This is a genomic window from Candidatus Eremiobacteraceae bacterium, assembly GCA_035295225.1.
In the GTDB taxonomy this organism is placed as follows: Bacteria; Vulcanimicrobiota; Vulcanimicrobiia; order Eremiobacterales; family Eremiobacteraceae; genus JABCYQ01.
The window spans coordinates 1-56,918 of the sequence record DATGJI010000016.1; the positions used below are offsets into that span (position 1 = coordinate 1).

Annotated in this window: 60 protein-coding genes (1 of these 60 running past the window's edge); 35 read left to right on the top strand and 25 right to left on the bottom strand. The window is 62.7% G+C overall.

Annotated features, from left to right (window positions below; genetic code table 11):
* The 3 genes from VKT51_01900 to VKT51_01910 all read left to right on the top strand — a co-directional run.
* Nucleotides 1-731: glutamate dehydrogenase (locus VKT51_01900; protein HLJ82913.1), on the top strand; the 731-nt coding region annotated here is incomplete at its 5' end.
* A 142-nt stretch (nt 732-873) separates the two neighbouring features.
* The gene (locus VKT51_01905; protein HLJ82914.1) at nt 874-3,606 is read left to right on the top strand and encodes a DUF4132 domain-containing protein; all 2,733 of its coding nucleotides are present in this window, start codon (nt 874-876) and stop codon (nt 3,604-3,606) included.
* Complete coding sequence (locus VKT51_01910) at nt 3,599-4,027, top strand: hypothetical protein (protein HLJ82915.1); 429 nt, start codon at nt 3,599-3,601, stop codon at nt 4,025-4,027. Before VKT51_01905 ends, VKT51_01910 begins: the two co-directional genes overlap by 8 nt.
* Nucleotides 4,028-4,031: 4 nt before the next feature.
* On the opposite strand, the gene VKT51_01915 is transcribed toward VKT51_01910, so the two are convergent.
* Nucleotides 4,032-4,292, bottom strand: a complete 261-nt coding sequence (locus VKT51_01915) for a glutathione S-transferase N-terminal domain-containing protein (protein HLJ82916.1) — start codon at nt 4,290-4,292, stop codon at nt 4,032-4,034.
* A 183-nt stretch (nt 4,293-4,475) separates the two neighbouring features.
* Here VKT51_01915 and VKT51_01920 point away from each other — a divergent pair, with 183 nt between their 5' ends.
* Together VKT51_01920 and queG are read left to right on the top strand one after the other, a co-directional pair.
* A complete protein-coding gene (locus tag VKT51_01920) occupies nt 4,476-5,207 on the top strand; it encodes a TonB family protein (GenBank protein ID HLJ82917.1) in 732 nt (243 codons plus the stop codon).
* A gap of 2 nt (nt 5,208-5,209) precedes the next feature.
* A complete protein-coding gene (gene queG, locus VKT51_01925; GenBank protein ID HLJ82918.1) occupies nt 5,210-6,403 on the top strand; it encodes a tRNA epoxyqueuosine(34) reductase QueG in 1,194 nt (397 codons plus the stop codon).
* Here the strand turns inward: queG and VKT51_01930 are convergent.
* Nucleotides 6,400-7,134: a hypothetical protein gene (locus tag VKT51_01930; protein HLJ82919.1), complete on the bottom strand. Its 735-nt coding sequence runs from the start codon at nt 7,132-7,134 to the stop codon at nt 6,400-6,402. The two genes, queG and VKT51_01930, sit on opposite strands and share 4 nt — an antisense overlap.
* A gap of 36 nt (nt 7,135-7,170) precedes the next feature.
* Here VKT51_01930 and VKT51_01935 point away from each other — a divergent pair, with 36 nt between their 5' ends.
* Entirely contained in the window at nt 7,171-7,920 is a 750-nt protein-coding gene (locus VKT51_01935) for a metal-dependent hydrolase (GenBank protein ID HLJ82920.1), read from the top strand.
* Between the two features lie 101 nt (nt 7,921-8,021).
* Here VKT51_01935 and VKT51_01940 read toward each other — a convergent pair whose 3' ends face one another.
* From VKT51_01940 to rocF, 3 genes are read right to left on the bottom strand one after another with little or no spacing between them, the layout of a single operon-like run.
* On the bottom strand, nt 8,022-8,639 hold the full coding sequence (locus VKT51_01940) for a DUF47 family protein (protein ID HLJ82921.1): 618 nt from the start codon (nt 8,637-8,639) through the stop codon (nt 8,022-8,024).
* A gap of 5 nt (nt 8,640-8,644) precedes the next feature.
* Nucleotides 8,645-9,598: an inorganic phosphate transporter gene (locus VKT51_01945; protein ID HLJ82922.1), complete on the bottom strand. Its 954-nt coding sequence runs from the start codon at nt 9,596-9,598 to the stop codon at nt 8,645-8,647.
* A 55-nt stretch (nt 9,599-9,653) separates the two neighbouring features.
* Nucleotides 9,654-10,568: an arginase gene (rocF, locus tag VKT51_01950; GenBank protein ID HLJ82923.1), complete on the bottom strand. Its 915-nt coding sequence runs from the start codon at nt 10,566-10,568 to the stop codon at nt 9,654-9,656.
* 197 nt (nt 10,569-10,765) lie between these two features.
* Here rocF and VKT51_01955 point away from each other — a divergent pair, with 197 nt between their 5' ends.
* The 7 genes from VKT51_01955 (at nt 10,766) to VKT51_01985 (ending at nt 20,332) form a co-directional block, all read left to right on the top strand.
* Nucleotides 10,766-13,288: a TonB-dependent receptor gene (locus VKT51_01955; GenBank protein HLJ82924.1), complete on the top strand. Its 2,523-nt coding sequence runs from the start codon at nt 10,766-10,768 to the stop codon at nt 13,286-13,288.
* Between the two features lie 86 nt (nt 13,289-13,374).
* Nucleotides 13,375-14,427 (top strand): BMP family ABC transporter substrate-binding protein, encoded by a 1,053-nt coding sequence (locus VKT51_01960; GenBank protein HLJ82925.1) that lies wholly within the window; start codon nt 13,375-13,377, stop codon nt 14,425-14,427.
* The gene (locus VKT51_01965; GenBank protein ID HLJ82926.1) at nt 14,424-15,959 is read left to right on the top strand and encodes an ABC transporter ATP-binding protein; all 1,536 of its coding nucleotides are present in this window, start codon (nt 14,424-14,426) and stop codon (nt 15,957-15,959) included. Before VKT51_01960 ends, VKT51_01965 begins: the two co-directional genes overlap by 4 nt.
* Nucleotides 15,952-16,998, top strand: coding sequence for an ABC transporter permease (locus VKT51_01970; protein ID HLJ82927.1), 1,047 nt, complete (start codon nt 15,952-15,954; stop codon nt 16,996-16,998). Before VKT51_01965 ends, VKT51_01970 begins: the two co-directional genes overlap by 8 nt.
* Nucleotides 16,995-17,861, top strand: a complete 867-nt coding sequence (locus VKT51_01975; GenBank protein ID HLJ82928.1) for an ABC transporter permease — start codon at nt 16,995-16,997, stop codon at nt 17,859-17,861. Before VKT51_01970 ends, VKT51_01975 begins: the two co-directional genes overlap by 4 nt.
* Before the next feature lie 41 nt (nt 17,862-17,902).
* Nucleotides 17,903-18,802, top strand: a complete 900-nt coding sequence (locus VKT51_01980; GenBank protein HLJ82929.1) for a serine hydrolase — start codon at nt 17,903-17,905, stop codon at nt 18,800-18,802.
* Between the two features lie 126 nt (nt 18,803-18,928).
* A complete protein-coding gene (locus VKT51_01985; protein ID HLJ82930.1) occupies nt 18,929-20,332 on the top strand; it encodes an HD domain-containing phosphohydrolase in 1,404 nt (467 codons plus the stop codon).
* Between the two features lie 471 nt (nt 20,333-20,803).
* Here the strand turns inward: VKT51_01985 and VKT51_01990 are convergent, their stop codons facing one another.
* Together VKT51_01990 and VKT51_01995 are read right to left on the bottom strand one after the other, a co-directional pair.
* Complete coding sequence (locus VKT51_01990; protein HLJ82931.1) at nt 20,804-21,751, bottom strand: branched-chain amino acid transaminase; 948 nt, start codon at nt 21,749-21,751, stop codon at nt 20,804-20,806.
* A 21-nt stretch (nt 21,752-21,772) separates the two neighbouring features.
* The gene (locus tag VKT51_01995; GenBank protein ID HLJ82932.1) at nt 21,773-22,051 is read right to left on the bottom strand and encodes a metal-sensitive transcriptional regulator; all 279 of its coding nucleotides are present in this window, start codon (nt 22,049-22,051) and stop codon (nt 21,773-21,775) included.
* A gap of 217 nt (nt 22,052-22,268) precedes the next feature.
* Here VKT51_01995 and VKT51_02000 point away from each other — a divergent pair, with 217 nt between their 5' ends.
* The 4 genes from VKT51_02000 to VKT51_02015 are packed head-to-tail and all read left to right on the top strand — an operon-like array spanning nt 22,269 to nt 24,865.
* Nucleotides 22,269-22,880 carry a hypothetical protein gene (locus tag VKT51_02000; protein HLJ82933.1) on the top strand — a complete coding sequence of 204 codons (612 nt, stop codon included), beginning with the start codon at nt 22,269-22,271 and terminating at the stop codon, nt 22,878-22,880.
* Nucleotides 22,877-23,293: a transcriptional regulator gene (locus VKT51_02005; protein ID HLJ82934.1), complete on the top strand. Its 417-nt coding sequence runs from the start codon at nt 22,877-22,879 to the stop codon at nt 23,291-23,293. Before VKT51_02000 ends, VKT51_02005 begins: the two co-directional genes overlap by 4 nt.
* 2 nt (nt 23,294-23,295) lie before the next feature.
* Entirely contained in the window at nt 23,296-24,036 is a 741-nt protein-coding gene (uppS, locus tag VKT51_02010; protein HLJ82935.1) for a polyprenyl diphosphate synthase, read from the top strand.
* Between the two features lie 25 nt (nt 24,037-24,061).
* The gene (locus tag VKT51_02015) at nt 24,062-24,865 is read left to right on the top strand and encodes a PHP domain-containing protein (GenBank protein HLJ82936.1); all 804 of its coding nucleotides are present in this window, start codon (nt 24,062-24,064) and stop codon (nt 24,863-24,865) included.
* A 21-nt stretch (nt 24,866-24,886) separates the two neighbouring features.
* Here the strand turns inward: VKT51_02015 and polX are convergent, their stop codons facing one another.
* Together polX and VKT51_02025 are read right to left on the bottom strand one after the other, a co-directional pair.
* The gene (polX, locus tag VKT51_02020; GenBank protein HLJ82937.1) at nt 24,887-26,611 is read right to left on the bottom strand and encodes a DNA polymerase/3'-5' exonuclease PolX; all 1,725 of its coding nucleotides are present in this window, start codon (nt 26,609-26,611) and stop codon (nt 24,887-24,889) included.
* 3 nt (nt 26,612-26,614) lie between these two features.
* A complete protein-coding gene (locus tag VKT51_02025) occupies nt 26,615-27,205 on the bottom strand; it encodes a hypothetical protein (GenBank protein ID HLJ82938.1) in 591 nt (196 codons plus the stop codon).
* A gap of 89 nt (nt 27,206-27,294) precedes the next feature.
* Here VKT51_02025 and VKT51_02030 point away from each other — a divergent pair, with 89 nt between their 5' ends.
* The 8 genes from VKT51_02030 (at nt 27,295) to VKT51_02065 (ending at nt 35,284) form a co-directional block, all read left to right on the top strand.
* Nucleotides 27,295-28,203 carry a hypothetical protein gene (locus VKT51_02030; GenBank protein ID HLJ82939.1) on the top strand — a complete coding sequence of 303 codons (909 nt, stop codon included), beginning with the start codon at nt 27,295-27,297 and terminating at the stop codon, nt 28,201-28,203.
* A gap of 3 nt (nt 28,204-28,206) precedes the next feature.
* A complete protein-coding gene (locus VKT51_02035; protein ID HLJ82940.1) occupies nt 28,207-29,277 on the top strand; it encodes a hypothetical protein in 1,071 nt (356 codons plus the stop codon).
* Nucleotides 29,278-29,348: 71 nt separating this feature from the next.
* Nucleotides 29,349-31,478: a 3'-5' exonuclease gene (locus VKT51_02040; GenBank protein HLJ82941.1), complete on the top strand. Its 2,130-nt coding sequence runs from the start codon at nt 29,349-29,351 to the stop codon at nt 31,476-31,478.
* Nucleotides 31,479-31,490: 12 nt separating this feature from the next.
* The gene (locus VKT51_02045; protein ID HLJ82942.1) at nt 31,491-32,570 is read left to right on the top strand and encodes a Gfo/Idh/MocA family oxidoreductase; all 1,080 of its coding nucleotides are present in this window, start codon (nt 31,491-31,493) and stop codon (nt 32,568-32,570) included.
* Entirely contained in the window at nt 32,567-33,403 is an 837-nt protein-coding gene (locus VKT51_02050) for an O-methyltransferase (GenBank protein HLJ82943.1), read from the top strand. Before VKT51_02045 ends, VKT51_02050 begins: the two co-directional genes overlap by 4 nt.
* A gap of 10 nt (nt 33,404-33,413) precedes the next feature.
* Nucleotides 33,414-34,403 (top strand): YncE family protein, encoded by a 990-nt coding sequence (locus tag VKT51_02055; GenBank protein HLJ82944.1) that lies wholly within the window; start codon nt 33,414-33,416, stop codon nt 34,401-34,403.
* Between the two features lie 171 nt (nt 34,404-34,574).
* A complete protein-coding gene (locus tag VKT51_02060; protein ID HLJ82945.1) occupies nt 34,575-35,051 on the top strand; it encodes a DUF2975 domain-containing protein in 477 nt (158 codons plus the stop codon).
* Between the two features lie 26 nt (nt 35,052-35,077).
* Nucleotides 35,078-35,284: a helix-turn-helix transcriptional regulator gene (locus tag VKT51_02065; protein HLJ82946.1), complete on the top strand. Its 207-nt coding sequence runs from the start codon at nt 35,078-35,080 to the stop codon at nt 35,282-35,284.
* Here VKT51_02065 and VKT51_02070 read toward each other — a convergent pair whose 3' ends face one another.
* The 5 genes from VKT51_02070 to VKT51_02090 are packed head-to-tail and all read right to left on the bottom strand — an operon-like array spanning nt 35,285 to nt 40,102.
* Entirely contained in the window at nt 35,285-36,004 is a 720-nt protein-coding gene (locus tag VKT51_02070) for an ABC transporter ATP-binding protein (protein HLJ82947.1), read from the bottom strand.
* Nucleotides 36,001-36,762 carry an ABC transporter ATP-binding protein gene (locus VKT51_02075; protein ID HLJ82948.1) on the bottom strand — a complete coding sequence of 254 codons (762 nt, stop codon included), beginning with the start codon at nt 36,760-36,762 and terminating at the stop codon, nt 36,001-36,003. The genes VKT51_02070 and VKT51_02075 overlap by 4 nt, the downstream gene beginning before the upstream one ends.
* Nucleotides 36,762-37,865: a branched-chain amino acid ABC transporter permease gene (locus VKT51_02080; GenBank protein ID HLJ82949.1), complete on the bottom strand. Its 1,104-nt coding sequence runs from the start codon at nt 37,863-37,865 to the stop codon at nt 36,762-36,764. The genes VKT51_02075 and VKT51_02080 overlap by 1 nt, the downstream gene beginning before the upstream one ends.
* A gap of 7 nt (nt 37,866-37,872) precedes the next feature.
* On the bottom strand, nt 37,873-38,805 hold the full coding sequence (locus VKT51_02085; GenBank protein HLJ82950.1) for a branched-chain amino acid ABC transporter permease: 933 nt from the start codon (nt 38,803-38,805) through the stop codon (nt 37,873-37,875).
* A gap of 7 nt (nt 38,806-38,812) precedes the next feature.
* Nucleotides 38,813-40,102 carry a branched-chain amino acid ABC transporter substrate-binding protein gene (locus tag VKT51_02090; protein ID HLJ82951.1) on the bottom strand — a complete coding sequence of 430 codons (1,290 nt, stop codon included), beginning with the start codon at nt 40,100-40,102 and terminating at the stop codon, nt 38,813-38,815.
* Between the two features lie 147 nt (nt 40,103-40,249).
* Between VKT51_02090 and VKT51_02095 the strand changes: the two genes are divergently transcribed.
* Nucleotides 40,250-41,293 (top strand): P-loop NTPase, encoded by a 1,044-nt coding sequence (locus tag VKT51_02095; GenBank protein ID HLJ82952.1) that lies wholly within the window; start codon nt 40,250-40,252, stop codon nt 41,291-41,293.
* 5 nt (nt 41,294-41,298) lie between these two features.
* Nucleotides 41,299-41,682 (top strand): hypothetical protein, encoded by a 384-nt coding sequence (locus tag VKT51_02100; GenBank protein HLJ82953.1) that lies wholly within the window; start codon nt 41,299-41,301, stop codon nt 41,680-41,682.
* On the opposite strand, the gene VKT51_02105 is transcribed toward VKT51_02100, so the two are convergent.
* The 4 genes from VKT51_02105 to VKT51_02120 all read right to left on the bottom strand — a co-directional run bounded on the left by VKT51_02105 (nt 41,669) and on the right by VKT51_02120 (nt 44,537).
* Nucleotides 41,669-42,253: a hypothetical protein gene (locus tag VKT51_02105; protein ID HLJ82954.1), complete on the bottom strand. Its 585-nt coding sequence runs from the start codon at nt 42,251-42,253 to the stop codon at nt 41,669-41,671. The genes VKT51_02100 and VKT51_02105 overlap by 14 nt on opposite strands.
* A 291-nt stretch (nt 42,254-42,544) precedes the next feature.
* Nucleotides 42,545-43,111, bottom strand: a complete 567-nt coding sequence (locus tag VKT51_02110) for a hypothetical protein (GenBank protein HLJ82955.1) — start codon at nt 43,109-43,111, stop codon at nt 42,545-42,547.
* Between the two features lie 186 nt (nt 43,112-43,297).
* Nucleotides 43,298-43,990, bottom strand: coding sequence for a hypothetical protein (locus VKT51_02115; GenBank protein ID HLJ82956.1), 693 nt, complete (start codon nt 43,988-43,990; stop codon nt 43,298-43,300).
* Between the two features lie 10 nt (nt 43,991-44,000).
* Nucleotides 44,001-44,537, bottom strand: a complete 537-nt coding sequence (locus tag VKT51_02120; GenBank protein HLJ82957.1) for a TlpA disulfide reductase family protein — start codon at nt 44,535-44,537, stop codon at nt 44,001-44,003.
* An 81-nt stretch (nt 44,538-44,618) separates the two neighbouring features.
* Here VKT51_02120 and VKT51_02125 point away from each other — a divergent pair, with 81 nt between their 5' ends.
* From VKT51_02125 to VKT51_02135, 3 genes are read left to right on the top strand one after another with little or no spacing between them, the layout of a single operon-like run.
* Entirely contained in the window at nt 44,619-45,533 is a 915-nt protein-coding gene (locus VKT51_02125) for a MoxR family ATPase (protein ID HLJ82958.1), read from the top strand.
* A 3-nt stretch (nt 45,534-45,536) separates the two neighbouring features.
* Entirely contained in the window at nt 45,537-46,796 is a 1,260-nt protein-coding gene (locus VKT51_02130; GenBank protein ID HLJ82959.1) for a VWA domain-containing protein, read from the top strand.
* On the top strand, nt 46,793-47,857 hold the full coding sequence (locus VKT51_02135; protein ID HLJ82960.1) for an XdhC/CoxI family protein: 1,065 nt from the start codon (nt 46,793-46,795) through the stop codon (nt 47,855-47,857). Before VKT51_02130 ends, VKT51_02135 begins: the two co-directional genes overlap by 4 nt.
* 812 nt (nt 47,858-48,669) lie before the next feature.
* On the opposite strand, the gene VKT51_02140 is transcribed toward VKT51_02135, so the two are convergent.
* Complete coding sequence (locus tag VKT51_02140) at nt 48,670-50,031, bottom strand: SpoIIE family protein phosphatase (protein ID HLJ82961.1); 1,362 nt, start codon at nt 50,029-50,031, stop codon at nt 48,670-48,672.
* A 165-nt stretch (nt 50,032-50,196) separates the two neighbouring features.
* Between VKT51_02140 and VKT51_02145 the strand changes: the two genes are divergently transcribed.
* Entirely contained in the window at nt 50,197-50,520 is a 324-nt protein-coding gene (locus VKT51_02145) for a DUF962 domain-containing protein (protein ID HLJ82962.1), read from the top strand.
* On the opposite strand, the gene VKT51_02150 is transcribed toward VKT51_02145, so the two are convergent.
* Together VKT51_02150 and VKT51_02155 are read right to left on the bottom strand one after the other, a co-directional pair.
* Nucleotides 50,517-50,849 carry a glutaredoxin domain-containing protein gene (locus VKT51_02150; GenBank protein HLJ82963.1) on the bottom strand — a complete coding sequence of 111 codons (333 nt, stop codon included), beginning with the start codon at nt 50,847-50,849 and terminating at the stop codon, nt 50,517-50,519. The genes VKT51_02145 and VKT51_02150 overlap by 4 nt on opposite strands.
* Nucleotides 50,850-50,855: 6 nt before the next feature.
* Nucleotides 50,856-51,098 carry a BolA/IbaG family iron-sulfur metabolism protein gene (locus VKT51_02155; GenBank protein ID HLJ82964.1) on the bottom strand — a complete coding sequence of 81 codons (243 nt, stop codon included), beginning with the start codon at nt 51,096-51,098 and terminating at the stop codon, nt 50,856-50,858.
* Nucleotides 51,099-51,132: 34 nt separating this feature from the next.
* Here VKT51_02155 and VKT51_02160 point away from each other — a divergent pair, with 34 nt between their 5' ends.
* Both VKT51_02160 and VKT51_02165 read left to right on the top strand, forming a co-directional pair.
* Entirely contained in the window at nt 51,133-51,837 is a 705-nt protein-coding gene (locus VKT51_02160) for a cytochrome c biogenesis protein CcdA (GenBank protein ID HLJ82965.1), read from the top strand.
* Complete coding sequence (locus VKT51_02165) at nt 51,834-52,415, top strand: tetratricopeptide repeat protein (protein ID HLJ82966.1); 582 nt, start codon at nt 51,834-51,836, stop codon at nt 52,413-52,415. The genes VKT51_02160 and VKT51_02165 overlap by 4 nt, the downstream gene beginning before the upstream one ends.
* Nucleotides 52,416-52,467: 52 nt before the next feature.
* Here VKT51_02165 and VKT51_02170 read toward each other — a convergent pair whose 3' ends face one another.
* Together VKT51_02170 and VKT51_02175 are read right to left on the bottom strand one after the other, a co-directional pair.
* Complete coding sequence (locus VKT51_02170) at nt 52,468-53,271, bottom strand: creatininase family protein (GenBank protein HLJ82967.1); 804 nt, start codon at nt 53,269-53,271, stop codon at nt 52,468-52,470.
* Between the two features lies 1 nt (nt 53,272).
* Nucleotides 53,273-53,833, bottom strand: coding sequence for a hypothetical protein (locus VKT51_02175; GenBank protein ID HLJ82968.1), 561 nt, complete (start codon nt 53,831-53,833; stop codon nt 53,273-53,275).
* Nucleotides 53,834-53,935: 102 nt separating this feature from the next.
* Here VKT51_02175 and VKT51_02180 point away from each other — a divergent pair, with 102 nt between their 5' ends.
* Both VKT51_02180 and VKT51_02185 read left to right on the top strand, forming a co-directional pair.
* Nucleotides 53,936-54,877: a glutathione S-transferase family protein gene (locus VKT51_02180; protein ID HLJ82969.1), complete on the top strand. Its 942-nt coding sequence runs from the start codon at nt 53,936-53,938 to the stop codon at nt 54,875-54,877.
* Between the two features lie 17 nt (nt 54,878-54,894).
* Entirely contained in the window at nt 54,895-56,076 is a 1,182-nt protein-coding gene (locus tag VKT51_02185) for an acyltransferase (GenBank protein ID HLJ82970.1), read from the top strand.
* On the opposite strand, the gene VKT51_02190 is transcribed toward VKT51_02185, so the two are convergent.
* Both VKT51_02190 and pqqE read right to left on the bottom strand, forming a co-directional pair.
* The gene (locus VKT51_02190; GenBank protein HLJ82971.1) at nt 56,073-56,432 is read right to left on the bottom strand and encodes a hypothetical protein; all 360 of its coding nucleotides are present in this window, start codon (nt 56,430-56,432) and stop codon (nt 56,073-56,075) included. The two genes, VKT51_02185 and VKT51_02190, sit on opposite strands and share 4 nt — an antisense overlap.
* 213 nt (nt 56,433-56,645) lie before the next feature.
* A protein-coding gene (gene pqqE, locus VKT51_02195; GenBank protein HLJ82972.1) for a pyrroloquinoline quinone biosynthesis protein PqqE crosses the window boundary here: on the bottom strand, nt 56,646-56,918 show its final stretch. It continues 819 nt past the right edge of the window; 273 of the gene's 1,092 nt are visible here — the last part of the coding sequence; the start codon falls outside the window, past its right edge; it ends in the stop codon at nt 56,646-56,648.

Consider the following 56,918-nt stretch of genomic DNA (forward strand, 5'->3'; position numbering starts at 1 on the left):
CGGTCTGCATCGGGTCGCGGGGACGCGTGGAGGCAACAGGCCGCGGCGTCATGATCACGATCGAGGCGGCGCTCGAGAAGATGGGCCGCACGATCAAAGGCGCGACGATAGCAGTGCAAGGATTCGGCAATGTCGGATCGATCTCAGCGAAGCTTCTGCACGAGCAAGGCGCCAAGGTGATCGCGATCAGCGATCAGTTCACCGGCATTCACAATAAAGACGGCATCGACATTCCCGCCGCGATCGAGTTCGTCTCGAGCAAGAAGAACAAAAAGCGAAGCCTCGAGGGATTCACCGGCGGAACGGCGATCGGAAGCACGGCGGTCCTCGAACTTGCCTGCGACATACTCGTGCCGGCAGCGCTCGAAAATCAGATCACCGAAGACAATGCGAAACGGATCAAAGCGCATCTGATCGCGGAAGGTGCTAACGGACCGACGACCGCCGGCGCAAATGCGATCCTTGCCGACGGCGGCGTGACGATCATACCGGACATCTTGGCCAACGCCGGCGGCGTGACGGTATCGTACTTCGAGTGGGCGCAGAACAGAGCCGGCTACTATTGGCGCGAGCGTGAGGTCAACGAGCGCTTGCGCGACGTCCTGCGCGAGAACTTCGACGAAGTGTGGAACACCGCATCGAGTCACAAGACGACGTTACGCACGGCTGCGTACATGGTGGCGATCCGCCGCGTCGCCGAGGCCTACGAAGCGCGCGGTTTCTACGCGTGATCTCCTGAAGGGGCGATCTCCTGAAGGGGCCGACGCCAGTCGGCCCACGCTATCAATGCCTGGTGTCCGAAGGGGCCGACGCCAGTCGGCCCTGTGTTCCATGCGAAAATGGCGGTGCGGGGACGCAGTTGAACATCGGTGGATGATCGCACCCGACGGGGCGAAAGAACTCTCGATACTCCGCAACCCGCGTATGTTGCTCACGATGACGTCCGATGAGCAGAACGCCGCGCTAGACTATCTTGCCGCGACCCAGCACTGCCCCGCACACGCCTACTATGCCGTCCATCACGGTAAAGCGAAAGAGTATGTCCTTGAATCCACGATGCTTTCGCTGCAAGTCGAAACGCTTCGAGCGGCGTTCGCGGAATGGCCTAGCCTCCTGATCGAAGTCCTTGCGTTGTCGTTGGAGGCGCGCACCGGCACGCCCACCACGAGATGGCTTGGTCTGTGGGGCAACATCGCGGATCAGGAAGCTGTACGGCGTGCTCGCCCCGCGCTGGTGCGGCTTGCGGCCGAGGCGGACACGCGAGATGAAAACATGAGCGCCTATGTGGCAAAGACGAAGGCTAACCGCGACGGATTGCCGCCTCCGGCCAACGCGGCTGTATGGGAGGCAGCACGTTGCATCAAGCGGGCTTGTATATGGATGTTATCGCGGCAGCCCGACTCCGAAATTCGCGACCTTCTCGAAAAACTGAGCGAGCCGGCCGTGTTCAACGATGGGCCTCAGAACTCTGCTGCCCTCTGGGCATTGGCACGATCCGCCGACACAGACGCGGTCGAGCGGCTGCGACGAATGCTGAAGCGGCCGCTGTTCGGCCATCGCCGGAAGCTTTTGCGGGAATATATCTCGTCGATCGAGCTCGCGCTTGGAAATGCAGGGAGCGAGGATCCGCAAGCGATCCCGCGTTTGCGGAAACTGGCCGGGTCCGGATACGTCGTGGCGGAATCAATTGCGAACGCCTTTTCTGGGCTGGCATCACGACCTCAGGACCAGCGCACGCTTTGTGACCTTCTATCGGGCGCCGAAGGTCCTAGACCGTCGAAGCGCTGGGAAGCAAACTGGCGACGGCTTCGCGGTGAAACGCTCGATCCACAGATTCGTCAGACGCTGCTCGGCGTTGTCCGCGCGTACAACGAAATCACGCTGGTCAAGCCTGTGCTCAGTACGGCGGAGTACGAAGCGCAGGCATATTTCTACAAGACCGGCGCGGAGCAGCCCGGTAACCCCGCCGCGCGCGACATCGCCAAGCGAGAGCGCGAGCGGAAGCGACTGCACGGCATCGGCACCGCGAACGGCAGCGAGATAAACGACTGTATCGAGAATATGGCTCGGGGTGCTCACTGGGCTCTTGCCGGTTGTGATGACGAAGAGACTTGCGATCTGTGGGGCAACACGGTGATCGCATGGGCAAAAATGGGGGATCCGAATCCCGCCGCCGCATCAGCAGCGATTCATGCGATGGGTTCGGCCCCGAGCGAGCGTATCCTGATACGCCTGCAAGAATTGCGCGCTCGCGTCACGCACAAGAACCTCGCAAAAAGGATTGAATCAGCGTTTGAAGCGGTCGCGCGCAATCAAGGAATAAGCGCGGATGAGCTCGCCGACCGTCTGGTTCCCACTCACGGACTGGACGAAGGCGGTCTCAAGATGTGGGCCATCGGCGATTGGTCCATATCGCTTCTCCTCGCCGACGATGGTGGCGTGCGCACCGTGTTCCGGAACTCGACCGGGAAGGTCGTTCGATCGCTGCCGCGTGCCCTTGCGAGGGCGAATGGGGACGCTGTTTTGGAAGTGCGCACAGAGCGAAAACGGCTTGCGAGCACCGTTTCGCTTCAACGCGCCCGGTTCGAGCGTGCGATGGTAGATAGGCGTACGTGGTCGGCAGAATCGTGGCGCCGCAACGTGATGAGGCATCCCGTCCTCGCAAACCTCGCACGACGGCTTGTTTGGAAAATCGATCATGGCGCGACGACGGTAGGGACCGGCCTTCCAGATTCCGAGGAGACCGTAGCCGCCGTTGACGGCGTATCACTAAAAGTGGGGGCGGACAACGCGCTTACGTTAGTCCATCCGGTTGAGTTGAGTTACGATGTGCAATCGGATTGGCAACATCGAATCGTGCATTTGAAAGTCGTGCAGCCTTTCAAACAGATCTTCCGCGAGACGTACTATCCGACTTCCGCCGAGCGCGACGAAAGCTCTCTTATCCGATATCGAGGACATATCGTGCCGCTACAAGTACTGCGCGCCCTGACTTCTGCGCGCGGTTGGAGCGGCGGTCTCGGGCTTGCAGGATTCGATGGCTCCGGACTAGGGTCGCGACGATTCGCCGCGTTCGGCGCCGAAGCATCGCTCAGCCATGATGGGCCAACCGATGAAGCGAGCGGGCGACTCGAAATCCTAGAGTTTCATCGCCTTGTTTCGCATGAAGTAAAGACCGTAACTGGTCGCCTTGGTCCCAAGATGCGGCTCGGCGACGTGCCGCCGGTCGTGTTTTCCGAAGCTGTTCGCGATATCGATCTCGTGGCCAGCGTAGGAAGCGTCGGCGTCGGAGAGCTTGGCATCACTTCGCTAACCGAGCCGCTGGCGACGGCGTTCGGCATCACACGAGCGCCTGCGATTGCCGCGCTGATGCCGTCGCTTGGATTGAAAGACCGCGTCGACATCGCCGGGTGCTACGCGATCGTCGACGGCCGCTTCAGGATACATTTGGGAACCGGCGTCATCGCTCACGGCCCATCCGGCCAAGCGGTCAAGATCAAGCTCGGCAATCGAATCGCCCGCGACATTCGATTGCCTTTCGAAGATCGCGATGACGCCATCACGATATTGCTAAATCTGATCATAGAACTATCGCACCATGGCTGACCGAAGGGATGAAGGCGCGAGCGACGTCGAATTCTCGGGCGACGAGTTTGGCGATGATACGTTCGTTCTTCGCTTCTCGAAGTCTACGACAACGGTACGTGACCTCGTCGTGCGATCCGTGGAATCGTTCGTGCGCCGACAAATAGAGACCGGGGCCGCCGTGGCGTCAACATCAACGCGGACAAATTCGCCGATCACGGCAAGTCAGATCGCCGCGCAAGCCGCCCAGGGTGCTGTGGCTGCCCGCGGCGGACCGAGAAGGATCGACAAGGCTAAAGAAGTCGCAAAAGCCCTGAGGGCGTTGCGCGAGAGGCGCATTCGTGTGTTCGTCGACAGTCGAGAACAGCTAGCGCTCGATAGCGAGGTTAGCTTGCTGCCTTGGACCAAAGTCGTTTTTGTGCGCGCCCTTCGCAGCGAATAAAGAGCTACCGTTTGGCGCCGTATCGCGCCTCGAGGTACGGGATGATCCGGTCATCGTCGTCGATGACCACGTCGCCGTCTACCAGCACGGGCACCTCGGGCTGACCTGAGACGGCGATCACTTCGCGCCGATCTCTGTGAGGAATCGGCACCTCGACCCCTTCATATGCGAGCCCGAGCTCGTCGAGTTTGCGCATCACCCGGATGCAGTATCCGCACCAGTCCGCCTTGTACAATTTCAGTTTGGGGCGCGAAGCGTCGATCACCCTACAGGTGTTCTTCCTGGCGGCACAAGCCCATGCTTCCCGCCAAAGGCGCGGGTGCCTTATGAGTGGAAGAAAAGGCGGGCAGCCAGATTTGGCCGGCCCAGTCTCCGGGGCAGTCGCATGTTCGAACAGATTCCGGCATCCAGCGAATCCCTGATTGAGAAACCTCGCATACGGAAACGTGTGCTTTTTGGACTCGCGGTCTTCATCATCGGGTCGAGCCTCCTCCACATCTCCTTTGGAACGTCCGTCGCGGCGATGTCGTCCTACTGGCGAAATGTCGGTCCTTCGGACAAAGACGGAGTATCGGTCATCACGCTCTCGCGCTCGGCACACGATCCGTTCGAAAAGCCGACGCCGACGCCGACCCCGACGCCCATCATCGTCAAGCGGACCGCGTTGAATGTAGCGATGCTGAAGTATCTCGAGCTCGGCGCGGAACAGCGGGTCGCTCGGCTCCACAGATTAGCGCACAAAGTGGCGCAGATCTCGCTCGATAAGCCGGCGAAGTTCAGACCGGCCGCCGAGACCGCACCGCGAGTCGCCGCGACTGAGATGCCGAACGGCCAATCGCATTCGGCGACGTCTGCAGCGGCGTACACGGGCGGTACTGGCGATGAACTCGCCAATAACGTGGTCTGGGGCGACGACAATCCTGCGCGCGTCGTGCGCGAAGCGCCGCTGCCGGCAGGACTGCCGGAGACGGCCAGGCCGGCGAGGGTGGATGTCGAGATCGGTCCGGATTCGCAGATCATCGGCGTGACTCTGGTGCAATCATCGGGCAACCCCGATTTTGATGCAGCAGCTCTGGCGGCGGCGAAGCAGTCTGCGTACACGGCAGCAACACTCAACGGTCTGCCGGTCCACGGCGACTGCTTGCTCGAATTCCCGAACAGCACCTCAAGCCCGGCGTAGTCATGGACGGTGACGCCGCTCGCCGCGACGCGAAATCGCGCGTCGTCGCGCGCGCGCTCGAACTTGGATTCGATCTTATCGGAGTTGCGGCCGCCGAACCGTTTGCGCAGACGCGATCCGTCTTCGAGCGCCGAGCAGCGGAGGGAATGCTCGGCCAGTGGCGATTCCCGCCGGAAAAGATCGCTCGGCACACGGATCCGTCGCAAGTGCTCGCCGGCGCACGCAGCATCGTCTGCACCGCGATGGCCTACGCGACGGCCGACGTGCCGCACGATCCATATGCTCCAGGCTTACGCGGTGCGGTGTCGCGCCATTCGTGGGGAGACGATTATCATCGCGTCATCGGCGGCAAATTGCGCCAGCTCGCAACGTGGATCCAATCGGAATTCAGCGGTGAAACCGCTCTCGCGTGCGTGGATACCGGACCGCTCGTAGACCGCGCCGCCGCGGTGCGCGCCGGGTTGGGCTGGTACGGCAAGAATGCAAATGTCCTCACCCGCGAGCACGGTTCGTGGGTTTTGCTCGGCGAGTTGATCACGACGCTCGACCTTCTGCCCGACGAACCGCTTGCGAAGAACTGCGGCGAGTGCCGCGTTTGTATCGATCGCTGCCCGACCGGCGCGATCGGTGCCGACGGGGCGATCGACGCGCGCCGCTGCATCTCAGATCTAACGCAGCTCAAGACGCCGATTCCGATCGAGTTCCGCGCTCAGATCGGCAACCGCATCTGGGGCTGCGACGATTGTCAGACTTTCTGCCCGGTGAACGAACGCAAAGAGCGCGGCGCCGATTGCATGCGCGGAACGTTCGCGCCGCTGCCCGAGATCGGAACATCCGTCGATTTGCCGAGCGTCCTTTTGATGACGAAGAGCCGCTATAAGAAATGGTTCAAACCGACGTCGATGGCGTGGCGCGGCAAGGCGGTCCTGCAGCGAAATGCAGCGGTCGCGCTCGGCAACTCGCGCGACGCGCGTGCCGTCGAGCCGCTGATCCAAGCGCTCTCCGATCGAAAACCGATCGTTCGAGGACACGCTGCTTGGTCTCTCGGTCAGCTCGGCCCAGGCTTGAACGGCGATGAGACACGCGTTGCGTTACGCGAGCTCTTGGAGCGAGAACACGATGCATGGGTGCGCAGTGAGGCGGAAGCGGCGCTCGCGCGCCTTGGCGCGCCGGGTGCGGTCGTTACGGAGCGCTAGAGCGCAACCGCGACATGTGGGTCGTTCAGAACAGATTTCAGCACCACGTCGGCGAAACGCAGCGCCGTGTCTCCCGAATTCCCCGCTGCTATCGATCGCGACTCCAGCACGCTGAACTCGTCTGAGCAATACCAAGCCGGACCGCGTGCTTGCGTCGCGACGGCATGCGGCGAATGCGGTCCAAGTCCGAACGCGCTTCGCGCGAGCAGCCCGATATCCGCGCGCGGGGGCAGGGCAAGCAACCTGCGCTGCGCGCCAAGCCAAGCGTCATCGCAGCGCGACCACCGGACGCCGGCCTGAGCGCAGACGTTCTCGCACGCCCCGAGAACAGCTCCGCGGGTCGCGTCGATAAGTCCGCCGAGCCGCGCTTGCTGCCCGACGCCAATCGCGGGGTCCGCTGACAGCTTCGCACAGAAAACGCTCACCGGATCGCCCGCGTGCAAAAACGAGATGCGCAACGCGCTTGCCCCAGCGCCGATCTGGCCCAATGCGAATCGATCGGTCGAATCGACGGCGATATCCGAGCGCCACAGAACGGCGACCGTCTCGCCGTCCGCCGCAGCTGTCGTCATCGAAGTTGATCGCATGCCGCGAGCGCCGGCGAAAGCGGCGATAGCGGATGCCGTCGCATCGGTCACGGCGACGATGTCCGGCGCCAACGCCATCAACGATGCGAGCGATGAATCGTCGAGCGAAACGCCGTTCAGCGTGAGCACCCGCAAGTGGTTCATTGCGACGGCGTTTATGAACGGTAGGGAAAGGACCTTGTGGATAAAAAGCCTATCGGCATGGATTTAGGCGCGCTCGAAATCACATGGTGCGGACACTCGACGTTCGCCTTTAAGCTGCCTTCGGGCAAGCGAGCGATCGTGGATCCGTGGCTCGAACAGAATCCGGCATGTCCGCCGCGGCTCAAGCGGCAAGAATCCGTCGACGCCATATTCATCACGCACGCGCACTCAGATCATATGGGCGACGTCGTCGCGCTAGCGAAGCGTCACAAGAGCACGTGCGTCGGCATCGTCGAGACCTGTGCGTGGCTGGGAAAACAGGGCGTCGCCGAGACGATCGGCATGAACAAGGGCGGCACGGTCGAGACGGCCGGCATCAAGGCCACCATGACGCACGCTACGCATAGTTGCGGCATCGGCGACGGCGATGCCGTGGTATACGGCGGCGAAGCAGCGGGTTACGTGCTGACGTTCGAAAACGGAATTCGGATCTACCACGCCGGGGACACCGCCGCGACGATGGACATGAAGATCATCGGTGACATCTACAAACCCGATATCGCCCTGCTGCCGATCGGCGGTCACTACACGATGGATCCGCAGCAGGCCGCTTACGCCATCCGGTTGATCGGCGTGAAGTTCGTCATCCCGATGCACTTTGGGACTTTTCCGATACTCACCGGCACTCCCGAAGAACTCCGCAGGCAAACCTCGGATATCGCGGGTCTGCGCATCATCGAAATGGCGCCGGGCCAGACCCTCACGGGCCAACTGAAAATAGTCTAATGTAGGGCGGATCGTTACGATCCGCCGGCGGACCATTAAGGTCCGCCCTACAAGGCGCCGGCGGACCATAAAGGTCCGCCCAACAGATTACGTCGTCGGGGTTACGTCGTCTTCACCACGATCTTGCCGATCAGCCGACCGGTGGAATCCGCGCGATCCGCGCAGTTGCTCAGATGGCGGTAGATCTCGCGCAGTTTGAGCGCGCGGTGCAAGTCTTCGGCATCGAAAAGCGTGCAGATCACATCCCGGTAGATATTCTCCACTAAACTCTCGGCGTGCATCACGGCGCGTCCGGCGTCCGACGCTTGAACCGGATCGTCGGTGAGGGCATCGATGCCGCGGTCGACGTCGCGCGCCGCCTGAGCGAGGATTTTCGCCATTTCGATCATCTGCGGGGTCGGCGTCACGCGCATCAGCCCGATCTCGCGCGATGCGTTGTTCAGATAAACGACCATGTCGTCTATCGCTTCGGTGAGACCGTAGAGATCCTGGCGATCGATCGGCGTGACGAAAGTGTCCTTGAGCGCCTCGGTCATGCGCATGACGAGTTCGTCGCTGCGATGTTCGAGCATGTCGATCACTTCGGGCAGCGAGGAATCACCGCCCGCGACAAAGCGCACCAGCAGCTCGGCGACTTCGCACAACACGCGCGTGTGCTCGCGCAATAATCGGAAAAACCTGTCGCCATGCGCCGAGCCGAACAGATTGGTCAACCACATCGCGTCTATCCTCGGAACAGCAAGTTTGCCAGCGCGGTGGCCGCGGCGCCGGCGCCGATGGCGATCGGAGCGGTGAAAAACCAGGAGACCACGATCTTCGCGGCCGTCCGCACGTGCAGCGCTCGCAGATTCGCGCTCGCGCCGACGCCGACGATGGCGCTCGCCGTCGTCTGCGTCGTGCTGACCGGCCCGCCGACCGCCGCGGCGCCCAACACGGTCGCGGCAGCAGCGAACTGAAATGCGAGCGCGTGCTGCGGTCGGATAGAGAAAAGACGATTACCCATCGTCTTCGCGATTCGCAATCCGCCCAGCGCCATCCCCGCGGCGAACGAAAGCGCGGTGAGCGCGATCACCCAGAACGGAACGACGAATGACGACGCCCCGCCCGCGACGACGGCTGCCGCGGCAAGAAGTCCGACTGTCTTCTCGGCGTCATTCGCGCCGTAGCCGAGAGCTTGCAACGCGACTCCCGCGTACTGCAGGCGCATCACGCGGTCTCCGGCTTTGCGTGAAAGCGGCGCGAGGAGCGCGACCAGGAGTGCATAGACGAACGCACCTGCCGCGAATCCGACTACCGGCGATGCGACCAATGCGATCGCGACTTTCTCGACGCCGCCCCAATGCACGACCTGGAGGCCCGGTCCTGCCCACAGCGAGCCGATCATAGCGCCGACCAAAGCGACCGAGCCGCTCGTCGGTACACGCGCGATGTACGCGACGGCTTGCGCACCGATCGCGCCGATCATGCCGGCGCCGAGCAGCACCGGCCCGAGGCGCGAGTAGTCAGCGATGCCCGTACCGATCGTCGAAGCGACAGCCGTGCCGAAGAGCAGCGGTCCAGCGAACACTCCGATCGTGATGATCACAATGGCGCGCGTCACCGGAATGGTGCGGCTCGCCGCGGCCGCGGCGATGAGATTGCCGCCGTCGGTCGCGCCGGTGATCGCGGTGTACGTCACCGCGAGCACGATAAGGAAGACGAGCGCTAGCGGATGCGTGGGGTGAGTCCGTTCACTAGAGTATGCGTTTGCCCAAGAGGGAGCAGATGAGGCCGGCGGCAAGACGGGCTGTCGCGTTGTGGTCGTCGAGGATCGGGTTGACTTCGGTGAGCTCCATCGAGTGCGCGACGCCGCTCTCTGCGAGCATCTCCATCGCAAGGTGCGCCTCGCGATACGTGAGGCCGCCCGGTACCGGCGTTCCCGTCCCCGGTGCGAACGACGCATCGACCGCATCGATGTCGAGGCTGATGTGCGCACTTGCCGGACCGCGACCCGCAGTCTGAATAGCGCGGTTGATCAGTTCTGCCATGCCGTACCGGTCGACATCCGTCATCGTGAACGCGACCATACCGCGTTCGCGGATCACCTGACGCTCGCGTTCGTCCAAATCGCGCAGCCCGATGAAGACCGTGCGTTTCGGATCGACCGCCGGCGTATGAAACTGAGCCGGCGGGAAGATATCCGGCGCGTCACCCATCGCTGAGGCAAGTGACATGCCGTGCAGATTGCCGGTGGGCGTCGACGCGGGCGAATTCAGATCGGCATGCGCGTCGATCCAGATGAGCCCCTGAGCGCCGACAACGCGGGCGGTTCCTGCGAGCGCGCCCGTCGCCAGTGAGTGGTCGCCGCCCAAGACAATCGGGAATGCTCCGTCTCGCAGCGACGCCTCGACCGCATCGGCGGTATTGGCGCACGCGGTGCGGACTACGTCGACGTATCGCGGCATGCCAAGTCCGCCCGGTTCTTCATGGGTGGCGCGCGGAACCCCGACGTCCCCGCGGTCGCGCACCTCGCAGCCGAGCGCCTCGAGCTGTTCTTTCAGTTTCGCTGCCCGAAGCGCGTCCGGACCGAGACGCACGCCGCGCCGGCCGGCACCGAGGTCGATCGGAACGCCGATAAGATCGATGCGTTTAGCGCGCCGCTCAGTCATCGCCTACGACTCCTATGCACAGCCTGTGGATAATGCGAATGCATTTTCGTATTGCGCCGAACGGAAGAATATTCCGCCTTTTCCCCAGTTTTTCGGCAGGCGAGGAACCGGTCGAAAAGCCAAAAACCCGAGCGTAAGACGGAAGAATCGCGTTCGGAACCCTTTGCAACCGACGTCTTCTGATATTGGAGCATTCGATGTTCAAGAAGGTCACGCCGCTCGCGGCGCTCATGCTCGCGGCGATTTCTCTTTTCGTCAGCGGTGCACCGGCACGTGCCGCCGCGACCGCATCCATCAGCGGCACCGTCGTCAACGAGTCGACCGGAGCGGCCATCAGCGGCGCAAAAGTCACGATGCTCGCCAACGGCGGATCGCAGAGCGCCACGACGGACAAGATGGGCAAATTCGCGTTCACCGGATTGACGCCCGGCACGTACGAGCTGAGAGCCTCGGCGTTGCAATATGTGGCGTACGACACGTCGCCGTTCTCGCTGGCAGACGGGCAGCAGTTCCAATTGGCGGTCTTTCTGCAGCCGGCCAGCGGCAATGCGATCACGTCGCTCGGGCACGTCATCGCGCTCGGTCACACCGCGTTGAACCATTCATCGTCTGCCGTGAATACCATCGTCGCCTCGACGCTTCAGGCGAAAGGCATAACGCAGATCCAGAACGGTCTGCAACAGCTCCCTGGGATCACGATTCAGCACTTCAATAACGGCGCGCCCGGCAACGTTGCGACCCTTACTATCCGCGGTGCAGGCGGCTTCGCGGGCGGCGCAAACACCGGCTATGAAGTTCTGGTCTTGCAAGATGGCGAGCCGCTTCGCAATGGCCAATACGGCGACTTTGATCTATCCACGCTCACGCCGGCGATCTACCAACGCGTCGAGGTTGTGAAAGGCGTGGGCGGTACGTCGCTCTTCGGCGCCAACACGATCGGCGGCACGGTGAACCTTGTGACGCGCGATCCTCAAGCTACCGAGGGCGGCGAACTGATCTACGCTGTCAGCGGCTTCGGCACTCAAGATGTCAACCTATCAGAGACCAACACCGTGGGCCGCGTTGGTTACTTGCTGGACCTCCATCAGTTTGGGACCAACGGCTACATTCCGCCGAGTTACGTCGTGGACTATGGAAGCGGTCAAATATCGAATCCAACTCTCTACTTCGGGCTCAAGTCGCTTCTCGGAAAGGTCAAGTATCAATTCTCGCCGTCGACGTACGGCGTGATCTCAGCGACCGACGAGTCCGACATCCGCGATCAGTCCGGATTGCAATCGCAGCCGAACGGCTTTATCGCCGGATCAGGATTTCCGTCGTTCTTTGGATTCCCGGGCAACTACGTTACCAATATCCAGCCGAAGTACGCCTTCGATCTCCACACGGCCCTTGCAGGCGGAAGTCTGGAACTCCGCACGTATCACCAACTTCTCTACCGAATCGTGGATGGAGAGAACGGCGCGACTCCCGCCGGTGGATGCTGCTACATCGAAACGGAATCCGACCGGCTGACCGGCGACCTCGCGATTTGGAACAAGGAGATGGGAAACAGCACGCTCACCATCGCGGCGGGCGGAAATGGCGACTATTTCAACTATGGAAGCCTGTTCAATTTCGACACGTTCACGCCGTCGACGCACATCCTTTTCACGCCGTCAGATTGCCGCAACTCGGGTAACTGCCAGGCCACTCAGATCGAGCGTACTATATTGGTGCGCGACGATGATGCGATCGGCTCGAAGTTCGACCTCACCGCAGCAGGCTATTACAGCGACTACAACACGCTGAACGTGAAGAGATTTGATCCGCGTGTGGGTATCGTGAACAAGCCGGATAGCAACACCGTGGTACGAGCTTCCGTTGGCACCGGCTTTGCTGCACCGCGTCTCTCGGACCTACAGGCATTTCTCAACACCAGCCACTTCAGCGCCAGCCTCTTCTCCGGATGCCCGCAAACCGAACCGGCGTGCGCCGCATCAGCGGGTAACCCAAACGTCAGCTCGGAGACCGCACTCGGTTTCGACGTCGGATACGAGAAGTTGTTCGGGAGCGACGGGCATTTCAACATCGATCTGTATCGGAGTCTGTTGCACAACCACATCTTCTTCGGCTTCGAACCAGCCCCGCCGGGCACACCGACGTTTGACAACGGAACTCCGATTCTGTATCTTGAGCGACCAATCAATATCGCTGGAACGACGTACACCGGCATCGAAACGGATGCTACTATTCCACTTGGTGACCGATTTGATTTCAACCCATACTACAATATACAATCCGCATACCCGACCGACGTGCCGCTGTCGACGCAACAGACATTGGGCAACGTCGTCGACAATCAGCAGTATCAGGGAGTGCCGCTCCACAAGTACGGGTGGTCCGTCGATTTCCATACACTGCCGCACACGACGACCGCAAGCATCGGGGCCGACTACTTCGCAAAGAATAACAACTTCAATACAGTACCGTTCTGGTCGTACAACGCATCGTTCAGCATGCCGGTCGGCGATAGCGAACTCCATATCGGTTGGGTCAACATCTTCAATACGCAGGCCGGACTGTGGTCGGTTTACCAAAGCGGCGTGCCATATCCGGGAGCAAGCGGCTGCACCGCGTTTGGTCCATGCGCAACCGGCAATCTGTATAAGACGACGCTGTTCCAACAAGCGCCGCACATGCTAACGGTTACATTTGACCACAGGTGGGGTTCGCTCCACTAGTCACGGGCTTTACCCGGGAAGGCGAGCCTTCGAACGGCGGCGTAGGTCCCGCGCGGGACCATCGCCGTCGTCCGGAGGCTTTTCACATGCGGCGTCTGTTCATGTTGGCGGCTGTGGCCGCGCTCATCGCGGGCTGTTCGAGTGGTGGCAGCGGGTCATCCGGTGCAAACCAGACGAACGGCGCCAAACCGTCGCTCAAACTCGCTATGGTCACCGACGTCGGCGGTCTGGGTGACAAGTCGTTCAACGACTCCGCAAATCGCGGGCTTCAGTGGGCCAAGACTCAGCTCGACGCACGGGTGACCGTCCTGCAGTCGCGCTCGGTGACGGATTACGAACCGAATCTTTCGACGCTCGCCGATCAGGGCAACGATTTGATCTTCGCGATCGGTTTCCTGATGCACGATTCGCTCAACGACGTCGCGCCGCGGTATCCGGCCACACACTTCGCCATCATCGACTCGGTCGTCGACCAGCCCAACGTCACGTCCATCACGTTCAAAGAGGAAGAGAGCTCCTTTCTCGCGGGCGTGATCGCTGGGCTCGCGACGAAGAAGAACGTCGTGGCATTTCTCGGCGGCATCGAGTCGCCGTTGATCGAAAAATTTCAGGCAGGTTTCGCCGCCGGCGTGGAATCGGTGAATCCCCACGCGACGATGCTCGTGAAATACACGGGCTCGTTCGACGACGTCGCCAGCGGCAAAGAATACACGAGCGTGCTCTACGATCAGGGCGCGGATATCGTGTACGCGGCTGCGGGCAAATGCGGGCTCGGCGCCATTGACGAGGCCCAAGCGCGGCCGTCGGGTTACTATGTTATCGGCGTTGATTCAGACCAAGACGCCATCGCGCCCGGCAAAGTGCTCACGAGCGCGCTGAAGCACGTGGATCACGCAGTGCTCGCTCTAGCAGCCGACGCTTCGCGTGGAGCCTATCCGCGCGGAACCCTCGTCTTCGGCCTAAAGGAGGGCGGAGTCGGCCTCACCGAGATGAAGTACACGCGCCGTTTTCTGCCGGCAGGTGCGCTCGCAACGGAGAAGGCCTACGAGAAGATGATCATCGCCCGTAAACTTGTCGTGCCGTCGACGCTGGTCCAACTGAAGGCGTTCGTCCCGGTGCACCCGGCCGCAACGAAGTGATCCAAGGCGGCCCGGCCGCTCCACCGCCCGCGCTGTCGGCTCACGGCGTCACCAAGCGCTTCGGCGCGCTCGTCGCAAACGATTCAGTGGATTTCGACGTGCGCTTCGGGGAAGTCCATGCGTTGATCGGCGAGAACGGCGCAGGCAAGAGCACGCTGATGAACGTGCTGTACGGTGTGCTTCGCCCCGATGGCGGATCCATACAGGTTGAAGGCAAGGACGTCGCGTTCGGATCGTGCTCCGATGCGATGCGCGCCGGCATCGGCATGGTCTTCCAGCACTTCTTGCTCATCGAACGCTTCACCGTCGCCGAAAACGTCCTGCTAGGACGCGAACGCACGCACGGCGGGTTCACCGACCGGCGTGCGGCCGAAGCCGAGGTCAGAGAACTTTCGGCGCGATACAAGTTCGGCCTCGATCCGAAGGCGCGCGTCGAAGCGCTCAACGTCGGCGCGCGTCAGCAGGTCGAGCTGCTCAAGGTCCTCGAGCGCGATGCACGCATCGTCATCCTCGACGAACCGACCGCTGCGCTTGCGCCCGCGGAAGCGTCTGCGCTCTTCGATATCGTGAGACGCTTGCGTTCAGAGGGCCGAGCGGTCATCCTCATCGCCCACAAGCTGAAGGAAGTCTTAGCGCTCGCAGACCGCGTCACGGTTCTGCGGCGCGGCAAGGTCTCGGGGTCGCTGCCTATCGACCGCGCCGACGCCGCAACGCTTGCCACGCTGATGGTCGGTAAAGTCGTCGACTTGGATGCGCGCGAGCCGCGCCGCACGGCGCCGGGCGACATTGCGCTCGCAGTTCGCGGCCTCAACGTGCTGAATGACGATCGTCGGCCGGCCGTCCGCGGCGTGAGCCTTGACGTTCGTGCCGGAGAGATCCTGGGGATCGCCGGTGTCGAGGGCAACGGCCAGACCGAATTCGCAGAAGCACTGTACGGACTTCGGTCGCTCTCAAGCGGAAGCGTGACATTTGCGGGGCGCGACGTGTCACGGCTCTCCGCACGAGCGCGAAGGGTCGCGGGCATCCGCTACGTTCCGGCGGACCGGCAGCGCGAAGGGCTCGTGCTCGACTTCGATACCGCCGAAAATGCGTTGCTCGGAGACCAGCGGCGCACGAGTCGCGGCATGCGTCTCAACCTTTCGCTCGGGCGAAGTGCGGCACGCGAGATCGACGCGCGCTATGCGCTGGCGGGATTCGACCTGGCAAAGCCGGCAGGCGCATATTCCGGCGGCACGCAGCAGAAACTGATCGTCGGCCGCGAGATGACCGACGACACGCGGCTGTTGATCTGCGTGGCCCCTACCCGCGGCGTCGATATCGGCGCCGCGGCGATCATCCATCGAAGGCTGCGCGACGTCCGCGACAGCGGAGCGAGCATCGTGCTGATCTCGTTCGACCTCGATGAGATCCGCGCGCTCTCCGACCGCATCGTCGTCTTCAGCGAAGGCCGGATCTCGGGCGAATTCGCAGCGGAGTCCGCGACCGACGCCCAGCTCGGCGCCTGCATGGCGGGAGTCGGTTCCGTTGCGTGATGCGCTGCGACACGCAGCCGGCCCGATAGGCGCGCTTGCGCTCGCGCTTCTCGTGTCGTCGTTTGTCATGCTCGCCTTCCACGCCAATCCGATCGATGCGTTCGGCGCTCTTGCGCGCGGTGCGTTCGGTTCGAAGCAAGGCTTAGCCGAAACGCTCGTCCAGACGACGGCGTTGCTTTTCGCAGGACTCGGCGTGGCCGTGGCGTTTCGCGCGGGCCTCTTCAACATCGGCGCCGAGGGGCAGCTCGTGGCAGGGGGCCTGTGCACGGCTGTCGCCGGAGCGGCGCTGCATCTTCCCGCGGTCGTCGAGATACCGTTATGTCTCGTCGCCGGCGCGATCGGCGGCGCGATCTGGGGCGGGATCGCCGGCGTCCTTCGCGCGCGATTCGGCGCAAGCGAAGTCATCACGACGATCATGCTCAACTACATTGCGTTTCTTGGGTCGAGCTATCTGGTCAGCGGTCCGCTGCGCGGTGACGTGAGCGCGCCGGAGACGGCGCCGATCGCCGCGACCGCGGTCATGGCGCCCATCTTCGCAAACACGCGGCTGACGGCGGCGTTGCCGCTCGCGCTCCTGCTCGCGCTGTTTCTCTGGTGGTGGCTCGGACGAACGGTCGCGGGCTACGAGCTGCGCGCGGTCGGCAAGTCAGAGCGTGCCGCGCGCTACGCGGGAGTAGACCCGCGCAGCGTCATCGAGCGCGCGATGCTCATGAGCGGCGCTCTTGCCGGGCTTGCCGGCGCGACTGAAGTCCTTGGCCTGCTGCACCGCTTCAACGCGGAACTGTCTCCCGGATATGGTTTCACCTCGATCGCCGTCGCGCTGCTCGGCGCGACCAATCCGATCGGCGTGATCCTGTCAGCCCTCTTCTTCGGCGCGCTGCAGAACGGCGCGCTCGCGATGCAATCGCTCGCCGGCGTGCCGAAAGACCTCATCGCGGTCGTCGAGGGTTTGGTGATACTCTTCGTGGCCGCGCGCAAGCTGCCGGTGGGCGTCAACCTGCTCGCGCGGCGTCCGGCGCGGATCGAAGGTGATGCGTGAGCGCGCCATGGCTTCTCGCGCTCGCGGTCGCAAAGGTGCTGCCCAAGAAGGCCACGCCGCTCATCTTCGCCACGCTCGGCGGCGTCATCTCGGAGAACGGCGGCATCGTCAACATCGCGCTCGAAGGCATCATGGCCGGCGGGGCGTTCGCAGCCGTGGTGGCATCGTACCGGACGCACGATGTCGCGCTGGCGATTTTCGTCGCCGTGCTGACCGGCATGGCGCTTGCCGCGGTGCTCGCGTATTTCGCGCTGGCGCAATCGGCGGATCAGATCGTCGTCGGCATGGCCATCAACATCTTCACGCTCGGCATGACGGCATATCTCGTCTCGACGGTCTTCGGGCAGCCCGGCGCGTCGCCTGAAGTTCCCGGTCTGAGGAACGAAGCGGTGCTGACGTGGATCGCGCTCGCGCTCGTGGTCGTCGTGCACATGCTGCTCTATCGCACCCGCGTCGGCATCCACCTCCGAGCCGTCGGCGAAGAGCCGCGCGCTGCCGCCACTGCCGGCATCAACGTCCTGGCCTACCGCTACGCGGCGACGATCGCGGGCGGTGCTCTCGCAGCGCTCGGTGGTGCGTACCTCTCGGTCGGCGAGACGCATCTCTATTCTGACGGCATGGTGGCCGGCCGGGGTTTCATCGCGCTGGCCGCCGTGATCTTCGGTAAGTGGACGCCGTTCGGAGCGGCCGGAGCCTGTGCGTTCTTCGCGCTCTTCTCAAGTCTGCAGATCGTCCTGCAGGGCGGCGCACTGCCCGCGCAATTCCTCGAGATGCTGCCGTATCTGCTGACGATCGTCGCGATCGCGGGCTTTATCGGGCGTGCCCGCCCGCCTGCTTCGGACGGCATACCGTACGAGCGCTGATCGTTAATGCGCGCGCCGCGCCCTGACGATACAATAGATATATGATGTGGCGTACCCTATCTGCCGCGTTGACATGCTGTCTGCTGCTCGCGGCCTCGAACATCCAGCCGGCGGCGATCGCAGATACGAACGACGCATGGCTTGGTACGCCGTTGACCGTACTCGAACCGGAGCTGGCGCGGCTTGCTTCGCTCTCGCCGGGCATCGTCGCTATCTCCGTCGCAGACTTGAGCGGCGGCCACGCGATAGCGATCAACGGCGACGTCAACCTGCCGGCCGCGAGCACGATCAAAATCCCCGTCATGGTCGAAGTGTTCAGGCAGATCGCGCAAGGGCGATTCAGCTTGGACACGACCGTCGCGCTCACGGATTCCGACCGCGATTCGGGATACGGCTCGTTGTGCGACGCGCCGTGGGGCAGCCGCTATACGGTCAACCAACTCGTCATGCTCATGATCACCGAAAGCGACAACACCGCCGCCAACATGCTGATCCGGCTCGTCGGCCGGCAGAACATCAATGCGACGATGGACGGCCTCGGGCTCACCCAGACGCGTTTGGGCGACAGCATACGATCCGACGGCGATATCCGCAGCCTGCGCACGACGTCGAATGAAATGATGCGGCTCCTCATCATGATCGCCGAGCGACGCATCATCACCGATGAGGCGTGCGATCGCATGCTCTCGATCTTGGCCGCGCAGCGTCACAACACGCTGATCCCAAAAGATCTCCCCAAGGGGCTTGCGATCGCGCACAAGACCGGAACGCTGCACGACACGCTCAACGATGTGGGGGTCGTCTACCTTGAAGGCGCGCCATATGTCATCTGCGCGTTCTCGACGCACCTCGAAGACCTCGACGACGGCGAACGCTTCATCCGGACGGCGTCAAAATTGACCTACCGGGCGTTCTTGACCGAATCTCCAACCGCTCGCTGATTTTGTCGGCCTCTTTATCGAACAACCGTGCGTGACTTCGGTCACGACCGGACGGACTAGGGCACGCGCCGCTTCTCAGCCAGGTCCAATTCAACGATAGTCATTCTATAGGACTCGTCGTGCGGCGTGTCACGATTGGGACGTGATGTCCGCCACGGCATGTATAAGGACGGATTGAGCACGCACGTCGCGGCGATAGACAAGCCACAAGTCGCGCACACCGAACGATGGCGCTTCGTCGCCACGCGCGCGTTTTACGTCCTGCTGGCAGCGTCCGGCGCCGCGCTGCTGCTCGCATTTCCACCGACGTTCGACACCCGTATCGGAACCGTGTTCGCGGTTATCATCGTGTCGGCGTTCGTCGTCTTCGCCGAACGATCGCAGACCGCTGCGGGTTCGACCGTAGCACCGCTGACCGCGATCATGGCCGCTTCGGCGGTCACGCTCGGGGCGTGGGCGATCGTCATCGGCGCGATCGCCGTCTCTACCATTCAGATCCGCAGACTCCGCGACGGCGACATCGCCCCGGCCGCAGCTCCTTTCGCGCTCGGATGTCAGATCGGTGCGGCGACGATAAGTTCCTATGCTATGCTTGCGATCTGGTCACTCTTCCGCGAGCTCATCGGGCGTTGGCCGATCGCTGAGCCTGCGATCTTCTTTGTCGGCGTCATCTGCGTCGGAATTGCGTGGCAATCGTCCACGAATATCCTCGTAGCGTTGGGCTCACGCATAATGGGATCTCGCTTTCCGGTTCTCGCGCTCGTTCGACCCGGCATCGTAGCGTCGCTTTATGCATACATGCTTGTTGCGATGTACAATTTTGGCGGAATACTGGCCACCGCCTTATTCTATATCGTCGTCGCACAAATAAATTTTGTTCAGCAGACGTTGGGCACATCGGTCAAGCTCTTGAAGCTTGAGCGCGCGCAAGAGCAAGCGACGACGCTCGCACGGGATCTCTCGCATCTCTTAGAAGCCGAGTCGGTTGAGTTCGGCCGAGAGGTCCGCAACATCGCGCAAAGCATGGCACGCAGTCTTTCGATGAGCCGGCGCGAGGTCTCCATGGTTGGGCTCGCCGCCGAACTGCACGAGATCGGAAAGTGCCGCATTCCATATCGCATGCGCACCAATCTCGGCCTCTCGGAGGCCGAGATAGCTCAATATATGTCGTATCCGCGGATCGGCGCAGTGATGGTCCGGAGTTCGGATGCGCTGCTGCCGCGCGAGATCGCCGATTGGATAGAGTTCCACCGAGAGCATTTCGACGGAGCGGGCGGACCGCGCGGGCTTCGCGGCGACGCGATACCGCTTGCGTCGCGAATCATCGCGATCTCACGCGCTTACGTCGCGATGCTTACGGGTTATGACGGAACTGAAATGGTGAACAAAGAGACAGCGCTCGCCCGCCTGAATGCAGGCGGAGGAGCGCTGTACGATCCGGGGTTAGTGGATCTGCTGGAAAGACTAGCTATGCAGGCCCGGGAAAATTCCCGTATCGAACGTGTGCATGAAGTGGCCGATGCTGGCTAGCACGCCGCCTAGGCTGTGGAGGACGTTGTACAAAACGCCACCGAGTTCGTGAAGATGCATGGCTGAAGGGCTCCTTCTTTTCGGTCTTGCTCGCGAGCTCGGGCGCGGCTGACGTCCTTTACTGACTCCGTCTCTCGAGATCGCCGGCCCACGGCGGTCTCGGGATTCGAGAGTCTCGGACCCGGCTGTCGCGAAATTCGACCGGTAGTCATACCGTTCGAATTTTGGGCAGCGTCAGTCCGGTTTCAACCGTCCTCGAAACTGTCTCCGAACGACTGCTGTCTAAACAGCAAGCGCTCGATGATGGTCCCCGCCTTCACAAGTGACCTCCATCACACCTTCTAGATTGATATCGTATCGTATGGACTGCTAAATTACCGTATCGTGGAAAGTTAAGGGGCCGGCTACATGCCGGCCCCTAGCTTTTGGCGGGGGAGGACGCTTACATCGGCCTTCCGGGGGAGCAAACCCTTAGACAGCCCCTGCTACAAGCGAGGGAAAGCACGGGGTGACCCACTGCCGGTACCGCGCGAGTTTGCCAAGCGAAACCTTCGCATAGAGATCGCCGAGGGCAGTCGAAATCGGTCCGATGGTGCCGTCGCCCACCTGCCGCCGATCGACTTCTATGACCGGTCCCACGCCGACGGCCGTGCCAGAGAAGAACAGCTCTTCGGCCGCATAGAGCTCGCTGCGGTCGATGCTTCGCTCAACCACTTCGATGTTCAATTCGTTGCGGCAGAGTTCGATGAGCGTGTCGCGCGTGATGCCTTCCAATATGCTGTCGGTCACTGGCGGCGTGATGACGCGCCCGCCGCGCACCATGAACAGGTTCTCGGCGCTTCCTTCAGATACGTGACCGTCGGACGACAGCAGTATCGCCTCATCGAAGCCGTTCTCAACCGCTTCCGTCTTTGCGAGCGCCGAGCTGACATAGACGCCGGTCAACTTCGCGCGAGCGGGCGCGCTGTTGTCGTCGATTCTCCGCCACGACGCAACGCCGACCTTCAATCCTTTGGAAGCATCGAAGTACGATTTGTGCGGCACCGCCACGATCGCGAAATCGCCTTTGACGTTGTGCAGCCGGACGCCGATCTCTTCGGACGATTTGAATGCGATAGGACGCACGTAGACGTCTTGGCGGTAGTCGTTGCGGCGCGCGAGCTCCACCGTGTGGCGGCAGAGCGCTTCGGTATCTTCGGGCAGCGCGAGCTTCAGCAGCTTCGCGGACGAGCGCATGCGATCGTAGTGCTCGGCGAGACGGAAGAAGAACAATTGATTATCCGCGGCGCTCCAATAGCCGCGGATGCCTTCAAAGCACCCGGTGCCGTAGTTGAGTCCGTGCGTGAGCAGGCCGACCCGCGCGTCGCCGTACGCCTTGAACTGACCGCCGTGGTAGATGATAACGCTGTCGAGATCCATTCGCTCGTACTCCTGCCTTCGCTATGTCTTGATAAAGCGGTTGACCGCTGCGATAAGTTCTTCGACCCGCTCGGGGCCGGTGTCGGGTTTGAGCGAGTCGCGCACGCAGCCTTCGACATGCTGTTGAAGCAACACCATGCCGAGGTTTTCCAACGCGGAGCGCGCGGACGCGATCTGCGTGAGGATGTCGATGCAGTACTCGTCCGACTCGACCATGCGCGCCAACCCTCGGACCTGACCCTCGATTTTGTGCAATCGCGAAACGAGAGCCGTTTTGTCTTTGGACGCCGGATTTTGCACGGGTGGTCCGCTCCTGGGCGGCGGGGGTATGCGCTGTGCCCGCTCGTCAATCGTACCCTTGCCCGCGCACGATGTAAAGAGCGAGCGGCTGTCCGCAAGGCCCGGGCTCATATAGGGGTATGGGGTATATTGTCGTGCAAAGGTCGAACGGCCTGCTCGCATCGGCCGCGCCGATCGCACAGGAGCGTACGCTTTGTCTCGCAAAGTAATTGGCTAGATGGAAGTCGAGCGCGCGCTGGCAGATCTCGCTGAAGTTCGAGACCGCCTCGCGAACTGTCAGCAGTTTCGCGGCTATTCAGGTCCCGCCGCAGCCTTCAGCGGGCTCTGCGCCGTAGGCGCCGGATTTGTGCAGCTCGTCCTCGCCCCGAATCCGCAAAGCGCGTCAGAGATCTACATTTACCTTTCGATCTGGTCGGCGTGTCTCGGCGTCGCGCTCGTCGTCAACTACGGCGCGCTGGCCGTCTGGTATGCGAGAACGGCCGGCCTGCAGGCGCGCAGCCAGACGCGCACCGCGGGCCTGAGCATCTTGCCGGCGGTCATCCTCGGCGCAGTATTGAGTGCTGCGCTCGCCTTTCACAACATGTATGCGATGCTCCCAGGCGTCTGGTATTCGTGTTACGCAGTCGGCCTGTTCGCATCGCGCTCCATGGTTCCGCAACCGGTGGTCTCGGCCGGCGCGCTTTTCGCCTGCCTCGGCGTCGCGTTGCTGCTCTCACCGTATCCCGCACTGCCGCTCTCGTGGTGGGTCATGCCGATCGGTTTCGGCGTCATCCAGACGTACATCGGCTACGTTCTCGCCCGCGAAGAGGAGTCTCGTCAAACAGCATGAGCGCCAGGAAAACCGCACGCAAATCGAACGCCGGCCAGCCGGCCGATGCGCCGTTTGCATACGCCGGACTGGAGAGGATCTTTCACGAGCGCGGCAGGCTTGCCGTTTGCACGTGCTTGATCGCGCATCCGGACGGCTTGAGTTTCACCGAACTGCAAGAATCGTGCGGGCTCACCGACGGCAATCTGAGCAGGCACCTGCATGCGCTTTCGGAGGTCGACATCGTCACGATCGCTCGTCACACGGGGTCCGGCCGGCCGACAAGCGTCTGCCGCATAACGAAGAGCGGCCGCGCTCGCTTTCTCGCATATGTGGATGAATTGGAGTCCGTCGTGCGCGACGTCCACGTGCGCGCCGAGGACTCGCAATCGACGACGCGAGGCCGCACGCTTCCGCGTCTGGTCACGACGTGACGATGATCATCAGAAAAATCGCTCCGGCGACTGCGATCGTACCCGATCAGCTGCCGCGTCACATCGCGATCATCATGGACGGAAATCGCCGATGGGCGCGCGAGCGCGGACTGCCGCTCGTCGAAGGCTATCGCAGGGGGATCATCTCGTTGCGCGAGGCGACGACCGCATGCAGCGATCTCGGCATCGAATACCTGACCGTCTACGGATTCTCGACGGAGAACTGGAAGCGCGACGACGCGGAACTCTCCGTGTTATTCGACTTGTGCTGCGCGTTCGCGCGTAACGAGCTTGCGGGATTGATTCGCGAAAACGTTCGCGTGCGTATCATCGGGCATCCCGAGGCGTTGCCGTCCGCCGCGCGCCGCGCGCTCGCGGACCTCGTCGAGAAGACCGCCGGCAACACCGGAACGGTTTTGAATCTTGCGGTCAACTACAGCGCCCGGTCGGAACTCGGCGATGCGGCGCGAGCGCTCGCACGCGACGTGGCCGCCGGATCGCTGGATCCCGGATCCATCGATGAGAATACCATCGGCTCGTATCTCCACACGCACGATCTGCCGGACCCTGACCTCCTCATCCGCCCCGGCGGCGAAGCGCGGCTGTCGAATTTCCTCCTCTATCAAGTCGCGTACACCGAGCTATGGATGACCGACGTCTACTGGCCCGACTTCACGCGCGAGACGCTGGCGCTTGCTGTCGCCGACTTCGGCCGGCGCGCGCGCCGCTTCGGCGGGGCGTAGCGGCCGCCACAAGTCCGAATCTGTATTGTACGCGGATCTCCACCTCCATAGCTGTGAGAGCGACGGCGAACTGTCGCCCAGCGCTCTCGTGGACGCGGTCTGCACCGAAGGCGTCTCTCTCCTTGCGCTCACCGATCACGACACGACCGCCGGTCATGCGGAAGCCCGAAGGCGATGTGCCGGCCTCGGCGTGACGTTCGTACCCGGCATCGAGATGACGACGTATGCGATGGACCGCGTGATCCACGTCTTGGGTTTGGGATTTCGCGACGGGGATGCCGGCCTCACGAGGGCGTGCTCGCTCGCTCGCGATAACTTCGCGCGAAATCAGCGCCGCTGGGTGACGGCGCTCGAAAGCGGCGGCCAGGACGTGTCGTGGGACCGCGATTTCGCCGGCGGCGCCGTTCGCTTGCCGGTGCTCATCGAGCGGCTGTGCGACCGCAATGTTGAAAGCGGTGATCCCAAGCGCGTGCACGCAGCGTTCAGCGCGTTCTTTCGCGCTCTGCCCGCCTCTGCGTACGCGGAGCTTCCCACGCCAGCCGCTGCCGCCGCAATGATCCGCGCAGCGGGAGGCATCGCCGTGCTCGCGCATCCGCTTCGCATCGACGAAGGATCCGGCTGGGCCGCGCTCTTGGACGACATGGATGCTGTCGAAGCGAACTACGCCGCATACGATCGCGCAGTTCAAGATGGACTTGTCGCGATCGCGCGCGATCGCGGGCTGCTGGGGACATGCGGCAGCGACTACCACGGCTACTTCCAAGGCCCTTATGTCAACCCGCGTTTTGAACCGTCACCCGAACTGCTCGCGCGCCTCGGGGTGTTCTGAAGGGGCCCATGCTAATCGGCCCTATCTTAGGCGTTTTCGCTTGACGAACTCGAGAACGCCGGCAAGCGGGCGCGCGTTCAACACGTCGGCCTTCGTCAAGCCCGCTTTGCGTGCGGTGCCGACGCCGTAGAACATGTGATCGAGCCATTCGATGCTGTGCGCATCGGTGTCGACGGCGATCGTGCAGCCCAGTTCCTTCGCGCGCCGCGCGAGCGACGCGTTGAGATCCAGCCGCATCGGATTGGAGTTGATCTCAAGGGCCGTTCCGGTTTCCGCCGCTGCGCGAAAAACGGCGTCTATATCGAATTCATAACCGGCCCGTTTTTCGATCTGCGCGCCGGTCGGGTGTCCGATGATATTCACGTACGGGTTTCGGATCGCCCTGAGCAGCCGCTCCGTCTGCTCTTCCTTCGTGCGCGAGAACGCGGAATGGATCGACGCGACGACGATGTCCAACTTCGCAAGCGTCGCATCGGGCCAGTCGAGCGAGCCATCCGCTCGGATATCAACTTCGGACGAGCAGAGCAGGTGCACGCCGTACGAGTCGCGCGCGGCTTTGATCGCAGCGATCTGTTGGGCGAGCCGCTTCTCGTCGAGGCCGTGCGCGACCGCCCGGCCGGGTGAGTGGTCGGAGATCGACAGATACTCGCGCTTACGCTCGGCAGTGGCCCTGGCCATTTCTTCGATGCTGCGCGACCCGTCGCTCCACGTCGTGTGCGCATGCAGGTCGCCGCGGATGTCGGCAAGCGAGATAAGGTCGGGCAGAGAGCGCGAGCGAGCGCGGTCGATCTCGTCCAAGCCAACGCGCAGTTCCGGCGGGATGTACTGCATGCCGAGCGCCTCGTAGACTTCCTCCTCCGTCTTCATCGCGCGGACTTTGCCCGTCTCCACATCCTCGATGCCGTACTCGCTGACCTTGAGGCCGCGCCCCTTCGCGTACTCACGCAGCAAAACGTTGTGCGCTTTGTTGCCGGTGAAATGTTGGAGGAGATTTCCCAGATACTTGTGCGGCACCACGCGGCAGTCGACGGAAATACCCGGCGACGCCCAGATCGTCGCTTTTGTCTCGCCGCGGCCCACTATGCGTTCTGCTTGCGGCAACTTCGTGAAGAACTCGAGCGCCGCAGCGCCGCGTGCGCTCGTGCAGATGATATCCAGATCACCGACGGTCGGCTCCATACGGCGAGCGCTCCCGGCTACGGTGACGTTCTTGGCAAGGCCGCTTTCGGCGAGCGCTGCGACGATGGCTTGGGCTAACGGCCACGCGTCGCCAAGGCGCATTCGTTTGGTGCGCTCCTGCAGCTGCGCGAGCGCCGCGCGCAGGTTCTCTATGCCCTTTGCACCGAGCCGCGGCAGTTTCGCGATGGAGCCGTCTTCGACGACACGCCGAAGATCGGCGATGCCGGTGACGCCGAGATCTCTGAACAGCGAGACGGCTGTCTTCGCTCCGATGCCGGGAACGCCCAGCAGCTCGAGAATCGTGGGCGGAAACTTGCCGCGCAGTTCGTCGAGATAAGGGCACGTGCCGGTGCGATCGATCTCGTCGATTTTTTTCGCGATCGCAGCACCCACCCCCGGCAGTTCGGTCAGCGTGTGCGCGGCGATCATCTCACGCGCGGGGGTCTCGGCATCTTCGAGGCTGCGCTGGGCGCGTTCGTAGGCCTTGATCTTGAAGAACGGTTCGCCGTCGAATTCCATGAGCGCGGCGATCTCAGCGAGCCGCGCGGCGATCTGTGAGTTTGTCACGTCTTACGGCAAGAGCGAGTTCTCGCCGGCGAACAAGCCCGCGGCGTTCGGCAGCCAAGCCCACACGAGCAGCGCGCGCGTCGCGGGGTGCACGAACGCGAATAAGAGCGTGCCGTCGGGCGGCATCAGTCCACGCTTTATGAGTTCGGGTGCTGTGGGTTTGGCATCGTCATCCCACGCCGCTTGCGCGAAATACGTCTTGTCGCCCACGGTTATGTTGTAGTGCAGATGTCGCGGAATCGTGTACCACGCGCCGGGGGGCACGGCGGCGAAATCGGCCGGGGGCATGCTGCCCGCCATGAACTGATAGCCGCACGCGACGAGCTGATCGGCTTCGTTGAAGATGAGCACGGTGGGATGCGCAAGGTCCGGCGGATTGAAATTATCGTGGTCGGTGTACATGACGCCGACACCGGGGATGGTATCGGTGGACTGCACGTAGCCGTCGGCGCGCGCCCACATCGCCAAGCGGAAACGCTGCGTGCTCGTCCGCACTGCCGCGGCGAACGGTGAATCGTACGGATCATCTGCACGCGCCGGTACAGCCGCACAGAACCACGAGAGCGCGACTGCGAAGAGGATCGCGGCGGACATTCGTCGACCGCGCGTGACGCAATCGCAAGGCGAGCGAGCGGCGCGCATGCTGCGAGGGTTTGGGTGCGCTCGCTGTCAAACCTGCAGTCATGGTCGGCGCGCAAACGAGAGCGGCCACGGCGATCGCGACGTTCACCGCCGCGCTTCTCTGCGTTGGCGCCGCATCCGGTACGGTCGAGCAGCGCTCGTTCGCGCCGGGCAATACGCTGATCTACGACTTCAATCTCGAAGTGCAGATGCACGCGATCGGCGCCGACCCGCGCACCTCGATGAATAGCGATGCGAGCGGCGCGGGCACCGAGACGTTCGCCATCGATCGCATCGACGCCGACGGCACCGCGCGCGGTTTGTTGAAAGTCAACTATCAAGGTACGGCAGATGGCCGGACGATCGACGTCGCGCAATCGTGGCGCGCCGCGCTGACGTCTGAAGGCGAGATCCGCGCGGACGGCGTCCAGCCGTCGCTCGGAGAAGATCTCGATCAAGCACTTGGCTATGTCAACGGCGTCAGCAAAGGATTTGGCGCGCGTGCGCTCGCGTCGGGTTCGACATGGAAGGCGGCGGTGCCGACAAGTGCGCAGGGCCAATCCGTGACGGTCGTCAGCCGCGTCACGGGCGTGCAGAAGTATCAGACGTTTCAAGCAAGCGTGATCGAGCAGACGGCGAAGGGGCAGTTCGCAACGCAGATCGCAGGCGCGCCGGCTGCCGGCACGATGGCCACCGGCGGCACGGTGTACTACGACGCGGCGCTCGGCTTGTTGATCGGATGCGCCGTGCGCGGACAAACAGACATCGCGGTCGCCGGCTCGGACGTCAAGCACATAAGCAGAACTGAGACCGTCAACTTGCAGCTGCGGTCTTGGGATCAAGGCGGCGGAAATCAAGCGGCCGCTGCGACCGCATCGCCCGACGCAACCGCGGCCCCAAGCACGCCGGTGCCGCAAGTTCCCGTGCCCGCGTCCGCGCAGACTCCAAGCCCGATCGCGACGGGCCGCTGACCGGTGCGAGCGAGCGGAGCCGCACCTGCTGCGGCGCTCGGATTCATCCTCACTGCGGCGATCGCCGCGTTCGGCGGTCAGATATTTTTGCCCGGCCACGAATATGGAACCGGCGAACAGCAGGTCTATGCGATTGCGCGTGACGCGCGGCTCACGGTGCGTTTCGCTCGCGCTGACGGAACGATCGGCACGCAGACGTCGCTGCTCCACGACGCGAGCAGCGTGGCGTTCACGGTCGAAGGGTTCACGGGCGACGGGGCACCGGTACTTGCGGTCGCGACAGCCGGCGCACTGCGCCAAAGCTCCGTTGCAGCCGTGCCGAGCGATAGCCCGGTCATCGCGGCCGACGGAAGCGCCGCACGGCCGGAATTTGACGGATTTGCGCCGGCGTCGCTCGTGCTGAGCGGATTGGATGCGTCGTCGCTCGACATCGGCACAGAATGGCATGGCACGGGAGATCTCGCGCTGCCGTTCGCGCATGCGCGCGCGCAGCTGCACGGCAAAGCGAATTTCAAATCGGGCACGCTAGCAGACACGCTGCTTCAGGCCGTCTTGAACGGCGGCGCGTCGATTGCGGGCCAACCCCGACTCTCTAAATTCGGCGCGGTGCGGCTGACCGGCGGAGGCGCGCTCAGCGGCGAAGCGTATTTCCAACCAGCCAGACACCTGTTGGTCGGAACCGACCTTTCGCTGACCAGCAATGGCAACGCCGTCGACGCGCATGGCACGCACGGTTCGTATTCGCTCACCGCACACTGGATCGTGAAACTTGTCGGCCTCGTCGCGGGGACGCCGCCGATCCCCGGTATCTCGCCGGGAATCGGCATCCCCGCAAACCAGATGGGCGAACGTGCGAATGCCGCCAACGTCTATTCACCGGGATCGCCCGTGCCGGTGCTTCACCCCGCTCCGATGCCGAGCGGCGTGATCAGCGGCAACTCAGGCGCGACGCCCACGCCGTACGCGGCGGTCACACCCTCGCCGACTGAATCCCTCGCGCCGCTGCCCATCGGCTTGTCGAGCGATCAGCCCATCGCGTCGCCGCCGCCGGCCCCCACGCCCACGCAGTCCTAAGACCTCCCGCGCACGGCGCCGCGACGAAAACGCCCGCGAGAGGGACGGCGAAGCGGCGCGAGGGAAGGCCCGTGCCAGTGAACGCAATGGATGGACTGCTCGCCGGGGCGGGCGCGACGCAAGGAATCGTGGCCATCGAACCGGACGCAGGAGCCGGAATCGCCCGGACGTATCGTCGCGACAGCAACGGCGTGACGTCCTCCGACGTGCCGCTGCAAGCGTGGCTCGTCGCGCGCCGGGCGCTTGACGGGTCCGTCGAACTTTCCGGTCGCCACCCGATGCGGCATCTCTGGTCATCCGCAGACGCGACACGCGTCGCAAGCATCGCCGCGAATCTCGCCGCCGATCAGCGTCTCGTCTATCTCGATCCGATCACGGCTCACCTGGTCGCGAGCGGCGAGACGTTCTACAAAGGCATGCTCTTTACGGATTTGCGACGTCTTCAGTTCGATCTCGAGACACTCGACGTGTTGCCGCACAGAGACGGCGCCGAGATCTGCCTCATCGGCGTCCGTGACACAACCGGATACGAGCGCGTCCTCGCGCTCGACGAGTTCGAGAACGAAGGCGCGCTCATCGCCGAGTTCGCGCGCATCGTCCGAGAGCGCGACCCGGACATCGTCGAAGGTCACAACATCTTCAATTTCGACCTCTGGTATCTTGAAGAGCGAGCTCGGCGCGCCGGCGTTCCGCTGCTGCTCGGCCGCGACGGCCGCACGCCGCTCATGCGCGACGACTCCATCCGGCGTTCCGGTCAGAACGGCATGCTGGTCAAGTACTATCGCATTCACGGCCGCCAGGTCGTCGACACGTTCTTCGGCGCGTTGCGTTGGGATGTCGGCCGCCGGCTGCCGAACTACAAACTCAAATCGATCGTCCGCCATCTCGGCATCGGCGTACAAGATCGCGTGATGGTCGACGCGTCGAAGATGCGCGGTCTCTGGGCGGACCCTGCCGAACGCGGACGACTCAAGGCGTACTGCCTGGACGACGCGCGCGACGCCGAACGGCTTTCGAATCTCGTGACGCCGAATGAGTTTTACCAGGCGCAATTCGTGCCCGAATCGCTGCAGGGCCTTGCATGGGTGGGGATCGGCAGCCGTATCGAACGGCTGCTCGTCCGCGCGTATCTGCACGCGCGCCACTCGATCCCGCGGCCGCGGGCCGTTGGGCCGGTAGCGGGCGGATATACCGTCGCGTTCGAGACCGGATTGTTCCGCAACGTCGTCAAGTGCGACGTCGAAAGCCTCTATCCGTCCATCATGATATCGCGCGGCATCAAGCCGCAAGACGACGACCTCGACGTCTTTCTTCCATTACTGACGGCGTTGCGTCAGCGCCGCATCGATGCGAAGCGCAGCGCGGAGCGCGCCCGTGCCGAGAACCGCGATGATCTCGCCGCCGACGGGTTGCAGAACGCTTTTAAGATCTTGATCAACTCGTTCTACGGTTTTCTCGGGACCACCGGCCTGCATTTCAACGACGCGACGGCGGCGGGCGCTATCACGGAAGCCGGACGCGCCGTGCTTGAGCGTATCGTGGCCGAACTGCGCGCGCAAGAGTGCTTGGTGATCGAAGCGGACACTGACGGCGCATACTTCGTGCCGCCGTCAGGTGCCGATCCGGCGGGCATCGTGGCGCGCGCGAATGCGGCGATCGGCGAGGGTCTCAACCTCGTCGTCGAAGAGCGGTATCCAACGATGCTCTCGCTCAAAGCGAAGACATACGCGCTCGAGCGCGCCGGCGGCGAGATCGTGCTGCGCGGATCGGCGCTCAAGTCAAATCGCGACGAGCCGTTCGGCGCCGTTCTGCTGCGGGCCATCGCGTCCGCGCTCATCCAAGGCCGGCAGGTAGACGTTGCCCCGCTCGTGCGCGACGCCGTGGAGCGCGTTCGTACCGGCGGGTTCGAACCGATCGCGTTTGCCCGCCGGGAATCGGTGACGCAGAAGACGTTTAGCGCGCCGGGGAACCGCCGCTTAGCGCAGGCGTTGCTCGACAAGGGCGTCGTCGTGGGCGACAAAGTGAACGTCTATCGGCGGGAGGGCGGCGAACTAGCGTTGTTGGAGGAGTACGCGGGCGACGAAGATCGCGGACATCTCCTGAAACGCATCGCAGACTTTGTCGGACGATTCGGCGATCTCGTGCCGGACGAGGCGCGCCGCGCGGCGATCGAAGATCCGGACCAGCTTTCGTTGCTATGAGAATGGGTACTAATGCCGACTGAACAGATCGGGGTCGCCGTCATCGGAACCGGATTCGGCGCGCGCTGCCAGATGCCGGCGTTTGCCGCGCATCCCGAGACCAGACTCGCGGCCGTCGCGTCGCAATCGTTGGATCGTGCGCGCATGACCGCGCAGACGTTCGGCGTGCCGTTCTTCACCGACGACTATCGCAAGGCGATCGCACGCGACGACGTACAGCTGGTCAGCATCGTGACGCCGCCGCATCTTCATGCGCCGATCGCGATCGCAGCGCTGCGCGCCGGCAAACACGTCATCTGCGAAAAACCGTTCGCGATGAACGAGCGCGAGGCGCGGGCGATGGTTGAGGCAGCGCGTAGGGCAAAGCGCGTCGGATTAATCGACCACGAGTTCCGTTTCTTGCCCGAGCGGCTGCGCATGCGCGAGCTTGTCGACGACGGGTGGCTTGGCACCGTCGAACGCATCGCGTTCGTCGACAGCTCGAGCTGGATGGCGGCAGGCGGTGATTACCGCTTCGGCTGGCAATCGCAGGCGAAATGCGGCGGCGGCATCTTGGGGGCGCTTGGATCGCACGCTATCGACTTCTGCCGGACGATAGCCGGGGAGGTGCGCGAAGTCGACGCCACGCTCGCGACGAAGGTCAAACAACAGCCGCGGCGGCAAGGTGCCGCCGGAACCGTCGATGCGGACGACAATGCGAGTGTCCGCCTGATCCACGCCGACGGCGCCATTTCGGTGATCGAGCTATGCGCGACCGCGGCAGCTGCCTCTTCAGCCATCATCGTGAGCGGAACGAAAGGCGTGCTGCGGATCGACGGCGGTCAGTTGTTCGGTGTCCGCGAAGGCGAAGGGGCCATTCCAGTGACGTCTCCCGCGCGCTCGCGCAAGAAGTTCCCGCCGGGTTCGCATCGCCTCGTGCCCGCGTTCTATTCATTCTTGGGCGAGGCGATAGCCGCGATGCGGGGTGAAAGTTCGACCGCGCCGACATTCCTGGATGGCCTGCGCGTGCAGAGCGTCCTCGATGCAGCGCGGCGATCCGCTCGCGCACGCCGCGTCGTGCGTATCGTCGTGCGAAAGGGGCGAGGTTCGTGACGCGAGGCGCTCGTGAAGATTTTCATGACCTTTCAAATGCCGTCGGCGGAATTCTTGTGGGCGCCGAACTCGGCGAGCGCCGGTCGAAGGCGGACGAAGACCGCGCCGCATTCGCAACACTCGCGATCGGGGCGCGCCGCGCGGCCGAGCTCATGGCCGCCCTCAGGCCGGCGATCGCCGCCGCCTCCGAACCCGCGCAAAGCGATGCCGCGCGCGACGGCGCCTACATCGAATCGTTGAGTCCGAAGTTGGCTCCGCTGCTCGAGCGGACGAAGCAGATGTGCGAGCGCGACTCGGTACCGCTCTTGGACCTCGCGAGCGCGAGGCTGCTCGCCGTCCTCGTCACGCTCGCAAAGCCGAAGAACATTCTCGAATTGGGAACTGCTAACGGCTATTCGGCTCTGTGGATGGCGCAGGCGTTTGATGAAGCAACTGTCCTCACGGTCGAGCCGGACGCCGGGCGAGCGGCGGCTGCGCGCGCACTTTTCAGCGAAGCCGGCGTATCGGAAAGAATCGAGGTCGTGGAACAGCCCGCGCTCGCCGTCATTGCGGCTTTGGGCGATCGGCGCTTCGAGTTCGTCTTCATCGACGCGGTGAAGAGTGAATACGCGGCTTACCTAGCTGCTGTCATGCCCCACATACGAACGGGCGGTATCGTCGTGGCAGATAATCTGCTTTGGAGCCACCGTGCCTCCGCCACTCCGTCGAGCGACGACGATCCCAGCACCGTCGGGATCAGAACTTTCAATGCACAATTCATGTCACACCCATCGCTGCGCGCCGTCATCTTGCCCGTCGGCGACGGCGTGGGCGTCGGCGTCAAAATCGGATAGGAGCGCCCACATGCGTCGTCACTGGCTCACGGCCTTTTTCGGCCTTTCCCTCGTCCTCGCGGCGGCGCCGCAGGTGGTTCGTGCCGACGCTTCGCCCGCGCCGCTGATCGCCAAGCCCGCGATCGCCGTGCCTCGTTCCCCGGGATCGTTCGACTATATGTACGTGGATATCGCGCGGCGATATCTTCTCGTGGCACACACGGGGTCGAAGTCATTGGACGTCTTCAACCTCGACACCGGCGCTTTGCTGCGGCAAATAAATGTCGGTTCGCCACACGGCGTCGCGATCGACGTCAAAGACCGCAAATACTTCGTCAGCACGATCGAAGGCATCGTGGCGGTCGTGGATCGCGACAATCTCGTGCTCAACGACAGGCCGATGACGCCCGGTCCGGGCGACGCTATGGCTTTCGATCCAAAGAACGACACGGTTTACGTCGACGAAGATGGAGGGACGCGCATCTTCACGGTGAGCGGCCGCACGAACAAACCCGGCCCCGTGATAACGATTCCGCAAGATCCTGAGTATCTGAACTACGATCCCGTCACCGACAAGCTGTATCAGAACATCGTCTCGACGAATGCCGTCCTTGTCATCGATCCGGCTACGAATGCCGTGACCGCGACGTGGTCAACCTTGCCCGTCACATCGCCGCACGGCCAAGCAATCGACTCCGCTGCCGGGCGACTGTTCGTCGCGGGTTCGAACGCGACGCTCGTCATGATCGACATGAAGTCAGGCGCAGTCATCGGCCAGGCGACGATCGCGCCGCGAGTCGATCAGATCGCATTCGATCCGGGGACGCAGCGCGTGTACTGCGCAAGCGGCACCGGTCTGCTTTCCGTAGTCCAGGAGACGCCGACCGGACTAGTGGCGCTGCCCGACGTCATCGTTCCCGAGCACGCGCACACGGTAGTCGTGGACCCGGCCACGCATGCCGTCTGGATCTCCTATGGCGGCAGCCAAACCGACTACATCATGCAGCTCACCCCACCGTAGGCCGGCTCTCGACGTGGGCCGATGTGAGATCGGCCCCTTCAAAGCCAACGAACGCCAATGTTCGAAGGGGCCGGCTTCATGTCGGCCCTATTTATTATCCTTGACTTTAAGTATTATTTAAAGTAAACTGCGTGTAACCTAAATAAGTTTAACTATCAGCAGGAGGCACCTGTGTCGAAGGCACCCATTCCGTTCGCGGCTATGCTAACCCGGTTCATGGCGCTTGCGCTCGGGCTCTCCCTGTTCTTCGCGAATCTCGGCGCACCCGAGCTCCTGCATCTGACAGGCGGCAGCCATGCCATGTTGACCCCGGTCTACTGGGTGAGTCTCGTGGCGCCGGCCTTCTTTCTGTGGGGGCTTTGGGCGGCGTCGACAGCCATCACCCGGATGGATCGCGGCGACGCATTCGGTCCGGTGGCCGCGCGGGCTTTGAAAGAGATAGGCGGCTGTCTCATGCTCGGCTCGTTCGCCGCTGCCGTCGTGCAGCCAAGTTTGATCTATCTCATCGGCAATGGGTTCACAGAGATGCGCGGCGTCCGCATGGATCTCGACGTCGAGAACGTCACGCTTGCCCTCGTCGGTTTCGTGCTCATCTTGCTGGCGCAGCAAGGACAGAAACTGCAATCGAAACTGGATCAGTTCGTCTGATGCCGGTTCGGGTTACCTTAGACGTCATGCTCGCGCGGCGCAAGATGCGCGCCCGCGACGTAGCCGAGAAGATCGGCCTTTCGGAGACCCAGCTGAGCCTGCTGCGCACGGGTAAGGTCAGGGGAATGCGCTTCGAGACACTCTCAAAGCTTTGTCTCGTCCTCGATTGCACTCCGGGCGAAATCCTCGAATACGATCGAGATGAAACCGACTTAAGCGTTAAATCGGAATAATCAGTCCTCGCCGAGGTACGCCTTTCGCACGTCATCGTCGTTCAACAACGCGTCGGCAGTGCCGGATTTCACGATCGCACCCGTTTCGAGCACGTAGCCGCGCGACGCGACTTGAAGCGCCTTGCGCGCGTTCTGCTCGATGAGCAGGATCGTGACGCCGCGTTTGTTGATGTCGCGGATCACCGAGAAGATCGTGTCCACGAGAATCGGCGACAATCCCATCGACGGCTCGTCGAGCAACAGCACCGTCGGCTTGGACATCAGCGCGCGCGCGATCGCGAGCATCTGCTGCTCGCCGCCGGAGAGCGTGCCGCCGCGCTGCGTCATGCGCTCGTTCAATCGCGGGAAGAGCGCGAGCACTTCGGCGAGATCGCTCTTGATGGCCGAGGTATCGCTTCGCGCGAAAGCGCCGAGCTCGAGGTTCTCGCGCACGCTCATGCGCGGAAAGATGCGCCGTCCCTCGGGTGAATGCACGACACCCATGCGCACGACCGCATCGGCAGAGTACGGCATCAGATCCTGACCGCGGAACTGAACGGTTCCGCGCGCCGGCTTCAACAATCCGGAGATGGTGCGCAGCGTCGTGGTCTTGCCGGCCCCGTTTGCGCCGATGAGCGCCACGATCTCGCCTTCGTTGACGTCGAGCGTCACGCCGCGCAGCGCCTGAATGCGTCCGTAGTAGGTCTCGATGCCCGATAGGGCGAGAACGGGCTGCGTCATGCGCCCTTCCCGAGATATGCTTCGATGACGCGCTGATCGTGGCGGACCGCATCGGGTTTGCCGTGCGCTATTTCTTCGCCGTAGTCGAGGACGTGGACGTAATCCGAGATGCCCATGACCAATTTCATGTCGTGTTCGATGAGCAGGACGGTCACGCCGCGATCCCGGATCGCCTGCACGAGCTTCATCAAGCCGATCTTCTCAGCGGGGTTCGTGCCCGCCGCGGGCTCATCGAGCAGCAGCAGCTTCGGCTCGGACGCAAGCGCGCGCGCGATCTCAAGCCGTCGCTGCATGCCATACGGAAGATTGCGCGCCCATTCCGTTGCGTAGCGCTCCAAGCCGATCCATTCGAGCAGCGCCATGGCGGACGTATCGGAGCTGCGCTCCTCTTTTTGCGCGAACGGGGTGCGGAATGCACAGTCCCACGTGGCCGAGCGCATGCGTGCATGCCGTCCGACGAGCACGTTTTCGAGCACGGTCATGTGCGAGAAGAGGCGGATGTTCTGGAACGTCCGCAAAATCCCGCGCGCCGCGACGGAGTGCGGCTTCAGGCCTTCGATCGCATGTTCATCGAACACGATGGAGCCGGAAGTCGGCATGTAGATGCCGGTGATGAGGTTGAAGACCGTCGATTTGCCGGCGCCGTTCGGGCCGATCAAGCTGATGATAGCGCCGGCCTCGACGTCGAACGTGAGGTTCTTGACCGCCGTCAGGCCGCCGAACGACTTGGTCACACCCCGCAGCGAGAGGAGCGCCATCACGCCACCTCCGGGCTCTTCATGCTTTCGCGCAGTTCTGCGCGAACGGTGGCGCTTGGAATCAAGCCTTCCGGTCTGAACAACATGACCAGCACGAGGATGACGCCGTATAACATGAAGCGATATTGCGTGAGATCGACGTTCATGAGAAACGTGCTGTGTATGCTGGCGCCGATCGCGTGCGCCCAATTCGAGGCTTGCGGCAGGATCAAGAAATTGAGCATCGCCACGATGGACCCGCCGACCAGAACGCCCGAGAGATTGCCCATGCCGCCAAGCACGATCGCCGCCAGAATCATGATCGACATATTGAAGTCGAAACCGCTTGGGCTGATCGTGCTCAACTTCGCCGCATAGATGACGCCCGCCACTCCGGCGAAAGCCGCGCCCATCGAAAATGCGAGAAGCTTGGCCGTCATCGTGTTGATGCCCATGTGCTCGGCGGCAAGCTCGTCTTCGCGAATCGCCATCCACGCGCGTCCGAGCCGCGAGTTGCGCAGATTTGCGAGCAAAATCAGACAGATGCAGATCACGGCCATATAAAGATAGTAGTATGGCGTCGGGTTGAATCCGAAATGGTAGCTGCCGAGCACCGGTTGGTCCACGGCCGCGATGCCGTCGGGCCCGCCGGTCCACTTGTCGAGATTCTGAAACAGCTGGGGGACGATCTCGCCGAATCCCAGGGTCACGATGGCCAGATAGTCGCCGCGCAACCGTAAAGTCGGGGCGCCGAGGATGACCCCGAAAGCCGCGGCCACGGCGGCACTGACGAGCAGCATGAGCCAGAACGAAACGTGGTAGCCGTCCGGATGCGCGGTGCTCGCGAGCTGCGGCGAGGCGACGAAAGCGTACGTGTAGGCGCCGATCGCGAAGAACGCCGCGAAGCCAAGGGCGAGAAGCCCCGTGTAGCCGACGATGATATTCAATCCAAACGCGAGCAGTAGGATGTATCCCGCGTCCGCAACCGCGGAGATGTGCGAGCTGTTGGAATCCAACATCGGCAGCAGCAAGAGCGCGACGACGATAAGTCCGCCGACGACCACTTGCCGGCCGGTGTAGCGCGATAGGCCGAAAGGCAGCCACGTGACTCGCTGGTTCAGCACCCGCGCCTCACACTTTCTCCGGCAGTTGCTGACCGAGCAGGCCGCTCGGCCGGAAGACGAGCGTCAAAATCAAAATCGCGAACACCGCGACCTCCGACCACTGATCGGAGATGCAGCCCGATGTCATCGTCTCGACGATGCCGATGACGAAGCCGCCGAGCATAGCGCCCGTGATGTTGCCGATGCCGCCGAGCACGGCTGCGGTGAACGCCTTGAGTCCGGCTTGGTAGCCGTTCAAGAAAAAGGTGGTGCCGTAATACATGCCCGAGATGAACCCGGCGACGCCGGCGAGCGCGGAACCGATGAAAAACGTCCAGGCGATCGTGGAGTTGACATTGATGCCCATGAGCTGGGCCGCGTCACGATCTTGCGCCGTCGCGCGCATCGCCTTGCCCAGCTTCGTATGGAACACGAAGAGGTTGAGCAGGACCATGCATATGATGCTGACGACGACCACCAGCAGCGAACGATCGTCGAAACGCACACCGCCGATCTGGTGCCAATGATCGGGGAGGAACTGAGGAAACGAGACCTCGGAATTGCCCTTCCAGATCTGCATGATGTTCTCGAGGATCAACGACACTCCGATGGCGGTGATCAGGGGCGCAAGACGCGGCGCATTGCGCAAGCGCCTATATGCGAGACGCTCGATCAGCACGCCGATGATGCCGCAAAGCAGCGCCGCCAAGATGATGACTGCGACCGCGATCAGACCGAGCACGGTGGGATTGGAGATCGTCGCGAGCGGGATGAGTCCTAATATCGAGAGCGAGATGAACGAGCCGAGCGTGTAGACGTCGCCGTGCGCGAAGTTGATCAGTTCGATGATGCCGTACACCATCGTGTAGCCGAGCGCGATGAGCGCGTACAAGCCACCTAGCGCGACGCCGTTTATGAGTTGCTGGATGAACTGCGGCGCGCAGTTATGGATCTCGAACACGAAGGCGTTACTTGGCGGCGAACTTCCGCTGAGTCAAGAACACCCACTTGTCCTTCTGCGCGCCCCAGATCGAGATGATCTTGTTCGTGGTGTCGCCGTTGGCGTCAAAAGCGAACGGCCCCATGATGCTCTGGAACGACTTGATCGAGCGCAGTTCCGAGAGCACCTGCGCCCGCGTCGGCATCTTGCCGCCGTCGGCCTTGGATGCAAGCCCGATCGCCTTGATCAACACCATCGCCGCCGTGTAACCCGCCGCCGAGTACGACCCGACCGGCTGATTGAACTGGGCTTGGTAGTCCGTGAGGAACTGCTTTGCTGCGGGTATCGTGCTCGCGTTCACCGCCGCGACGGTGGCGTAGACGTTGTCGGCGGTCGCGCCCGCATCGGTGAGGAATTGGTCGTTGCGCACGCCGTCGGCGCCGAAATACGCCACGTTTCCGATGCCGCTTTCGCTCATCTGCTTGCGGATCAGACCGCCGCCGTTCGCGGTGACGCCGCCGTAGAACACGACGTCAGGTCCCGCTCCGGCCGCGCGCGTCAGCAGCGCATGGAAATCTTGCTGGCCCTTCGTGATGTGGTCGTGCGCGAGGACGGTGCCGCCGTCGTTTGTGAATTGCGCGCCCCACGCGTCAGCGACGCCGCGGCCGTACGTCTCGTTGTCATCTATCAAGTACGCTTTTCGAAGATGGCGGTCGTTGTACGCGTAGTCGGCTCCGACCGGACCCTGGATGTCGTCGGTCGCGCACACGCGGAAGAACGTGATCATCTGCGGGTTTGTCGTGCGCAGTTCGAGCGCCCGCGGACCTTTTGTGAGGTCAGGGTTGGTCGTGGCCGGGCTGATGAGCGCGATCCCTAAGCTGTTGGTCAGCGGGATCTCTGCTTTCGCAACATTGCTGTTGAACGGGCCGACGATGCCGAGCACGGCGTCGTCGCTCGCGAACGATTGGACGTTTTTCGCGCCCTGACTTGGGTTGTGCACGCCGTTGACCGCGTCGTCCAAGATGTTGGACTGCAGCGTGAATCCCGGCACGAGGTTCTGCTTGTTCGCGTCGATGATCGCGAGTTCGACGCCGAGCTTGGTCGGAACGCCGTCGGAGGCATCCGCGCCCGAAATCGGCAGGTCCGCGCCGATCTTAATGATGTTGCCGGCGGCAGCGTTGCTGCCGGAGGTCGCGCCGGCCGTGCCGCTCGACGTGCTGTTCGAGCCGGAGCCGGAGCCCGAGCAGCCGGCGAACGCAAGGATGAAAACGAGCAGAGCGGCCGAGGCCGTACGCGGAGCGCCGATGGTGCGCAGCATCGTCTTGGAATCTCCCCTAGCAATGAAAACGGATTGTCGGGCTAACGCGAGATGCGGCAAGCCGTCGAATAGTGAAGGAATGCGAGATGTGACGGGGCTTCGCGAGCTAAGGGGAGGGTCCTTTTCGGGACGCTAGAAGAACGAATCATGCAGTCTCCCCTTTCAGCCGACGTCACGATACGCGAAGTCGTCGAATCACATCCAGGGTCCGAAAGAGTGTTCGGTGCGCATGGACTGCCGTGCGCCGGCTGCCACGTATCGACGCGCGAAACGATACGCCAGGGAGCGGCCGTGCATAGCCTCGATCTCGACGGATTGATGACGGATCTGCAGCGCTACATCGCAGACGGAACGGTGCCGCCGGCGCGCGCCAAGCCGGCGCAGGGCAATGCCACAGTGCCGCCGCCGGCGAAAACGAGAAAGCCCGGCATCAAGCACGTCGTCGCGATCATGTCTGGAAAAGGCGGCGTCGGAAAGTCGCTCGTGACGGGCCTGCTTGCAGTGGCGTTGCGGCGGCTCGGCTATGAAGTCGGCGTCCTCGATGCCGATATCACCGGGCCGAGCATGGCGAAGATCTTCGGCATCAGCGCGCGGCCTTATCAAGGTGAAGACATGAAGCCGCACCCGCCCGCGTCGCGCAGCGGCATCCAAGTCATGTCGATGAACCTTATCCTCGATAGTGACAGCCAAGCCGTGATCTGGCGCGGGCCGATGGTGTCGAACGCGATCCGCCAGTTCTACAACGATCTCGAATGGGGCGCGCTCGATTATCTGCTCATAGACCTTCCGCCCGGCACATCGGACGCACCGCTGACGGTTCTGCAAGCGCTCCCGGTCGATGGCGTCGTGATGGTGAGCACGCCGCAAGGCCTTGCGACGATGATCGTCAGCAAAGCGCTGAAGTTCGCGAAGCAATTGAACGTATCCGTGATCGGTCTCGTCGAGAACATGTCATATTTCACCGACCGCGAGACCGGAAAGCGTTTCGAGCTTTTCGGCGCGAGCAAAGGCGTGCAGCTCGTCGTCGAGAGCGGTGCGCCGCTTTTGGCGCAACTGCCGATCGATCCGGCGCTGACCCAACTATGCGATGACGGCCGCATCGAAGATTATGAAGCGCCCGACTTCACCGTGCTCGCGAAGAATTTCGCGAACGTCTTACCGACCGCGGCGGCTGCCGGCGTCGGCGACTGACGTCGGTGCCGCGCGCGCTGCATGCCGCTGCAGCCTGTGCGCTCGTGCTGATCTCGTCGTGCGCGCCGCGACATTCAGCGGGCTCGACCGAGAGACCGCGCGACTTCGCCGGCATGCCTATCTATCCGAATGTATCGGAGTCCGGATCCGTCGATGACCGCCTCGCCGTCTTCAGGTCGCCCGACTCGTTCTGGAGCGTCGCAGATTGGTATCGCGCGCACATGCCGCGAAGCGCCCGCTACGCGCGCGACGACACGACGTCGCAAGCCACGTGGGCCATCTTCTTATCGCGGGAAACGAAGACCGTGCACGTCGAGGTCGTCGACGGCACGGTCCGGATCACGCTGGCGGACGTGACGATCGCTCAGCCAAGCCCTACTGGACGATGACGATCGTGCGCATGCCGTTCGACACGTAATGGTAGGCGCACCCGAACATGTAGAAGCCTGGCGGACCGGAATTGTAGACGAGCGAGACGCCGTTCGGATTGAGATTCCCGGTGCTGAAGTTCGTCGTGCTGATGATCGTACCCGCGGGCGATTGGTTCAGACTGCCGGTGAAGGTGGGCGGGAAGCTCGCGCCGTTTTGTGAGGCGTCGCCAAGGAAGCTGCCCGTATGCGGATTCACGGGGTCGAAGTCGTGGAACATGACCTGCGTTGCCATCGTGAGATTCACGACGGACGATTGGTTGTTCGGCGCACCCGTTGAATTGAAGTAGCCGAGGAGCGTGCCGTAGGTCGGATCGTTGTCGGGCGATTCGCCGCTCAGTTTGACGCCGACGATCGCCGTGGTCGGCGACGGAGATGGCGAAGGCGATTGCGACGGCGATGGTGACGGCGCGACAGATGGCGATGTGTGCGGTCGCGGCGGCGCGCTGTACAATGTCGTGTAGCCGCCCCCGCCGCAGCCTGCGGCGACGATCGCGGCGAGCGCAAGCGCGAGACCTGCACATCTGGTCACTGTTATTATTTCCGACTGTCTCACGATCGCGCGATCCTTTCGAGGCTGAGCGGCGTTGTGCCGGTCCGATATTCCCGCGGGTGCGGCGACAGGGCGTAACGGCGCACCCGCTCGTCACATCCTAACGTCTACGCCTGAAACCGGCGTGAAGTGTGGAACGATCTGATGTAGGGCGGACCTTTATGGTCCGCCGCGCGATGTAGGGCGGACCTTTATGGTCCGCCGCCACAAACGATGTAGGGCGGACCTTAACGGTCCGCCGCCATAAACGCGTTTGTATTCAGGTCTTGTTCAGCAATAGTAATGGCACGGCGGCGGCGACGCGCCCCCGCCTGCTGCGGTCGCTTGCGGACCTGGTGTTGCGCCTACGTTGACGATCATTCCATCTTGCATGCCATTGCTGCCGAAGTGGAACGCGCATGCGATGAACAGATTACCGGTTGCATTGGTGACCGTCAGCGGGCCGACGCTCTGTCCAGCTGGGATAGGACCGCTGCGATAACCGGCTGCCAGCGTGGTTGTTCCCGATGCGCTCGTATCCAAGGTACCGCCCGGCGGCGGCGGCGTCGGATACGCCGAGTAGACGTTGAACGTGTGTGTGACGTTATCGCCGTTCTTCAGCATGATCTGCTGGCCGGGTGACAACCCCAAAACTTGTGAGTTCGACGCCTGCGTAAAACCTTGGATCGTGCCGAACGTCGGATCGTTCACCATCCCTACATTACGCGCGAAGAGAAGGATGGTGATCGCCGGAACCGCGCTCACCGACGGCTGTGGTCCGGGGGGAAGCGTGGTGCCGCCGCCGTACCCGCCGCCTCCGCCGCAACCCGCGACAGCCGCAGTCGTTAGAGCGAACACCGCCAAGGCAACTCTTGCAAGCGGCGATAAACTTCGGAACATCTCGTATTCTCCCGTGGCGAGGGCGGCAGACGAACGTCTGCGTTCCTCAAAGCCTACGGTCGAAGACTTAAACCGGCGTGAAAGCGTGGATAATGAAGAGGACGGCATCGCCGTCCTCTTTTTCAGTATTCCGGTGGTCGAATACTAGAACACGATGAAGATGGTGCGAAGCGGCACCGCGCCCTGCTGAATGGGATTGTACGTGTAGTAGTCCGCCATGAAATACATGCCGGGCGCTCCGGTGAAGTAGTCGAGCGACGGAGTGGGCAACGTCAGCGATCCCCCCGCGAGCGAGCCCGTCGAGAAGTTGATGTCTGATATGACGTCGCCTTGCGGGCTCGCGCTCGTTCCGGTGATGTTGTTGAACGTGGGCGCCCACGTGGCTCCGGGGAATGGTACGACGCCGTTATTCGACGCGGTGTGTGCACCGACATCATAGTTGTAAAAACGGATCTTCTGTCCGGTGTTGACGGCGATGATCTGCGACGGGCCCGGCGTGGCGTACGGATTGATGGATGGCGACGGGCTGACGATTGGCCCAGGGATCATCGACATGCCATCGACTTGTCCATACGTCGGGTCGATGGTCGGCGATGCTTGCGCATATGCGAGAGCAATGAAATAAGCCGGCGTGGGCGACGGCGTCGGCGTCGGCGATCCTGATGGAAGAGGCGACGGCGATGGCGACACGCTTGAGCGCGGGTGCGGGGCCGGTGTTGACGATTTGCTCGAGCAGCCGCCCGCTCCGACGATGATGATACCGGCGACGGTGGCGGCGGCAAGCGCAGCCAAACGGGCGGCCGGCGAAAGAACTGGCATCGAAATGGATCCTTTCATGTCGCGCCGCTCAACCTCCGGCGATGAGGGAGCGCGCCTTCGACGTCATCATGTCGTAGGTCATCTCACCGTCGACCGCGTCGCGTATCGTCCCCGACCGGTCGATGAAGAACGAACTCGGCAGGCCGACGAGGTGCAGCACCGTTCCGGCCGTTTGTCCGTCGTCCACAGCCACTGGGAACGACACTCCGAAACGCTTCGCATACGAACCGACCGTCGCCGCATCCTCGCCCTGGTCGATCGCCACGATGAGAAGGCGATCACCTTCTGCTTTGGACAGCCGTTCCAACGCCGGCATCTCCCGTCGGCACGGTCCGCACCACGTCGCCCAGACATTCACGAGAACGTCGCGGCCGCGAAATTGGTTCGTATCGATCGGACCGTCTCCAAGGCGTTCGACCTTGACGTCCGGCATTTGCGTGCCGACAAGTTGCGCCGGGCCGCGGTGCATCTGAAGGTCTCGGTCGAAGTCGCTCGGCACGAACATAGCCAGGAGAACGACGACGGCCACCGCAACCGCGAGGCCGCCGAGCAGAAAACGAGTCACGCGTTTTTTAGTTACGCGCACCTCCCCGCGCGACCTGCCCGTGAAGTAGGGTAAGCGCACACCGTCCCCAAAGCGCCACACGTGGATCCGAAGATTCCCGCCACAGTAGACGACGTCGAAGCGCTGCTTCGCGGCGGTGCGTACGTCGCCGATCGGCCGCTCGCAGTGACGATTTTTCTCGCCCTCTCATTGCATAAACCGCTCTTTCTTGAGGGCGAAGCCGGCGTCGGAAAAACCGAAGTCGCCAAAGTGCTCGCGCGCATGCTCGATCGACGGCTCATCCGGCTGCAATGCTACGAGGGCCTCGACGCGAATCACGCGCTGTACGAATGGAACTACGCGAAGCAGATCCTACACATCCGGTTGGCCGAGTCGGCGAGTACGGAAGCGCGCGAGACACTCGAACGAGAGATCTTCGGCCCGGCGTTTCTCGTGAAGCGACCGCTGCTCCAGGCCATCGATGATTCCGGCGGGCCGCCTGCCGTGCTGCTCATCGATGAGATCGACCGCGCGGATGAGGAGTTCGAAGCATTCTTGCTCGAGGTGCTTTCGGACAATCAGGTGACGGTTCCGGAGTTGGGCACGTTCAAAGCCGCGGTCCCGCCGATCGTCGTGCTGACGAGCAACCGAACGCGCGAAGTCCACGACGCGCTGAAAAGGCGTTGCCTCTACCAGTGGATCGACTATCCGGACATCGACCACGAACAGATGATTGTCACGTCGAAAGTGCCGGGCATCGAAACGCGTCTGGCGCGTCTGGCGTGCGCGTTCGTCGCCGGCCTTCGCGCCGAGCCGTTGTACAAACATCCGGGTGTGGCCGAGACCATCGATTGGGCTGCAGCGCTCGTCGCGCTCGGCGCGCAGGAGATCGACGAACGCATCGCGGTCGAGACGATCGGCTGTCTTCTCAAGTATCAAGAGGACGTGAAGAAGGTCGGAGACGGCGCGATGGGCATGCGCGTCGCGAGAGCGCGACAAGTCGCGACAGGAACGTAAACCGTGCGCGACGGCGATTTTTCGAACCTTGCTCGAAATGTCTTGGTGTTCGGTCGGGCGTTGCGCGCTCACGGATTTCGCGCGCAGCCCGATCGCATGGTGCTGCTTGCGGACGCGCTCGAATGCGTCGGGCTTGAACGGCGCGACGACGTGAAAGCCGCCGCGCGGGCGACTCTGGTGCGGACGAAGGATGAGATGGAGCGCTTCGACATCGCGTTCGAAGCGTTTTGGCGCGCGCGCTCAGGCGGCGCAGAGGATTCAAATGATGCGATTCGCGGTATGCCGCGCGATCGCGACGAGCCTGTCGATCGCGAAGGGCCGTCCGAATCAGGCGACCCCACACGAGCGCCTACCGCCGGATCGTCGCTCGATCCGCGCAGGACGGATTCCGGCGCAGACCAACCTGCGGCGCTCAACGCATCGAAAGACTCGGATCGATCCTTCACATTTTCGGCGGACGAAGGATTATATGCCAAGGACTTCGCCGAGATGTCGCCAGCCGAACTCGACGCCGCCCGCCGGCTGACGCAGCCCGGCGTTTGGGATTTAGGGCGGCGCCGCACTCGGCGCATGGTCGCGCGGGCGGGTGCAGATGCCTTCGACGCACGGGGCACGTTGCGCGCGAGCCTTCGCCGCGGCGGCGAAGTGGTCGAACTCCACCGCCTCGGACGCAAGACCAAGCGGCGCGACCTCGTGCTGCTGTGCGACATCTCGGGGTCGATGGATCGATACTCTCGGTTGTTGCTTCACTTCGTGCACACCGTTCGGCACGCCCTCGGATCGGTGGAAGCGTTCGTCTTCGGCACGCGGCTGACGCGTGTCACCCATCAGCTGCGCCATCGAGACACGAAGGCAGCGCTCGACGCGATCGCTTCCAGCGTCGCCGACTGGGCCGGAGGTACCCGCATCGGCGATAGCCTCTTCCATTTCAACCGCACGTGGGCGCGCAGAGTGCTGGGGCGCGGCGCGATCGTGATCATCATCAGCGACGGCTGGGACCGCGGCGATGTCCGCCTGCTCGCCAAGGAGATGCGGCGGCTGCAGCGCAGCGCGTACCGCTTGATCTGGCTCAATCCGCTGCTCGGATCGGCCGGCTATCGGCCGCAGACGATCGGCATGCGCGCCGCGTTGCCGTACGTCGACGATTTTCTCCCCGCGAACAATTTGCGCAGTCTCGTCGAGCTCGCCGAGCTGTTGCAGACCGTTGACTATCGCCGCCCGCTCCGTCGACAGGGCGAACCGCCCGTGGCACTCGCGCGATGACGGACATCATCGAACTCGCGGCGGCTTGGTCCGCGGCGGGTCAGAAGGTAGCGCTGGCGACGGTCGTCCGCGTCGACGGTTCGGCGCCGCGCGGTGAAGGCGCGAAGATGATCGTCTCGGATGCCGGCCGCATCGCAGGCTCGGTGAGCGGCGGTTGCGTGGAGGCAGCAGTTGCAGAAGCGGCTCAAGCGGTGTTCGACGGATCGCCGCCGAGGATCGAGAACTTCGGCATTAGCCGCGCGATGGCGTGGGATGTCGGGCTGACGTGCGGCGGATCCATCGACGTTATGATCGAAAAACTGCCGGACCTCGAGACGTTGCGGACCGTCTTCACGCGCGGCTCACGTGCTGCTCTATGCACGCCGTTTGCCGAGAGCGGGTTCAAAAACGGTCAGAAGGCCGTCGTGTTCGCCGATGGCCGGATGCAGGGCAGTTGCGGCGACCCAGATTTTGACGCAGCACTGGCCGTTGCAGCCCGCGAACAGATCGAACAGGGCTCCTCGAGGACGCGCTCCGTCTTCGACTGCGATGTGTTCATCGATGTCGGCGTGCAAAAGGATCGTCTCATCATCGTCGGAGCGGTGCACATCGCCGCGGCGCTCTGCGAGCTTGCCGCGCGCGCAGGTTTCAGCGTGACCGTCATAGACCCGCGCGAGCGGCTGAACCATGCCGAGCGATTTCCGTTGGCCGTCTCCCTCTTGGTTGGCTGGCCGGAAGACGTTCTGGAGGGCTTGGCCCTGGACGACGACACGTACGTCGCGATACTTTCCCACGACGAGAAGTTCGACGATCCGTCGATCCGGATCGCACTGCGCGCAACGCCGCGCTATATCGGCGCGATCGGCAGCAAGAAGACGCATGCGGCGCGGCGCGAACGGCTCGCGCAATTCGGATTCACGAACGATGCGATCGATCGCGTCCGCGCGCCGATCGGACTCGACATCGGCGCGCAAACACCGGAAGAGATCGCAGTGGCCGTGCTCGCAGAGATGATCGCGGCGAAGCACGGACATAGCGGCGCGCCGTTACGCGATCGCGTCGAACAAAAAATTCACACGTGATGCGCGCGAATCACACCCAAAATAATCTTTTCGCGTCATTTCAGAAAAGAAGGGTTCTATCGAACGTTTGAGCGAATATCGAACATCGAGCTCGTTATGAGCGCACTCCATTGCTCCGCAGGATGGAGGTGAGCACCAATGGCAGCTAAGAAAAAGGCGGCAAAGAAGACAACGAAAAAGGCCGCTAAGAAATCCAAGAAGGCCAAGAAGCGCTAAGCTTCTATAGGCTGAGGAGAGCGAGACGAAAGTTTCGCTCTCTTTTATTTCTGCGCCACGTACGCGACAAACCGACGGCGCGGCATGCCCCGCGAGGACGCTCCTTCGCTCGCATCCAGCTCGCTACGTCGCTCGGTTCGCTCGTCGCTCTCGCCCTCCATGGCTTCGCTCCTCGCTCAACGCCTCGCTTGGGCATGCCGCGCCGGCCGTCATCGCAACGTCGCACCGGATCACCGGCGATGTCGAAAGCCGGGGCGTTTGAGGCGGCGAGAGCCGCCGAAATCGAGCGGCGGAGTTTGGTCATCCCGATGATCCGCCGCGTCCCCGGCACAGACATCGACCGGTGATCCGCGGCGACAAGAGCGGACGTTGCGCCGGCGCGGCGGTTCACTCGGTTATGACAGATATTGAGTGGCCGCGGTGCTCAGCCAGAAACGCAAGACCTTCGACCATCCACGTGTCCAGCCCGGAACTTGCGTGTTCGGAGACCTCCCTCGCGACGTGCTCGCGATCGCGCAACCAGCGCACGTGCACCGCGCCTTGACTCAGCCGGATAATCTCGCCGCAATCCTCGCAAAAAAAGGCGGCGCTCGCGGTCATTTGACGCGCAGGACGAGCAAGGCCAGGTCATCGGCGATCCGACCGCCGGCATGTCTCTCCACCCGGCGGATGAGTTCCGCAGCGATTTTCTTCGGGTCTTCCCCGTCGTCGCGGATCCAGCGCATGACTCCCTCTTCGCCTACCATGACACCGCTGCTATTGCGCGCTTCGGTCAGGCCATCGGTGGCCAAGACGAGGACGTCGCCCGCGGTCAGCGTGACTCGCCTGCCCTCGAACGTCGAATCCAGCGTCAGGCCGATCACAGGACCTGTCACGTCGAGCATGCTCACGTCTCGCCCCTTGCGCAAGAACGCCTGAGGATGACCGGCGCTCGCATAGGAGAGCGACATATCGCGCTCGTCGAGGATGCCGACGAAGAGCGTCACGAACGATTCGGGATCGGACCCTGGCCTGATGAAGGCGCGGTTGAATTTGTGAAGCACGACCGCCGGATCACCGTTGTCTTCTGCCAGCGTTCTCGCCGAGTACTTGACGCGCGCGGTCTCGACCGCCGCGGTGAAGCCCTTTCCGGACACGTCGGCGACGAGAACGAGAGCGCGATTGTCATCGAGACGGTAGATGTCGAACAAGTCGCCGCCGACGGCCGCCTCGCGAGAAGCCGAGACATATCCCGTCCCCACGCGCAAGTACGGCAGCGAGTCCCAGCCGCTCAAGAATCCGCGTTGCAGCGTATCGGCGACCGTACGCTCGCGATCGAGTGCGGCTTGCGTCCGTGACCGCACGATGTCCGCAAGGATCGCCAACATGCCGAACAGCAAGATCAGCGCCGCGCCGGTGATCGCCGATCGAACGAGAAGGTTTTGCGATTGCGTGGTCAACGCGTCGGCGCCGGCTGTGTAATCGTCCAACAATTGTTTGAAGTCGGCGCGCATCTTGTCCACATAGTATTTTCCCAGCTGCAGACGCGCCATGGCGTCCGGCGCGTTCGGGTGTGGGATCAGTTCATCCGCGACTTGCTTCTGCCAATCGCTATGAGCGATGCGAAGGTCCTCGACGAGCGTCTGTTCCGCGGCGAGATGCTGGTCACGATTGAATTGCTGCAATTGCTGCAGCTTTGGGGCGAAGAGCGGGCTCGCGTCTTGGTACGGTTCGAGATAAACGCTCTGGCCGGACGCCATGTAGCCGCGAAGACTGGTTTCCTCATCAAGTTGAAGGCCGAGGAGTTCGCTGACCCTCTGCCGCGCGTCTTCGAACTTGCTGTGCCTTGCGAGCGCCGCGGTAGATGAACGGTAGAGGATGTACGAACCGGCGACGGAGACGACGAGAGCAAACGCGAGAATCGCCGCGGCCGTGAACGACCCGCCCGGTCGGCCCGACAGCGACCGAGAGGATTTCACCAAGGAGCTCGCTGCCGAGACGATGTTGCGCATACTTTGCCGACTTAAGAGAGGAAAGGAGAATCGCTAGGCTCTCTAACAGCCCGGTGAAGTGTGGGAAATTTGGGGCTTCGTTGCCCTCATAAACCCGGCCTCCCCGCGAACTAACCGGACGGTACACGAGCAATGAGCGAGCGGACGACCTTTGAGGACTTCTGGCCGAAGTATCTGCGCGAGCATGCCGATCCGAGGACGCGCGCGCTGCACCTGATCGGGGCGATGGCCGCGTTGAGCTGCGCGGGCGCGTTTGTGTGCACGAGGAACTGGTGGTGGCTGCCCGCGGCGCTCGTCGGAGGCTATGGTCCGGCGTGGTTCGCGCACATGGCAGTCGAAGGAAACCGGCCGGCGACATTGCGCGATCCGCTGCTGTCGCTACGCGGCGACTTCACGATGCTTGCGCATGCGCTCCGCGGCACGCTCGAGCGCGAGTGCGCGAAAGCCGGGGCTTAAGCCTTCGATTCGGCGAACGTTTCCTCGAGGATCGTCTGAAGTTCGCCGCTCTGGCGCATCGGCTCGAGGATGTCGGTGTCGCCATAGAACTTGCCGGCGATGAATACTTTCGGAAGCGTCGGCCAATCGGTCATCTCGGCAAGCGCTGCGCGCTTGTCGGCGTCGGCTAACGCGTCCACGACTTCGAACGGATAGCCGAACTGCTCAAAAAATTGGATGGTCTCAAGAGTGAAGCCGCAGCGCGGCATCGTCTTTGTGCCCTTGCCGTAGACGAGGATTTTGTTCGCCTGGATCTCGGCGTCGATCGCGCTCTTCATTTCAGGGTTCATGATACGTCAGCTCCCGGATTCTGGAACGGCTGTTTTGATTTCAACGGCGTGCAGGCGGCCGTCTTTCAATGCGTCGCCCAAGGCGGAATAGATCAATCGGTTGCGGTCGAGCAACGGCATGCCTGCGAATCCGCGGGACACAACCAGAAGATTGTAGTGATCGAGCGTCCCTGTGCGGTCGCCCGTCTCGACGACGGCATCCGGGAGGGCAGCTTTGATAAGCGTCTCGATTTGTTCGTGAGTTATCATCACTTATGCGCTTCGCCTAGGCGGCAGGGCAGTCTTGCCGATAATCCTATTGAAGATGGACTATACCAACATCTACGCGCTTACCGATAAGATCGGCGATGCGATAGCGGGCAACTTCTGGCTGTCGATAGCGCTCATGATGCTCGGCGGCGTGCTGAGCAGTTTGAGCCCATCGAGCGTCCCTCGTATGGTCGCGATCGTCAACTACTGCAGCCGGGAAGCGTTCACGCTTGGTCGTGGGGCCGCGCTCGCGGGCGCTTTCATGATGGGCATCTGCGTCGTATATTGCGGTGTCGGCGCGCTCGCCGGATCATTCGGCCAGCTGCTGAGCCTGACAGGTTTCCTTTATTACTTCACGGCCGCGCTCTGCCTCCTCATGGGTCTATCCATGATACGGCTCGTCGAAATCAAATGGAAGCTGCCGGAGTTGCCGATCATCGGACACGGACTCGTCGGAGCGTTTCTCCTCGGCTTCGGCTTTGCGTTTCTCATCGCGCCCGATGCGACACCGTTCATGATCGCCGCACTTGCCGTGACGACGTTCAAGGGCAAAGTGCTGCTCGGCGCGACGCTTATGTTCGCATTTGGTGTCGGGCACGGTATCCCGGTGATGTTCGCCGGCATGCTGGCGCCGTGGTATACGCACAATCCGAAGGTCAAGCGCTGGCAGCTTGCTTCCGAAATGGCGGCGGGTTACATCCTCGTCTTTCTCGCGATGTTCTTCACGGTGATCGCATGACCGAAGACGTGCGCCCGTATGTCATCCGAACGTACGATCGTTGGATCATCCTCGTGATCGTGCTCGTGGTCGGCTATATTCTGTTCCGGCCGATCTTCGCGTTCACGGCGTACTATCGCGGTCTTAGCTTCGAGCGCATGCTCAGCATTCCGCCGGCGATGCACTACTACCAGCGCTCGATCGACATCGATCCGAATATCCCGGATGGGTGGATCGGTCTTGGCACGCTGTACATGATGGATGGCCGTGTAGATAAGAGCGATCACGACCTTGCCGTGTCGACGTTCACGCGAGGCGCTGCGGCGAATCCTAAGAACGGCTTGTTGCCCTTCCTGCTCTGCCGCACGTACTACGAACAAGGTCATGACTTCAAAGACGCGCTCTCGGCATGCCTTGAGAGCGTAGGCCGCGATCCAAGCAACAAGTTCGCTTGGGACTACGCGGCGTGGTCGGCGATACAGACCGGAGATCCGAAAGATGCGATCCGCTATTGGACGCAAGCGCTCGCGATCGATCCGCGTTACTATAACGCGCGACTTGCGATCACCCGATTCCGGCCGCTGGCAAAAGGCATCTAACGCAATTCGGGCAAGCGTTGCTTGCCGTACGACGATACCCTATTACGACAGCCTAGTGATGGTCTTTTCGCTGCGCCGGCCGGCGTGCGCGCATTTCATCGATCAGTTCAACGATACCGGCCGCAGCGGCGGAAAGGAGCTTGACGCCTTTTTCGGCGCTCGCCTTTGTCGGGTCTCCCATGACGCCGCTTTGCGAGATCGCACTCCAGTGCTCCATCATCACGAGCGGACCGTCGCCGCCCACGAGGTCGGTCCAGTAGTTCTTCGTGGGTTCGTGCGATAGTTCGCGCACGGCCTTCGACATGTCGACAAGATCGGGCCGCAGCGCCAGATAGATCGATGTCTCAAATTCGCACGCATGATTCATGCCGCCGACCAGATCGGATTCGCGCAGCGCCTCGGCGACTTCGTGGACGCCGGGCGCGTTCCAATAATTGACGGCAGCGACAAGAGCGCCGGTCTCAACGACAGTGAGCCGCGCGACGATATCCACGAACGGCGTATTGCTGCCGTGACCGTTGACGATGAGTATACGGCGAAATCCGTGATGCGCAAGGCTGCGGCACACGTCGACACAGTACTTGATGAACGTGTCGGCGCCGATCGTGAGCGCGCCGGGAAAATCCATGTGATGCGGGCTGTAGCCGTGGTTGATCGGCGGGACGAGGACCGCTCGATCGGCGGCCGCTTTGACCGCCCGTTCGCAAGCTTCCGAACACAACAGGACGTCGGTGTCGATCGGCAGATGCAGTCCATGATCTTCGATCGTCGCAACCGGCACGACCGCGACCTTGCCGGCCTCGGCAGCCTCTTTGACTTGCGGCCACGTCAACTCGCCGTATCGATAGCTCGTCATTTCACGGCGCCTTTTTCGACTTGCGACATCCGGCGACCGATGGATCGTCGCTCGGAAATACGGCGAAGATCGTCCCCTTTTGAACCGTGATGTCTTTTCCGTGATGGAAATAGTCGAACGCGCCGACGGCGGCGCCAACCCCGACGACCGGGATCGCGCCGAGATATGCGGGCAGGCTGTCGGATGGGCCAGAGGCCTGAAGGGCAGAAGAGTTGTGATCGAGCACAACGCCCATTCTCTCGCCGTTCGGCATCTTGAAATACAGCGGTTCGAGCACGAGCGACCCGGCGCGTCCGCCTTTCGCGGCCGGTGAGGCGACAGTGACGATGCCCCAGCCCAGCGTGTGTTCTGCGAGCACGATACGGCCGTTATAATCCACCGAATTTATCGTTTGGAAGCGGAAGAAATCGCCCGGACGGGCCGTCTTGGAATTGATCGCATCGACCGTTTGGACCGCGATCACGGTGCATTGCGGCAGGACGCTCGCGGATTGCGCGAGAGCTGGGACGGAGGCGAGTGCGGCCGCACAAGCAGCGGAGCAGATCGCGAATCGCGTGCGCATCGGACGAGAATGCGCCGCATACGCGCGACACCCCTGGCGTGCGGACGCGCCCGCGGCGCAGTGTGGGAATGTGCTAAAAAGGCGATTCGCGAATCACGCCGCATGCAGCCGAGCGCGCAATTCCCAGCCGAGCAGTCGCACGACGGTTCCTTCGTACGCCAACAGGATGTCTTCCGCGACTGGATCTCAAGCGACGGACGCACACGCTTTCCAGCGGTCGCCGGCCGCTACCATCTGTACGTCTCGTACGCGTGCCCGTGGGCGCACCGGACGATCATCGTGCGGTCGCTGCTCGGACTTGAAGATGCGATCGGCATGTCCGTCGTGGACCCGGTGCGCGACGATCGCGGTTGGGCGTTTCGGGAGGGACCGGGTCACGGCGAAGACCCCATCAACGGGTTTGCGTTTCTTAGCCAAGCCTACATCGCCACGGATCCTGCGTATTCGGCGCGCGTCACGGTACCTGTGCTGTGGGATACCGTGACCAAGCGAATCGTGAACAACTCCGACGACGACATCATGCGCATGTTCGAAACGGAGTTCATCGGTCTCGCGCGACACAAGCTCGATCTGTGCCCTGCGTCGCTCCGCGGGGAGATCGACGAACTCAACGAGCAGATCTTCGAAACGGTGAACGACGGCGTCTATCGCGCCGGGTTCGCGACCCGCCAGAGCGCCTACGAGCGCGCCGCTCGAACGCTGTTCGTAAATCTCGACGCGCTCGACGAGCGCTTAGCCGACCGACGCTATCTCTTCGGCAAGAAGCCGCTCGAGACCGATTGGCGCCTTTTCGTGACGCTCATCCGCTTCGATGCCGTCTACGTCGGACATTTCAAGTGCAACCTGCGCCGCATCGTGGACTACCAAAACCTGTCGGGCTATCTGCGTGATCTCTACAAAATCGACGGCATCGCGCGAACCGTGAACTTCGACCACATCAAGCGTCACTACTACATCACGCACGACGACATCAATCCCACCCGCATCGTGCCGATCGGGCCGCTCCTCGATCTCGACGCTCCGCACGGCCGCGAGCGGCTCTGACCGCCGTAAAAGGCCGCATCGACTATGTCGACGGCCTTCGCGCAGTCGCCATACTCCTCGTTCTCATGCTCCACGCCGGCACGACGCATCTTCACCCGGCGCGCGGTTTGCCGTTCGATGTCGTCGATGTCGGTACGCACGGCGTCGACCTCTTCTTTGTCATTTCAGGTTTTGTGCTCTCGTATCCGACGCTCGCCAAACTCCATTCCGCGGGAGCGGCGACGTTTGACGTCGCCGGATTCTTCGCTCGCCGGGTCGTACGCATCGTCCCCCCATACTGGGCGGCGCTCGGTGTCATGGCGATCGCGGCGACGCTGCTGACGCATGCGCACATCCCGCTGCCTTCGGGCGTCAACCCGCCGCGCAGCGTGATTGACATCGTCCGTCAGATGTTCTTCATCCAGCAGGCAGGCAGCGGCATACACCGCGCGGCGTGGGTCGTGGATCTTTTCTGGTCGCTTCAGGTCGAACTCGCCTGGTATCTATCGTTTCCGCTGGTGCTTTGGTTGTGGGTCCGCGCGCGGGTGTGGTTCTGGATCACCGCCGCACTCCCGAACTTCGTCGCGCTTTTCATCGCGCCCGGTCCTGGGAACTTGCTTCATAGCGCGGTGCTGCCGCTCACGCTGATGTGGCTCCCGTTCATGCTCGGCGTCGTCGCGGCCGACGCGCATATCAGACGTCTACCACTGCAGCGCTGGGCGTGGGCCTTCTTCTTCGTTTTCGCAATCGCAGCGTTCTTCTTCGCACCGCGGCTTCCGGCGGGGAGCGGTCCCGTCGGGTGGTGGGGTCACGATCTCGTCTTATGGCATCTCGCGGCGTTCTGTTTCGTCGTCTGGGCAGGTCACGCTGCGCTGCTGCAACACGCGCTTTCATGGCGACCGCTGAAGATCACGGGCTTAGCATCGTATAGTATCTACTTGATGCACGCGCCGCTCGTGCATTCAAACGCGCTCGAACGTTTTGGCATCACCGGCTGGCCGGCGTTCTTCACGAGCATGGCGATCGGCATGGCGGCGGGCTTTGGTTTCTGGGCGCTCGTCGAACGGCACTTCGTCGATACGAAATTGCGCGACCACCTGGTCGCGGGTTTACAGCCTGTCATATCGGTGATCATGGGGTCGATTCGAGCGCCACGCAAGAATCTATTCGGAAGCGCGATCTCCGAAGCGGTGCCGCAAAGCGAGGATGCGAGGGCTTAGGGCGATCCCTGGTCGAGCGTGTTGGAGTCTTGCTGCGCCTGCAGCTGGTCGTTTGCCTCGCCGCTCGCCTGATCGACGCCGGTGGTGTTGCCTTGCGTCGACTTCGCGCTGCTGCCTTGTGCGTCGATTTCCGACTGCGCTTGGATCGCGAGTGCGCAGTCTCCGCTGCCTTGCTTTTCCGGATGCTGTCCGCAGAACGAGACCATCGCGGTGCGATCGCCCGTATGAGCGACCCAATACTCCACCGTCGTCCTGTCATTGGGATCGTGCGAAACCGGCGGCTGGAAATAGGACTTCGCAGAATATGCGATGATCGCGACCACCGCGAGGAGACCGATAAAGCTGAAACCCTTCATATCTGCGATATCGGCACGCCGCCGATAGCTGTCGCACCGATGTGACGGCCGTCACCGCACAGAACGCTATGAAGGGGCGCGATATGAAGGGGCCGGCGCTAGTCGGCCCACGCAGAACGATACGAAGGGGCACGATATGAAGTGGCAAGATCCGAAGGGGCCGACGCTAGTCGGCCCAAGCAGACGTAGCGTAGGCCGACTTGCGCCATTTTTTCATATGCGACGTGGGGTCGACGAGGCGCCCGGCTCGAGGTCGCTGTCGAGAATCGCATCGACGAGTGAACGATGCGGCGAGAGCGAGCAGACCGGGTCGGTCAGCGCTGCGTCGCCGGCAAGAAGCATGGCCTGACACCGGCACCCGCCTAAATCTATTTCGCGACGCGCACATGAACGGCACGGCTCCGACATCCATGCGGTACCGCGATACGCCTGAAACGCGACGGAGTCGAACCAGATCGATTCCAGCGATCGTTCTTTCACGTTGTC

Excerpts from the sequence above, each read along its gene's own strand:
- VKT51_01905 (HLJ82914.1), top strand. The coding sequence starts at position 874 with ATGATCGCACCCGACGGGGCGAAAGAACTCTCGATACTCCGCAACCCG.
- VKT51_01910 (HLJ82915.1), top strand. The coding sequence starts at position 3,599 with ATGGCTGACCGAAGGGATGAAGGCGCGAGCGACGTCGAATTCTCGGGC.
- queG (HLJ82918.1), top strand. The coding sequence starts at position 5,210 with ATGGACGGTGACGCCGCTCGCCGCGACGCGAAATCGCGCGTCGTCGCG.
- VKT51_01930 (HLJ82919.1), bottom strand. The coding sequence starts at position 7,134 with ATGAACCACTTGCGGGTGCTCACGCTGAACGGCGTTTCGCTCGACGAT.
- VKT51_01940 (HLJ82921.1), bottom strand. The coding sequence starts at position 8,639 with ATGTGGTTGACCAATCTGTTCGGCTCGGCGCATGGCGACAGGTTTTTC.
- rocF (HLJ82923.1), bottom strand. The coding sequence starts at position 10,568 with ATGACTGAGCGGCGCGCTAAACGCATCGATCTTATCGGCGTTCCGATC.
- VKT51_01955 (HLJ82924.1), top strand. The coding sequence starts at position 10,766 with ATGTTCAAGAAGGTCACGCCGCTCGCGGCGCTCATGCTCGCGGCGATT.
- VKT51_01960 (HLJ82925.1), top strand. The coding sequence starts at position 13,375 with ATGCGGCGTCTGTTCATGTTGGCGGCTGTGGCCGCGCTCATCGCGGGC.
- VKT51_01980 (HLJ82929.1), top strand. The coding sequence starts at position 17,903 with ATGATGTGGCGTACCCTATCTGCCGCGTTGACATGCTGTCTGCTGCTC.
- VKT51_01990 (HLJ82931.1), bottom strand. The coding sequence starts at position 21,751 with ATGGATCTCGACAGCGTTATCATCTACCACGGCGGTCAGTTCAAGGCG.
- VKT51_02000 (HLJ82933.1), top strand. The coding sequence starts at position 22,269 with ATGGAAGTCGAGCGCGCGCTGGCAGATCTCGCTGAAGTTCGAGACCGC.
- VKT51_02005 (HLJ82934.1), top strand. The coding sequence starts at position 22,877 with ATGAGCGCCAGGAAAACCGCACGCAAATCGAACGCCGGCCAGCCGGCC.
- uppS (HLJ82935.1), top strand. The coding sequence starts at position 23,296 with ATGATCATCAGAAAAATCGCTCCGGCGACTGCGATCGTACCCGATCAG.
- VKT51_02025 (HLJ82938.1), bottom strand. The coding sequence starts at position 27,205 with ATGTCCGCCGCGATCCTCTTCGCAGTCGCGCTCTCGTGGTTCTGTGCG.
- VKT51_02030 (HLJ82939.1), top strand. The coding sequence starts at position 27,295 with ATGGTCGGCGCGCAAACGAGAGCGGCCACGGCGATCGCGACGTTCACC.
- VKT51_02045 (HLJ82942.1), top strand. The coding sequence starts at position 31,491 with ATGCCGACTGAACAGATCGGGGTCGCCGTCATCGGAACCGGATTCGGC.
- VKT51_02055 (HLJ82944.1), top strand. The coding sequence starts at position 33,414 with ATGCGTCGTCACTGGCTCACGGCCTTTTTCGGCCTTTCCCTCGTCCTC.
- VKT51_02065 (HLJ82946.1), top strand. The coding sequence starts at position 35,078 with ATGCTCGCGCGGCGCAAGATGCGCGCCCGCGACGTAGCCGAGAAGATC.
- VKT51_02070 (HLJ82947.1), bottom strand. The coding sequence starts at position 36,004 with ATGACGCAGCCCGTTCTCGCCCTATCGGGCATCGAGACCTACTACGGA.
- VKT51_02075 (HLJ82948.1), bottom strand. The coding sequence starts at position 36,762 with ATGGCGCTCCTCTCGCTGCGGGGTGTGACCAAGTCGTTCGGCGGCCTG.
- VKT51_02090 (HLJ82951.1), bottom strand. The coding sequence starts at position 40,102 with ATGCTGCGCACCATCGGCGCTCCGCGTACGGCCTCGGCCGCTCTGCTC.
- VKT51_02095 (HLJ82952.1), top strand. The coding sequence starts at position 40,250 with ATGCAGTCTCCCCTTTCAGCCGACGTCACGATACGCGAAGTCGTCGAA.
- VKT51_02115 (HLJ82956.1), bottom strand. The coding sequence starts at position 43,990 with ATGAAAGGATCCATTTCGATGCCAGTTCTTTCGCCGGCCGCCCGTTTG.
- VKT51_02135 (HLJ82960.1), top strand. The coding sequence starts at position 46,793 with ATGACGGACATCATCGAACTCGCGGCGGCTTGGTCCGCGGCGGGTCAG.
- VKT51_02145 (HLJ82962.1), top strand. The coding sequence starts at position 50,197 with ATGAGCGAGCGGACGACCTTTGAGGACTTCTGGCCGAAGTATCTGCGC.
- VKT51_02150 (HLJ82963.1), bottom strand. The coding sequence starts at position 50,849 with ATGAACCCTGAAATGAAGAGCGCGATCGACGCCGAGATCCAGGCGAAC.
- VKT51_02155 (HLJ82964.1), bottom strand. The coding sequence starts at position 51,098 with ATGATAACTCACGAACAAATCGAGACGCTTATCAAAGCTGCCCTCCCG.
- VKT51_02165 (HLJ82966.1), top strand. The coding sequence starts at position 51,834 with ATGACCGAAGACGTGCGCCCGTATGTCATCCGAACGTACGATCGTTGG.
- VKT51_02170 (HLJ82967.1), bottom strand. The coding sequence starts at position 53,271 with ATGACGAGCTATCGATACGGCGAGTTGACGTGGCCGCAAGTCAAAGAG.
- VKT51_02175 (HLJ82968.1), bottom strand. The coding sequence starts at position 53,833 with ATGCGCACGCGATTCGCGATCTGCTCCGCTGCTTGTGCGGCCGCACTC.
- VKT51_02180 (HLJ82969.1), top strand. The coding sequence starts at position 53,936 with ATGCAGCCGAGCGCGCAATTCCCAGCCGAGCAGTCGCACGACGGTTCC.
- VKT51_02190 (HLJ82971.1), bottom strand. The coding sequence starts at position 56,432 with ATGAAGGGTTTCAGCTTTATCGGTCTCCTCGCGGTGGTCGCGATCATC.